The 56232-nt window shown below is 74.6% G+C and carries 50 protein-coding genes and 1 riboswitch (2 of these 51 cut by a window edge); of the genes, 25 read left to right on the forward strand and 25 right to left on the reverse strand.

Annotation, left to right across the window (positions count from 1 at the left end; translation table 11 throughout):
* Window positions 1-856 carry the 3' portion of an MBL fold metallo-hydrolase gene (locus QRN56_RS19760; RefSeq protein ID WP_285106091.1) on the forward strand. Its footprint begins 179 nt before the window's first position, so the window shows 856 of its 1035 coding nt (coding positions 180-1035); its start codon lies off the left edge, out of view; it ends in the stop codon at window positions 854-856.
* 15 nt (window positions 857-871) lie between these two features.
* Here QRN56_RS19760 and QRN56_RS19765 read toward each other — a convergent pair whose 3' ends face one another.
* Entirely contained in the window at window positions 872-1915 is a 1044-nt protein-coding gene (locus tag QRN56_RS19765) for a GDSL-type esterase/lipase family protein (RefSeq protein WP_285106093.1), read from the reverse strand.
* Between the two features lie 155 nt (window positions 1916-2070).
* Here QRN56_RS19765 and QRN56_RS19770 point away from each other — a divergent pair, with 155 nt between their 5' ends.
* The 12 genes from QRN56_RS19770 to QRN56_RS19825 all read left to right on the forward strand — a co-directional run bounded on the left by QRN56_RS19770 (window position 2071) and on the right by QRN56_RS19825 (window position 17308).
* Window positions 2071-3165: a LacI family DNA-binding transcriptional regulator gene (locus tag QRN56_RS19770; RefSeq protein ID WP_285106094.1), complete on the forward strand. Its 1095-nt coding sequence runs from the start codon at window positions 2071-2073 to the stop codon at window positions 3163-3165.
* Complete coding sequence (locus QRN56_RS19775) at window positions 3162-4094, forward strand: ABC transporter permease (RefSeq protein WP_285106096.1); 933 nt, start codon at window positions 3162-3164, stop codon at window positions 4092-4094. The genes QRN56_RS19770 and QRN56_RS19775 overlap by 4 nt, the downstream gene beginning before the upstream one ends.
* Window positions 4091-4912: an ABC transporter permease gene (locus QRN56_RS19780; protein WP_285106098.1), complete on the forward strand. Its 822-nt coding sequence runs from the start codon at window positions 4091-4093 to the stop codon at window positions 4910-4912. The genes QRN56_RS19775 and QRN56_RS19780 overlap by 4 nt, the downstream gene beginning before the upstream one ends.
* Before the next feature lie 108 nt (window positions 4913-5020).
* The gene (locus QRN56_RS19785; RefSeq protein ID WP_285106100.1) at window positions 5021-6538 is read left to right on the forward strand and encodes an ABC transporter substrate-binding protein; all 1518 of its coding nucleotides are present in this window, start codon (window positions 5021-5023) and stop codon (window positions 6536-6538) included.
* A gap of 35 nt (window positions 6539-6573) precedes the next feature.
* Window positions 6574-7632 carry an ABC transporter ATP-binding protein gene (locus tag QRN56_RS19790; RefSeq protein WP_285106102.1) on the forward strand — a complete coding sequence of 353 codons (1059 nt, stop codon included), beginning with the start codon at window positions 6574-6576 and terminating at the stop codon, window positions 7630-7632.
* Entirely contained in the window at window positions 7629-8423 is a 795-nt protein-coding gene (locus QRN56_RS19795) for an ATP-binding cassette domain-containing protein (protein ID WP_285106104.1), read from the forward strand. The genes QRN56_RS19790 and QRN56_RS19795 overlap by 4 nt, the downstream gene beginning before the upstream one ends.
* Before the next feature lie 110 nt (window positions 8424-8533).
* Entirely contained in the window at window positions 8534-10132 is a 1599-nt protein-coding gene (locus tag QRN56_RS19800) for an FAD-dependent oxidoreductase (RefSeq protein ID WP_285106106.1), read from the forward strand.
* Window positions 10132-11130: a dihydrodipicolinate synthase family protein gene (locus QRN56_RS19805; protein ID WP_285106108.1), complete on the forward strand. Its 999-nt coding sequence runs from the start codon at window positions 10132-10134 to the stop codon at window positions 11128-11130. Before QRN56_RS19800 ends, QRN56_RS19805 begins: the two co-directional genes overlap by 1 nt.
* Before the next feature lie 79 nt (window positions 11131-11209).
* Window positions 11210-13132, forward strand: coding sequence for a right-handed parallel beta-helix repeat-containing protein (locus QRN56_RS19810; RefSeq protein WP_285106110.1), 1923 nt, complete (start codon window positions 11210-11212; stop codon window positions 13130-13132).
* Between the two features lie 52 nt (window positions 13133-13184).
* A complete protein-coding gene (locus QRN56_RS19815; RefSeq protein ID WP_285106111.1) occupies window positions 13185-15179 on the forward strand; it encodes a fumarylacetoacetate hydrolase family protein in 1995 nt (664 codons plus the stop codon).
* The gene (locus QRN56_RS19820; protein ID WP_285106113.1) at window positions 15176-16738 is read left to right on the forward strand and encodes an arylsulfatase; all 1563 of its coding nucleotides are present in this window, start codon (window positions 15176-15178) and stop codon (window positions 16736-16738) included. Before QRN56_RS19815 ends, QRN56_RS19820 begins: the two co-directional genes overlap by 4 nt.
* Window positions 16739-16885: 147 nt before the next feature.
* A complete protein-coding gene (locus QRN56_RS19825) occupies window positions 16886-17308 on the forward strand; it encodes a hypothetical protein (RefSeq protein ID WP_285106115.1) in 423 nt (140 codons plus the stop codon).
* A 20-nt stretch (window positions 17309-17328) separates the two neighbouring features.
* Here QRN56_RS19825 and QRN56_RS19830 read toward each other — a convergent pair whose 3' ends face one another.
* Window positions 17329-18132 (reverse strand): SDR family NAD(P)-dependent oxidoreductase, encoded by an 804-nt coding sequence (locus tag QRN56_RS19830; protein WP_285106117.1) that lies wholly within the window; start codon window positions 18130-18132, stop codon window positions 17329-17331.
* A gap of 213 nt (window positions 18133-18345) precedes the next feature.
* Here QRN56_RS19830 and QRN56_RS19835 point away from each other — a divergent pair, with 213 nt between their 5' ends.
* Window positions 18346-19131 carry a TetR/AcrR family transcriptional regulator gene (locus QRN56_RS19835; protein ID WP_285106119.1) on the forward strand — a complete coding sequence of 262 codons (786 nt, stop codon included), beginning with the start codon at window positions 18346-18348 and terminating at the stop codon, window positions 19129-19131.
* 146 nt (window positions 19132-19277) lie between these two features.
* Here the strand turns inward: QRN56_RS19835 and QRN56_RS19840 are convergent, their stop codons facing one another.
* The 6 genes from QRN56_RS19840 to QRN56_RS19865 form a co-directional block, all read right to left on the reverse strand.
* Complete coding sequence (locus tag QRN56_RS19840; protein WP_285106121.1) at window positions 19278-20186, reverse strand: alpha/beta fold hydrolase; 909 nt, start codon at window positions 20184-20186, stop codon at window positions 19278-19280.
* Window positions 20183-20815 carry a TetR/AcrR family transcriptional regulator gene (locus QRN56_RS19845; protein ID WP_285106123.1) on the reverse strand — a complete coding sequence of 211 codons (633 nt, stop codon included), beginning with the start codon at window positions 20813-20815 and terminating at the stop codon, window positions 20183-20185. The genes QRN56_RS19840 and QRN56_RS19845 overlap by 4 nt, the downstream gene beginning before the upstream one ends.
* A 72-nt stretch (window positions 20816-20887) precedes the next feature.
* Window positions 20888-21784, reverse strand: a complete 897-nt coding sequence (locus QRN56_RS19850) for an NADP-dependent oxidoreductase (protein WP_285106124.1) — start codon at window positions 21782-21784, stop codon at window positions 20888-20890.
* Window positions 21785-21883: 99 nt separating this feature from the next.
* Window positions 21884-23110 (reverse strand): YibE/F family protein, encoded by a 1227-nt coding sequence (locus tag QRN56_RS19855; RefSeq protein ID WP_285106126.1) that lies wholly within the window; start codon window positions 23108-23110, stop codon window positions 21884-21886.
* 103 nt (window positions 23111-23213) lie between these two features.
* On the reverse strand, window positions 23214-23627 hold the full coding sequence (locus QRN56_RS19860) for a nitroreductase/quinone reductase family protein (protein WP_285106128.1): 414 nt from the start codon (window positions 23625-23627) through the stop codon (window positions 23214-23216).
* Window positions 23627-24439: an SDR family NAD(P)-dependent oxidoreductase gene (locus tag QRN56_RS19865; RefSeq protein ID WP_285106130.1), complete on the reverse strand. Its 813-nt coding sequence runs from the start codon at window positions 24437-24439 to the stop codon at window positions 23627-23629. Before QRN56_RS19865 ends, QRN56_RS19860 begins: the two co-directional genes overlap by 1 nt.
* A gap of 114 nt (window positions 24440-24553) precedes the next feature.
* Between QRN56_RS19865 and QRN56_RS19870 the strand changes: the two genes are divergently transcribed.
* Window positions 24554-25177 (forward strand): TetR/AcrR family transcriptional regulator, encoded by a 624-nt coding sequence (locus QRN56_RS19870; RefSeq protein WP_285106131.1) that lies wholly within the window; start codon window positions 24554-24556, stop codon window positions 25175-25177.
* Between the two features lie 28 nt (window positions 25178-25205).
* Here QRN56_RS19870 and QRN56_RS19875 read toward each other — a convergent pair whose 3' ends face one another.
* The 3 genes from QRN56_RS19875 to QRN56_RS19885 all read right to left on the reverse strand — a co-directional run bounded on the left by QRN56_RS19875 (window position 25206) and on the right by QRN56_RS19885 (window position 27606).
* Entirely contained in the window at window positions 25206-26042 is an 837-nt protein-coding gene (locus tag QRN56_RS19875) for an HAD family hydrolase (protein WP_285106133.1), read from the reverse strand.
* A gap of 157 nt (window positions 26043-26199) precedes the next feature.
* A complete protein-coding gene (locus QRN56_RS19880) occupies window positions 26200-26838 on the reverse strand; it encodes a putative glycolipid-binding domain-containing protein (protein WP_285106135.1) in 639 nt (212 codons plus the stop codon).
* Window positions 26839-26847: 9 nt separating this feature from the next.
* Entirely contained in the window at window positions 26848-27606 is a 759-nt protein-coding gene (locus tag QRN56_RS19885; protein ID WP_285106136.1) for an SDR family NAD(P)-dependent oxidoreductase, read from the reverse strand.
* 211 nt (window positions 27607-27817) lie between these two features.
* On the opposite strand from QRN56_RS19885, the gene QRN56_RS19890 reads away from it, so the two are divergent.
* Complete coding sequence (locus QRN56_RS19890; protein WP_285106138.1) at window positions 27818-28729, forward strand: AraC family transcriptional regulator; 912 nt, start codon at window positions 27818-27820, stop codon at window positions 28727-28729.
* A gap of 20 nt (window positions 28730-28749) precedes the next feature.
* Here QRN56_RS19890 and QRN56_RS19895 read toward each other — a convergent pair whose 3' ends face one another.
* Window positions 28750-29265 (reverse strand): TetR/AcrR family transcriptional regulator, encoded by a 516-nt coding sequence (locus tag QRN56_RS19895; protein WP_285106140.1) that lies wholly within the window; start codon window positions 29263-29265, stop codon window positions 28750-28752.
* A 132-nt stretch (window positions 29266-29397) separates the two neighbouring features.
* Between QRN56_RS19895 and QRN56_RS19900 the strand changes: the two genes are divergently transcribed.
* Entirely contained in the window at window positions 29398-29853 is a 456-nt protein-coding gene (locus tag QRN56_RS19900; protein WP_285106142.1) for a DoxX family protein, read from the forward strand.
* Window positions 29854-29911: 58 nt separating this feature from the next.
* On the opposite strand, the gene QRN56_RS19905 is transcribed toward QRN56_RS19900, so the two are convergent.
* Genes QRN56_RS19905 through QRN56_RS19920 form a run of 4 tightly spaced genes read right to left on the reverse strand, consistent with a single transcriptional unit; the run spans window position 29912 to window position 33402 of the window.
* Window positions 29912-30685 (reverse strand): MerR family transcriptional regulator, encoded by a 774-nt coding sequence (locus QRN56_RS19905; RefSeq protein WP_285106144.1) that lies wholly within the window; start codon window positions 30683-30685, stop codon window positions 29912-29914.
* A gap of 35 nt (window positions 30686-30720) precedes the next feature.
* Window positions 30721-31518, reverse strand: coding sequence for an ABC transporter permease (locus QRN56_RS19910; RefSeq protein ID WP_285106146.1), 798 nt, complete (start codon window positions 31516-31518; stop codon window positions 30721-30723).
* A complete protein-coding gene (locus QRN56_RS19915) occupies window positions 31515-32393 on the reverse strand; it encodes an ABC transporter ATP-binding protein (RefSeq protein ID WP_285106148.1) in 879 nt (292 codons plus the stop codon). Before QRN56_RS19915 ends, QRN56_RS19910 begins: the two co-directional genes overlap by 4 nt.
* A gap of 43 nt (window positions 32394-32436) precedes the next feature.
* Window positions 32437-33402 carry a M15 family metallopeptidase gene (locus tag QRN56_RS19920; RefSeq protein ID WP_285106150.1) on the reverse strand — a complete coding sequence of 322 codons (966 nt, stop codon included), beginning with the start codon at window positions 33400-33402 and terminating at the stop codon, window positions 32437-32439.
* 221 nt (window positions 33403-33623) lie between these two features.
* Here QRN56_RS19920 and QRN56_RS19925 point away from each other — a divergent pair, with 221 nt between their 5' ends.
* From QRN56_RS19925 to QRN56_RS19945, 5 genes are all read left to right on the forward strand, one after another.
* A complete protein-coding gene (locus tag QRN56_RS19925) occupies window positions 33624-34127 on the forward strand; it encodes an RNA polymerase sigma factor (RefSeq protein ID WP_285106152.1) in 504 nt (167 codons plus the stop codon).
* Window position 34128: 1 nt separating this feature from the next.
* Window positions 34129-35115, forward strand: a complete 987-nt coding sequence (locus tag QRN56_RS19930; protein ID WP_285106154.1) for a hypothetical protein — start codon at window positions 34129-34131, stop codon at window positions 35113-35115.
* 36 nt (window positions 35116-35151) lie between these two features.
* Window positions 35152-35670 carry a GNAT family N-acetyltransferase gene (locus tag QRN56_RS19935; protein WP_285106156.1) on the forward strand — a complete coding sequence of 173 codons (519 nt, stop codon included), beginning with the start codon at window positions 35152-35154 and terminating at the stop codon, window positions 35668-35670.
* A 135-nt stretch (window positions 35671-35805) separates the two neighbouring features.
* Window positions 35806-36993 carry a Cmx/CmrA family chloramphenicol efflux MFS transporter gene (locus tag QRN56_RS19940; RefSeq protein WP_285106158.1) on the forward strand — a complete coding sequence of 396 codons (1188 nt, stop codon included), beginning with the start codon at window positions 35806-35808 and terminating at the stop codon, window positions 36991-36993.
* Window positions 36994-37071: 78 nt separating this feature from the next.
* Window positions 37072-37689, forward strand: coding sequence for a hypothetical protein (locus tag QRN56_RS19945; RefSeq protein ID WP_285106160.1), 618 nt, complete (start codon window positions 37072-37074; stop codon window positions 37687-37689).
* Window positions 37690-37724: 35 nt separating this feature from the next.
* Here QRN56_RS19945 and QRN56_RS19950 read toward each other — a convergent pair whose 3' ends face one another.
* Together QRN56_RS19950 and QRN56_RS19955 are read right to left on the reverse strand one after the other, a co-directional pair.
* Window positions 37725-38630 (reverse strand): LysR family transcriptional regulator, encoded by a 906-nt coding sequence (locus QRN56_RS19950; RefSeq protein ID WP_285106161.1) that lies wholly within the window; start codon window positions 38628-38630, stop codon window positions 37725-37727.
* Window positions 38631-38674: 44 nt separating this feature from the next.
* On the reverse strand, window positions 38675-39379 hold the full coding sequence (locus QRN56_RS19955; protein WP_285106162.1) for a type 1 glutamine amidotransferase domain-containing protein: 705 nt from the start codon (window positions 39377-39379) through the stop codon (window positions 38675-38677).
* Window positions 39380-39649: 270 nt separating this feature from the next.
* Window positions 39650-39753: riboswitch (SAM riboswitch) on the forward strand.
* An 8-nt stretch (window positions 39754-39761) separates the two neighbouring features.
* Here QRN56_RS19955 and metE point away from each other — a divergent pair.
* A complete protein-coding gene (metE, locus tag QRN56_RS19960; RefSeq protein ID WP_285106164.1) occupies window positions 39762-42158 on the forward strand; it encodes a 5-methyltetrahydropteroyltriglutamate--homocysteine S-methyltransferase in 2397 nt (798 codons plus the stop codon).
* Between the two features lie 79 nt (window positions 42159-42237).
* On the opposite strand, the gene QRN56_RS19965 is transcribed toward metE, so the two are convergent.
* The 7 genes from QRN56_RS19965 to QRN56_RS19995 form a co-directional block, all read right to left on the reverse strand.
* The gene (locus QRN56_RS19965) at window positions 42238-43836 is read right to left on the reverse strand and encodes a ricin-type beta-trefoil lectin domain protein (protein ID WP_285106166.1); all 1599 of its coding nucleotides are present in this window, start codon (window positions 43834-43836) and stop codon (window positions 42238-42240) included.
* Window positions 43837-44070: 234 nt separating this feature from the next.
* Entirely contained in the window at window positions 44071-48432 is a 4362-nt protein-coding gene (locus QRN56_RS19970; RefSeq protein WP_285106167.1) for a GH92 family glycosyl hydrolase, read from the reverse strand.
* A 79-nt stretch (window positions 48433-48511) separates the two neighbouring features.
* Complete coding sequence (locus tag QRN56_RS19975; protein WP_285106168.1) at window positions 48512-49525, reverse strand: LacI family DNA-binding transcriptional regulator; 1014 nt, start codon at window positions 49523-49525, stop codon at window positions 48512-48514.
* A 4-nt stretch (window positions 49526-49529) separates the two neighbouring features.
* Entirely contained in the window at window positions 49530-50747 is a 1218-nt protein-coding gene (locus QRN56_RS19980) for a sugar ABC transporter permease (protein ID WP_285106170.1), read from the reverse strand.
* Entirely contained in the window at window positions 50744-51580 is an 837-nt protein-coding gene (locus QRN56_RS19985; RefSeq protein WP_285106171.1) for an ATP-binding cassette domain-containing protein, read from the reverse strand. Before QRN56_RS19985 ends, QRN56_RS19980 begins: the two co-directional genes overlap by 4 nt.
* Entirely contained in the window at window positions 51577-52845 is a 1269-nt protein-coding gene (locus QRN56_RS19990) for a substrate-binding domain-containing protein (protein WP_285106172.1), read from the reverse strand. The genes QRN56_RS19985 and QRN56_RS19990 overlap by 4 nt, the downstream gene beginning before the upstream one ends.
* Window positions 52842-53960 (reverse strand): ROK family transcriptional regulator, encoded by a 1119-nt coding sequence (locus QRN56_RS19995; RefSeq protein ID WP_285106173.1) that lies wholly within the window; start codon window positions 53958-53960, stop codon window positions 52842-52844. Before QRN56_RS19995 ends, QRN56_RS19990 begins: the two co-directional genes overlap by 4 nt.
* A gap of 361 nt (window positions 53961-54321) precedes the next feature.
* On the opposite strand from QRN56_RS19995, the gene QRN56_RS20000 reads away from it, so the two are divergent.
* Both QRN56_RS20000 and QRN56_RS20005 read left to right on the forward strand, forming a co-directional pair.
* The gene (locus QRN56_RS20000; RefSeq protein WP_502928821.1) at window positions 54322-55611 is read left to right on the forward strand and encodes an ABC transporter substrate-binding protein; all 1290 of its coding nucleotides are present in this window, start codon (window positions 54322-54324) and stop codon (window positions 55609-55611) included.
* A 105-nt stretch (window positions 55612-55716) separates the two neighbouring features.
* A protein-coding gene (locus QRN56_RS20005) for a carbohydrate ABC transporter permease (protein ID WP_285106175.1) crosses the window boundary here: on the forward strand, window positions 55717-56232 show its 5' portion. 387 nt of this gene lie beyond the right edge of the window; 516 of the gene's 903 nt are visible here — the first part of the coding sequence; it begins with the start codon at window positions 55717-55719; its stop codon lies beyond the right edge, outside the window.

Genomic DNA, 56232 nt, shown 5'->3' on the forward strand with positions numbered 1-56232 from the left:
CGGGTTCGCCACGTTCGCCTGGCTCGGCACCTCGGGCTGGCGCATCCGCACCCCCGCGACCACGGTCCTGCTCGACCCGTACGTCACGCGGTTCGACACCGGCCTGGCGGCCGGGACGTTCCGCGCCACCACCCGGCTGCGGGTCGACGCCGCCGCGCTCGACGCCGCACTCGGCGCGGCGGGGACGAAGGAGGGCGCCGTCGACTCCGTCCTGGTGACGCACACCCACTGGGACCACTTCGCCGACGTGCCCCACCTGGCCCGCACCCGCGGGGCCACCGTGTTCACCACGCTGACCGGGTACCACCTCGCGCTGGCCATGGGCGTGCCCCGGGAACAGCTCGCGGTGGTGCGCGGCGGCGAGGAGATGCACCTGGGCGACCTGGTGCTGCGCGTCGTGCCCTCGCTGCACAGCCGCACGGCGTCCGGCGGGCTGCTGTTCCCCGGCGTGCACACGCGGGTCCCGGCGCGGCCCCGCACGATCGCCGACCTGCCGGAGGGCGACACCCTGTCGTACCTGCTGCGCTCGCCGCAGGGCCGGTCCGTGCTGCTGCTCGGCGGCAGCGACTACGACGACCGGGCGCTGCACGGCCTGCGCGTCGACACGGTGGCGCTGCCCGTGCCGAGCACGGACGTGACCGCCGACTACGCGGGCCGTCTGCTCGCGGCGCTGGACGGCGTCGAGCAGGTCGTCCTGGTGCACTGGGACGACTTCGAGTCACCCCTGACCAACCCGCCGCGCGCCGACGAGCGCACGCGGGGCCGGATGCTGGACCTCACCGAGCGGATCGGGCGGCTCTCGCCCGGAACGCGCGTGGTGGTCCCGGAGTACGGCACGCCGCTGGACCTGCTGTGACGGCTCGCTGAGGCCTCACGGCCGGGTTCGCACCACCGCGCCACCCGCGTCCCGGCCGTCGAGCAGCTCCCGCACCACCGGCCCGATCACCGACGCCATGTGCGCGTAGCCCTCCGGCCCCGGGTGCAGGCCGTCGTCCAGCAGGTGCGCGTGCTCCGGCCCGAGCACCGCCCGCCCGTCGAGCAGGTGCAGGTCCGGGTCGCCGTGCGCGGCCAGGAGGCCGACCGCGTCGGCCACCTGGTCGCGCACCTGCGCGAGCGTCAGGCCCGCGCGACCCACGGCGTCCTCCCGCCGCGGCGAGGCGACCGGCGAGACCACCACCACGGGCACGCCGGGGTGCCCGTCGCGGACCGTGCTCAGGAACCCGAGCAGCGCCGGGAGCAGCGAGCGCGCGCTGAACGTGCCCGCACCGTAGACGTTGATGCCGAGGCAGGCCACGACGACGTCGGCGGGCAGGTCGCGCAGTACACGCGCGACCATCGGGTCGAGGTGCGCCTCCCCCGCGAACCCCAGGCATGTCAGGTCCAGGCCGAGCCCGCGCCCCACGCGCGCGGGCCAGGTGCGGGTCGGGGACGCCGCCTGCCGGCACTGCGTCAGCGAGCTGCCGTACGTCACGAGCCGGGGCCGGGCGGGCCCGCCGGCCGGCCACACCCGCGCCCCGTCGTCGACGGCGAGGCCCAGCAGCCGGAACGTCCCGAACTGCGGCAGCCACACCTCGACCCGCTTGTCTCCGGGCGGCAGCTCCACCGCGAAGCCCCCGTCCGGCCCGACCGGCACGGACGCGACGACGTCGCCGTCCGGTCCGGCGCCGTCCACCACCACGTCGAGCGGCACCTCGACCCCCTGGACCGCGGCGAGTCCGGCGAGCGTCCGGGCGTCGGTGCCGAGCACCAGCCGCACGCCCGCGGGCATGGCGGCGCGCGAGCGCAGGGCACCGCCGGGGAACAGCCCGATCCGGTCGTGCGGCAGCCGCCAGGCCCGCGACCAGCCCGGCGCGTGCTCGACCGAGACGGCACCCGCCCAGGTCAGGACGTCGTCGTCCGCCCGGATCTCGCGCATCCCGCCCTCGTTCCGTCGACCGGGTGAATACAGGGGTATCGGCCAGGATTTCCTTGACGGCCCGTTGCCCGGATCCATAGTGTTGCGTCGCACGACTTTAATACGTATTAAAGTCGGCTATCCGGCAATGGCGCCGGCTACCCGAGGAGTCCGCGATGACCCAACGTCGGCGTCCCACCCAGGTGGACATCGCGCGGGCTGCCGGCGTCTCGCAGGCGACGGTATCCCTGGTGGTCAGCGGCGGCCAGGCCAGCGGGCAGGTCGCCGAGCAGACCCGCCGGGCGGTGCTCGACGCCGCGGCGCGGCTCGGCTACACCGTCAACACCGCCGCGCGCAGCCTCAAGGGCGGCCGCAACCGCATGCTCGGCCTCTACACGTTCGAGCCCGTCTTCCCCGTGGACCAGCGCGACTTCTACTTCCCGTTCCTCCTGGGCGTCGAGGAGGCCACGGCCGCGTTCGGGTACGACCTGCTGCTGTTCAGCTCCGTGGGCACGGGCGAGCGCCGCATCTACTCCGGCGGCATCAACCGGCTCAAGGTCGCCGACGGCTGCGTGCTGCTGGGCCGGCACATCGACCGCGCGGACCTCGCCGACCTGGTCCGCGAGGACTTCCCGTTCGTGTTCGTCGGACGGCGCGAGCTGCCCGGCGCAGAACTGTCCTACGTGGCCCCGGACTACGTGGGCGCCACCCGCGACATGGTGCGCCGCCTGGCCGATGCCGGGCACCGCCGTCTCGCGTACCTGCGGCCCGCCGACCACCAGGAGCCCACGCGCGACCGCGAGGCGGGGTTCCGCGCGGGCCTGGCCGACGCCGGGCTGCCCGACCAGCCGGTCCACGAGATGCCGGACGACGCCGCCACCACGGCCACGCTGCTGACCGACCTGCTGCAGCGGTGGCGGGCCGACGGCGTGACCGCGCTGCTGGTCGAGCCGAGCGAGGACGACCAGACCGTCGCCGCCCTGGAGCGCGTCGCCGCCACGGCGGGGCTGCGCATCCCGGAGGACCTCTCGGTCGCCCTGCTGGGCGACCCCGCCCCGAGCGGCGCGCCGAGCACCGCACCGGGTAGCACACCGGGCACCGCCACAACCCCGTCCGGCCGCGACTGGACCCGCTTCACGCTCCCCCGCGAGGACATGGGCCGCGCGGCGGTGCGCCTCCTGCTGGAGATCCTGGACGCCGACGACGGCCCGCGCCAGCTGTCCGTCGCGTGCACGCCGGTCGACGGCGACTCGGTGGGGAGCCCGCGATGATGCTCGCGTTCCTGCTGCGGCGCCTCGCCGTCGGGCTGTTCACCATCTGGGGCGTGCTCACCGCGGTCTTCCTCGTCGTGCGCCTCGCGCCGGGCGACCAGGCCACGGTCGCCCTGGGCCCGGACGCCGCCCCCGAGCAGATCGCGGAGCTGCGGCACACGCTGGGCCTGGACCAGCCGCTGCTCGTCCAGTACCTGTCGTTCCTGGGCGACGCCGTGCGCGGCGACTTCGGCGAGTCGTACCGGTACGGCCGACCGGCCATGGACGCGGTGCTCGAACGGTTCCCCGCGACCGTCACGCTCACGCTGGCTGCCACGCTCGTCGCGGTCACCGTCGGCATCGTGCTCGGCGTGCTGGCCGGGCACCGGCCCGGCAGCCTCGTGGACCGCGCCACCTCCACGGTCACGCTGGGACTGCAGGCGCTGCCGCCGTTCTGGGTGGGCATCATGCTCATCCTCGTGCTCGCGCTGTGGCTGCGGCTCCTGCCGAGCGCCGGCGGCGGGGACCTGGAACACCTCGTGCTGCCCGCGGTCACCCTCGCCATCCCCTTCACGGCGCTGGTCGGGCGGATCACGCGCAGCGGCGTGGCCGAGACCATGTCCGAGCCGTTCGTGCGCACCGCGCGGTCCAAGGGCCTGACCGAGCGTGAGGTGCTGACCGGGCACGTCCTGAAGAACTCGCTGGTCCCGGTGGTCACCGTCGTCGGCCTCCAGGTCGGCACGCTGCTGGGCGGCGCCGTCGTCATCGAGACCGTGTTCGCCTGGCCCGGGCTCGGCAACCTCCTGGTCGGCGCGGTCGGCAACCGCGACTACGCGGTGGTGCAGGCCGCCACGGTGCTGATCGCCGTCTGCGTCGTCGTGCTCAACCTGGCCGCCGACCTCGCCTACGCCCGCCTCGACCCGCGCATCCGGCTGGAGGCCCGCCGATGAGACGCGCGGGTTCGGTCGGCGCCTGGGTCGTCCACGGGATCATCGGCGTCTACGTGCTCGCCGCCGTCGTCGGGCCGTACCTCGTGCCGTACGACCCGGTGGCCACCGTCGTCACGGAACGGCTGCTGCCGCCCGGCTCGGCCACGGCGGCCGGCACCGCCTGGCTGGGCACGGACGGCGTGGGCCGCGACGTGCTGGCGCAGGTGGTGCACGGGGCGCGCACGTCCCTGACCATCGGCGTGGTCGTGGTGGCGCTGTGCTCCGTGGTGGGCGTGGCGCTCGGCGCCGTGGCCGGCTACGCGGGCGGGTTCGCCGACGTCGCCGTGGCCCGCACCGTCGACGTGCTCATGGCGTTCCCCGGCATCCTGCTGGCCATCGTGATCGCGGGCCTCCTGGACCGCGGCACGGGCGTGGTGATCATCGCGCTGTGCGTGGCGGGCTGGATCGGGTTCGCCCGGCTGTCGCGCAGCGTCGCCCTGTCCGTCCGCGAGCGCGACTGGGTCGACGCCGCCCGGATCATGGGCGTGCGCACCCGGGTGATCCTCGGCCGGCACGTGGTGCCGTTCCTGGCGGGGCCCATGGTCGCACTCGCCACGATGGAGCTCGCCTCCGTCGTCCTGTCCGAGGCGGCCCTCAGCTTCCTGGGCCTCGGCCTTCCCCCGCACGTCGCGTCCTGGGGCCAGAGCATCGCGAGCGGCAAGGAGTACCTCGCCACCGCGTGGTGGATCTCGGCCTTCCCCGGCATCGCGCTCACCGTCCTGGTCGTCTGCATCGGCCTGGTCGGCGACCGTCTCACCAGACGTTTCGCCCAGCCCTGACTTTCGCCCAGCCCTGACAACGCCGCACCGGCGCTGCACCGTGTACGACCACCCGAGTACACCCATCCCGTAGATCCACCCGGCACACCCCTCCGGAAGGAACGAGCGATGAAGCTCAGCACCCGGCGCGCCGTACCCGCCCTCGCCCTCACCCTCACGCTCCTGGCCACGGCGGCCTGCGGCGGCTCCGACGGCGGGGACGACCCCGGCGGGGACGCTGCGGGCGGCACGCTCACCGCGGCCGGCCCCATCCCCATCGAGAACCTGGACCCGCACGGCCCGTCCAGCATGGACGCGGGCACGCAGCTCGCGGCCCGCGCCCTCTTCAGCCAGCTCGTGGTCAGCACCGGCCCCGGCGAGTTCACGGGTGACCTGGCCACCGGGTGGGAGCCGAACGACGACACCAGCCGGTGGACGTTCACGCTGCGCGACGGCGTGGAGTTCTCCGACGGCGAGCCGGTCGACGCCGACGCCGTGGTCGCCTCCTTCGAGCGCGTGCTGGAGCTGCAGGGCCCGCTGGCCGGCAACTTCGTGGACTACCAGGTGGAGGCGCCCGACGAGGCCACCGTCGTGTTCGACGCCGGCAAGCCGGACGCGTCGTTCGTCGCGAAGATCTCGTCGTTCTTCGTCACCCCGCCCGACGTCGACGAGGCGTTCTTCCAGGACCCGGTGGGCTCCGGGCCGTTCGTCGTGGAGTCGTTCGAGCCGGGTCAGGCGCTGCGGATGACGCCGAACCCGACCTACTGGGACGGTCCCCCGGCGCTGGAGGAGCTGGTCTTCCAGTCGATCCCCGAGGTCTCGGCCCGCATGACGGCACTCCAGACCGGCGAGGTCGACGTCACGTGGGCCATGCCCGACGACCAGATCCCCGCCCTGCAGGGCGACACGTCGATCACGGTCGAGAGCGTGGACAGCCCGGGCGTGCTGACCATGTGGATGAACAGCGCCGAGGAGACCCTGCAGGAGGCAGCGGTGCGGCGGGCGCTGTGGCAGGCGGTCGACTTCGAGGAGATCACCGCGTCGCTGTTCCCGGAGACGGGCTCCGCGGCCGACTCCGTGGTTAGCCCCGTGGTGCTGGGCTACGCGCCGCAGGAGCCGGTCACCTACGACCCCGAGGCCGCCAAGGCGGCCCTGGACGACGCCGGCTTCGACTACGACACGACGCTGCGCATGCAGTTCTCGCAGCCGCAGTTCCGCCAGCTCGCGCAGGCCGTGGCCTCGGACCTGGCCGAGATCGGCGTACAGGTCGAGCCGCTGGAGAAGGAGCAGGCGGTGTTCCTGGAGGACCTGCTGGCCCTGAAGTGGGACATCAACATCCAGCAGATCGGCTCGCAGGGGTACGACGCCGCCACGAACCTGGGGCGGCTGTACCCGTGCGCCGCGGGCCGCACCGGCTACTGCAACGAGGACCTCGACGAGCTGCTGGCCGCAGCGGAGGCGACCAGCGACACCGCCGAGCGGGAGGACCTGTACGCGCAGGCCACGCAGATCGTCTGGGACGACGCCGTGGGCATGTACCCGATGTTCGTGGGCATGCCGTACGCGTGGCGCTCGGGCGTCGAGGGCTTCGTGCCGGCGTCGGACAGCCTGCCGTACTTCACGCGCGTGACGAACTCCGAGAGCTGACGGGCACGCGGGGCTGACCGCGGGAGGGAGCACAGATGGCAGACCAGTCCGTCGCGGTGGTGACCGCCGACCGGCGCACCACCCCGATGCTCGAGGTGACCGGGCTCGGCGTCGCCCTGCCGGCGGGGGCGGTGGTCGACCGGGTCTCGTTCACCGTCCGGGCCGGGCACACCACCGGCCTGATCGGCGAGTCCGGCAGCGGCAAGACGATGACGGCGATGGCCGTCGTGGGGCTGCTGCCGGAGGCCGCCGTCGCCTCCGGCCAGGTGCGGTGGAAGTCTCAGGACCTCCTGACCGCGCCCGAGCGCCGGCGGCGGCAGGTGCGCGGCCGCGAGATCGGCGTCGTGTTCCAGGACCCGTCCGCCGCGCTCAACCCCATCCAGACCGTGGGGCGCCAGGTGGGCGAGATCCTGCGCCGCGACGGACTGGCCCGCGCCGAGGTCCGGGCACGCGTGCTGGAGCTGCTGGCGCGCGTGGGCCTGCCCGAGCCGGAGCGGCAGGCGGGCTCGTACCCGCACGAGCTGTCGGGCGGCATGCGCCAGCGCGTCATGATCGCCGTCGCGCTGGCCGGGCGGCCCGAGCTGGTCATCGCCGACGAGCCGACCACCGCGCTCGACGTCACCACCCAGGCGCGGATCCTGGCGCTGCTCGCCGACCTGCGCGACCGCGAGGGCCTGGCCATGATCCTGGTCAGCCACGACCTGCGGGTCATGGCGCACGTCGCCGACGAGGTGGTGGTGATGTACGCGGGCCGGGTCTGCGAGCAGGGACCGGCGCGCGCCGTGCTGGACCGCCCGTACCACCCCTACACCCGGGCGCTCGCGGGCAACGTCCCCGCGGTGACCAGCCGGACGGCGATCGCCGAGCCGCTCCCGGGCGCGCCCGCCAGCCCGTTCGAGCGGCCGTCCGGGTGCCCGTTCCACCCCCGCTGCCCGATGGCGCGGGCGCGGTGCGCCACGGAGGTCCCGGCGCTGCGTGAGATCGACGCGGGCGAGATCGACGCGGGCGGCGCCGCCCCGGACGGCGCCACCCCGGACGAGCCCGCGCGCCGCCGGCTCAGCGCCTGCCACTTCGCCGAGGAGGTCGGCCCGTGAGCGTGCTCGAGATCCGCGGCCTGCGCGTCACGTTCGCCGGCCCGCGCCGGTCGGTCCGCGAGCCCCGCACCACGGTGCGGGCGGTCGACGGGGTGGACCTGGACGTGGGCGCGCGGCAGACCGTGGCGCTGGTCGGCGAGTCCGGTTCGGGCAAGTCGACGGTGGCGCGGTGCGTGCTGGGCCTGGTCACGCCGCAGGAGGGCAGCATCACGTTCGAGGGGCGGCCCCTGGGGCCGGTGCGGCGGCGGTCGCCGGGGCTGCACCGGGCGGTGCAGATGGTGTTCCAGGACCCGGGGTCGTCGCTGAACCCGCGCATGACGGTGGGCGCGATCGTGCGCGAGGCGTGGCGGGCGCACCCGTCGGTGGCGCCGGCCGGGGACCGCCGGGAGGCACTGGCGCGCGTGCTGGCCGACGTCGGGCTGGATCCGGGGGTGGCCGACCGGCGGCCGTCCGCGCTGTCGGGCGGGCAGAAGCAGCGGGTGAGCATCGCGCGGGCGCTGGCGCTGCGCCCGCGGCTGCTGGTGTGCGACGAGGCGGTCTCGGCGCTGGACGTGTCGGTGCAGTCGCAGATCCTGCGGCTGCTGGTGGACCTGCGCGACGAGCACGACCTGTCGGTCCTGTTCATCACGCACGACCTCGCGGTGGTGCGGCAGATCGCCGACCGGGTGGCCGTGATGCACCGCGGGGTGCTGGTCGAGGACACGTCGGCGGAAGACCTGTTCACCACACCGGCGCACCCCTACACCCAGGCCCTCCTGGAGGCCGCCCGAACTCTGGAGGGTGCAGCATGACGGTCCCGCGCCCGGCTCAGTTGAGTGCTGGATATTCGCCCTCTCGGAACGATTCGAAAGGGCACATATCCAGCACTCAACGGGTGGGCGGGCGGGAGGTGGGGGCAGACGTGCTCGTTGTCGGCGGTGGCGCGGGCGGGGTGGCCGCCGCGCTGGCCGCGCTGCGGCGCGGCCGCTCGGTGGTGCTGACCGAGGAGACGGACTGGCTGGGCGGGCAGCTCAGCGCGCAGGGCGTGCCACCCGACGAGCACCCGTGGATCGAGCAGTTCGGCTGCACGCGGTCCTACCGGACGTTCCGCGAGGGGGTGCGGCAGTACTACCGCACGTGGTACCCGCTGACGCCGTCGGCCCGCCGGGTGGTGGACCTCAACCCGGGCCTGGGGCGGGTGAGCCGGCTGTGCTACGAGCCCCGGGTCGCGGCGGCGGTGCTGGACGCCATGGTGGCACCGTACCTGGCCGCGGGGCGGCTGCGGGTCCTGTTCGGGCACCGCCCGGTGGCGGTGGACTCCGGTCGCGACCGGGTGGAGGCCGTGACGCTGACGGGTCCGGACGGCACTCCGGTGACGGTCACGGCGCCCTACGTGCTGGACGCCACGGAGCTGGGCGACCTGCTGCCGCTGGGCGGCGTCGAGCACGTGACGGGGTTCGAGTCGCGGGACGAGACCGGGGAGCCGAGCGCCCCCGCCGTCGCGCAGCCGGACAACCAGCAGGCCTTCTCGTGGGTGTTCGCCGTGGAGCACCGCGCGGGCGAGGACCACACGGTCGACCGGCCCGAGCAGTACGAGCACTGGCGCGACTACCGGCCGCCGTACTGGCCCGACCGCATGCTCAGCCTCACCGCCCCCGACCCGCGCACCCTTGAGCCGCTGGTGCGCACGTTCGTGCCGCACGCGCCCAGCGGCCCGGTCGTGGCCGACCAGAGTGCCGACCCCGGCGACCGCGACCTGTGGCTGTTCCGCCGCATCGTGGCCCGCGAGCAGTTCGAGGACGGCTTCGCCGCGAGCGACGTCACGCTCGTCAACTGGCCCATGATCGACTACCTGCCCGGGCCGCTGGTCGGCCCGGCGCACGACCCGGTGCCCGAGGCCGAGCGCGACAAGCACCTGCTGGGCGCCCGGCAGCAGTCGCTGAGCATGCTCTACTGGCTGCAGACCGAGGCGCCCCGGCCCGACGGCGGCACGGGCTGGCCGGGGCTGCGGCTGCGGCCGGACGTGCTGGGCACCCAGGACGGGTTCGCCAAGGCGCCGTACGTGCGCGAGTCGCGCCGCATCCGGGCGCGCACCACCGTGGTGGAGCAGGACCTCTCGCTCGCGGTGCGCGGCGCCGCCGGTGCCGTGTCCTACCCCGACTCCGTGGGCGTGGGCATGTACCGGATCGACCTGCACCCCAGCACCGGCGGGGACAACTACCTGGACGTCCCGTCCAGCCCGTTCCGGATCCCGCTCGGCGCGCTGCTGCCGGCCCGGGTGCGCAACCTGTTGGCGGCCGGGAAGAACATCGGCACCACGCACGTCACCAACGGCTGCTACCGCCTGCACCCCGTCGAGTGGAACGCCGGGGAGGCCGCCGGGGCGCTCGCCGCGCACTGCCTGGCCCACGGCGTGGAGCCCGCCCAGGTGCACGCCGACGCCGCGCTGCTCGCCGCGTTCCAGGCCGAGCTCGTCGCCGACGGGTTCGAGCTCGACTGGCCCGAGATCAAGGGGTACTGATGCTGACCGGAACACCGCTCCTGACCGGGGTGACCGTGCCGCTCGTGACGCCCATGGACGTGCGCGGCCGGCCGGCGGCGGCGAGCGCGAGCCGGCTGCTGAACAGCCTGCACGCCCACGGCGTGCGCACCCTGATGCTGTTCGGCAGCAACGGCGAGGGCCCGCTGGTACCCGCCGCCGACGTCGGCCCGTTCACGGCGGAGGTGGTCGCGCGCTGGCACGCGCTCGGGTCGGCGGCGACCCACCGGAACGGCGGGCCGCGCCTGAACGGGCACTACGGCGGACAGCATTCCGACGGGCAGCGCCTCAGCGGGGGCCACGACGGCGGGTTCGTGCTGGTGAACGTGACGGCGGCCGGCACGCACGACGTCCTCGCCCGGGCCGACGCCGCCGCGGCCGCGGGCGCGGACGCCCTGGTGCTCAGCCCGCCCATCTACTTCCACCACCGCGCCGACGAGGTCGTGGCGCACTTCGCGGCCCTGGCCGGCGTCGGCCTGCCCGTCGTGGCCTACAACGCGCCCCGGTACAGCACCCCGATCACGCCGGGCCTGGCCGACGCGCTGGCCGACCTGGACCACGTGGTCGGCATCAAGGACAGCTCCGGCGACCTCGTGCTGCTGCGGCACCTGGTGGGCATCGCGGCGCGCCGGCCGGGCTTCGCCGTCGGGCAGGGCGACGAGACGCAGCTCGCCGCCGCCCTGGACCTCGGCGCGCACGGCATCGTGCCCGGCGTCGGCAACATCGCGCCCCGGGCGACGCTCGCGCTCGTGGCCGCGCACCGCGCGGGCGACACCGCCGAGGTGACCCGCCTGCAGGAGCTGCTGACCGCCCTGGTGGGCCTGCACAAGGTGCGCCCCGGCACCCCCGCGATCAAGGCCGTGCTCGCCCGGCGCGGGCTGTGCCCCCCGCACGTCGCGCCACCCCTGATCGCGTGCGACCCGGGCGAACGGGAGGCGCTGCACGCCTTCCTCGTGCCCTTCGCGGAGCATCTCATCTGAGTGCCCCCACCTGAGTCACCCCCATCTGGGCCGCCCCACGAAGGCCCAGCCCGTAAGGCTCAACGGAAGGAAAGCAACGATGCACCAGCCCGTGACCCGACGGAACATGCTCCGCACCGCCAGCCTGGCCGGTCTCGCCACCGCCGCAGGCGCCGTGTCCGCCCCGCTGTCCGCCGCAGCATCCCCCACCACCGCGCTGCCGGCCGAGCCCGGCCCGCCCGAGCTCTCGGACCCCGCGCTGGCCACCCTCGACATCTCCGGTGCCACCACCCCGCAGGAGTTCGGCGCCCTGGCCGACGGCGTCAACGACGACACCGCCGCGATCCAGGCCGCCATCGACGCGCAGTTCGAGCGCCTCAGCAAGATCGTCTGGTTCCCGCCGGGCACCTACCGCATCACCGCGCCGCTCGTGGTGCGGGACACCGAGTTCACCGAGCCGATGAACCTCAACCGCATCGTGCTGGCCGGCCAGGGCACCATGGGCGTGCGCACGTCGCTGATCCTCGTGGACTTCGACGGCACCGGCCTGGAGATGCACGCGCCGCTGTGCGGCATCCGCGGGCTGTCGTTCATCACCCGGACCCGCACGCCCGGCTCGGTGGCGGTGCGCACGGCCCGCACCAACAACACCGACGACATGGACGCCACCATCACGGAGTGCACCTTCGTGTCGTTCAACCAGGCGGTGGTGCACGTCGGGCGCGGGCTGGTCTTCACGAACAACCTGGTGGCGATCTCCGGGACCGCTCTGACCGTGCAGTGGCCCACCGACGGCACGGGCGGCGGCGACCTGCACCTGCTGCCGTACGGGATGCGCAAGTGGCTCATCGAGGGCAACCACTTCCACAGCATGAACCAGTGCATCGCGACCACCGGCGCGGAGAACGAGAACTTCCGGGGCGCCGTGATCTCGAACAACCTGGTGGACATCGGCCGCCGGTTCTTCGTCGGCGGCATCATCAACTCCACGATCGTCGGCAACGTCGTGGAGCACGCCTCCGGGCCGGCGATCGACATCACCGCGGGCGGCAGCAACCTGACGATCGCGGGCAACGTGATCGGCGGCGGCGGGGTGGAGCCGGGCGGCAACCGGCCCCCGAACGCGATCCTGTTCCGCGGCGTGGACGCGCACAACGTCACCATCAGCGGGAACACGTTCAACTGGATCAACCTCGACCCGGTCGCGTTCGAGCAGTCGGCGTCCGAGATCACGATCTCCGCCAACTCGTTCGACAACTGGAACCTGGAGCGCAGCGTGATCCGGGGCGCGGTACGGATCGCCGGCGACGCCGCCGGGATCTCCGTGATGGGCAACGCGTTCGGCGCCAACACGGTGCCCGCGAACGCGCCCGTGCGGGTGACGGGCACCCTGACCGGCTCCACCGTCAGCGGCAACACCCTGGACGCCGCCGCGCCCGTCCTGCTCGCGGGCACCGTGGGCGAGGGGTGCTACGTGCAGCGGCGCAGCGCGGGGCCCAACGAGCACGAGCTCACCTCGGCGAAGAACGGCGCGTCCGTGGTGCGGGCCACCGCGGCCGACGGGTACGGGGACGGCGACGCCTACGGCAGCTTCCTGGCGGCGTCGGCCCAGGTCGCGGGCGCCGGGCCGGGCGTGAAGGGCGGCGTGCGGGTGGTGCCCGCCGGGGAGGCGGGGGCCGCCGTCGTCGAGCTGGTGGCCGCCACGGCCGAGGCGAACGCGCTGGCCGCCGTCCGCGTCGGGGCCGACGGCGTGGTGCCCACCGCGGACAACGAGCGCGACCTCGGCTCCGCGGAGCTGCGGATGCGGCGGGTCCACGCGCACAGCCTGCAGCTCGTGCCCAACCCCGTGGCCGAGCTGCCCGAACCCGTCGCGGGCGGGCTCGTGATGGTGCCCGACGCGCTGGGGCCGTTCCCCACGCTCGCCGTGTCCGACGGGCGGCGCTGGTACCGGGTGATCGTGGCCGGGTACCTCACCGCCGACGGCGCCACGATCGAGGTGCCGGGCGCCGGGGAGATGTCGTGAGAGGACAGTCGTGAGGGAACCCCGTTGAGAGGACAGTCGTGAGGGAACAGCCGTGAGGCTCGCCAGCTTCCTGGCCCAGGGCACGGAGCGCTGGGGCGTCGTGCTGCGGGACCCCGGTGTGACGGACCACGAGTGGCTCGTCGAGCCGGTCCGCGCCGAGGCCGCGCTGGCGGCGCACGCGGCCGTCCCCGCCACCGGCCCGGCCGCGGCCCCGCGCTTCCTCGCGGGGCCGTGGCCGGACACGCTCGTCGGCCTCCTCGCGCTCGACGACGCCGGCCTGGCCGCCCTGTCCCGGCTCGCCGCCGCCGTCGAGCAGCGAGCACGGACCGACGTGACGATCCTGCCGCGCTCGGGGCACCGCGTCGGCGGCCCGGGCGGCACAGGGTCGGGTGGCGCAGGGTCGGGCGGCACAGGGTCGGGCGGCACAGGGTCGGGTGACGGCGCGGCGGACGACGGCGTCGAGCTGCTCGCGCCGGTCCCGAGGCCGCGCCTGTGCTGGGGGCTGGTGACGAACTCGCCGTCGTTCGTGCGGAACAGGCCCGGCGTGCCGCTGCTCAACCTCTTCCCGCTGGGGCACCAGCGGCCGCAGGGGGCGGTCGTCGGGCACGGCGCGCCCGTCGTCGTGCGGCACGGCCACCACCTGCCCGCCATGGCCTACAACGTGGAGCTGGCCGTGGTGATCGGCCGGGCCGGGCGGGACGTCCCGGTCGAGCGGGCGATGGAGCACGTGGCGGGCTACACCGTGGTGGACGACGTGTCCGGCACCCACTACTTCTCCGCCGTGCCGGGAAACGCCGGCACCGGTTACTCGCTGCCGCCCGGCTACCAGGACTGGCTGTTCCAGGCCACGGCGTCGTGGGGCGGCAAGAAGGCCGACAGCATGTGCCCCATGGGCCCGTACCTCGTCACGAAGGACGAGGTGGGCGACCCCTACGACCTGCTGATGTGGACGCGGCAGTCGGGCCGCACGCGCGACCGCGCGCACAGCGGCGCGACCCTGCTGGGCATCGAGCGGGTGCTCGCCTGGTACTCCTCGTTCGCGTCGCTGCACGTGGGCGACGTGATCCACCTCGGCACCATGGGCATCGACGGCCTGCCCGTCACCCCCGGCGAGGTCGCCGCCGGCACGCGGCTCGAGGTCGAGATCGAACGTGTGGGCGCGCTGGCCAACCCGGTGGTGGTGCCCGACGACGGCCCGGGGCCGACGCCGCCCGACCTCACCCGGCACCCCTCGTGGGCCGTGCGCGAGCTCGCCCTGCGCGAGCGCGCCGAGCCCGGCTCGACGGTGATCAGGGCGCCCGCGGACTGGTCGGTCGCCCGGGCGCGGCACTTCTGGACCGCCTTCGGCAACGCCGCCCCGGCCGGCGCCCCCGACCCGGACGGCCCGGACGGCCCGGACGGCCTGCCGCGGCTCGCCGTGCCCCGCTTCCTGAACGGCCCGGCCTCAGCGCTCTCGGCGGGCAGCACTGCCGGCGTCCCCGCGGGCGACCCCGTGCGGGTCCCGGCGCGCGCCACGGACCTGGTCGTCGCGGTCGAGCTGGCGTTGGTGGTGCGCCGCCTGGTCGCCGACGCCCCCGACGGGTCAGGGCTCGACGACCTGGTGCTCGGGTACACGCCCCTGGTCTCGCTGTGCGACCAGTCGTTCTCCGACGCCGTCGCCGAGCCCGCCCGTGCCGGCGAGCGGGGCATCGGCGCCGTCTACGGACGCTGGGCCGACGGCTTCAACGTGCTGCTGCCCGCGCCCGGCCAGCTCCTGCCCGTCGGCAACCTCCCCGACCCGGCCGGCTGGTGGGGGCGCGAGACGTGGCTGACGACGGCGGCGGGCACCGTCCGCGGATCGACGGCCGAGTACACCGCAGGACCCGGCGAGCTGCTGGCCACGATCTCCCGCATGATCACGCTGTTCCCGGGCGACGTGGTGACGCTGGGGTCGGCGTCGGCCCGGGTGCGCGTCACGCGCGAGCAGTACGCGGCAGGGCTCGACGTGGCCGCGGGCGTCGAGGGCCTGGGCACGGTCCGCGCCCGGATCGCCCCGGGGGCACCATGACCCGCCGGCCCGACGTGCTGGTCGTCCTCGCCGACGATCTCGGCTTCTCCGACCTCGGCGCGTTCGGCGGCGAGATCGACACCCCCGCCCTGGACCGCCTGGCCCGGCGCGGCGTACGGATGAGCTCCTTCTACGCGACACCCCGCTGCAGCCCGTCGCGCGCCGCGCTGCTCACCGGCCGCCACGCGCACGACGTCGGCGTCGGCGTGCTCACCAGCGACGACCGCCCGCACGGGTACCGCGGCTCGCCCGACCCCGCGGCGCCGACCCTCGCCGAGCGGCTCCGTGCCGTCGGCTACACGACGGCGCTCGCGGGCAAGTGGCACCTGTCGTCGCGGACGGACCAGCCCGACGAGACCTGGCCCACCCGCCGCGGGTTCGACAAGTTCTACGGCGTGCTGCCCGGCGCGACCAGCTACTACCGGCCGCCGCTGGTCCGGGGCGAGGAGCGGCTGCCGCCGTCCGCCACCGCGGGCGACTACTACCTCACGGACGACCTGACCCGGTACGCGCGCGGGTTCGTGGAGCGGGCGCACCGCGCCGACCAGCCGTGGTTCCTGTATCTCGCGTACACGGCGCCGCACTGGCCGCTGCACGCGCGCGAGGCCGACGTCGCGAGGTACCGCGAGCGCTACCTCGCGGGCTGGGACCGGCTCCGCGAGCGCCGGCTGGCCGCGCAGCACCGCCTCGGCCTGGCCACGGCCGACGGCCTGCCGCCGCGCGACCCGCGCGTGCCGGCGTGGGCGGAGACCTCCGACCGGGAGTGGGAGGCGGAGCGCATGGCGGTCTACGCGGCGCAGGTCGAGGCCATGGACCGGGGCGTGGGCGCGCTGCTGGACCAGCTCGCGGCGCAGGGCACGCTGGACGACACGCTGGTCGTGTTCTGCTCGGACAACGGGGCGTGCGCGGAGGAGCTGCCGCCGCCGTCGGGCCGCCTCGCCCCGGACGTGTCCCCGCCGACGACGCGCGACGGGCGGGCGGTGCGGGTGGGCAACTCCCCCGCCGTCGTCCCGGGGCCGGAGGACACCTTCGCGAGCTACGGGCGGGCGTGGGCGCACCTGTCGAACACGCCGTTCCGCCTCTACAAGCGGTGGGTGCACGAGGGCGGCATCGCGTCCCCGCTGATCGCGTCGTGGCCCGCGGGCGGCGTGGGCGGCGGGGGCCGGACGGCGGGGCCGGGCCACGTGGTCGACGTCGCGCCGACGGTGCTGCGCGCGGTGGGCGGCGACGCCGACGGCATGGCGGGCGTGAGCATGCTCGACCAGTGGCGAGGCGCGGCGACGCTGGAGCGGCCGCTGTTCTGGGAGCACCTCGGCAACGCCGCGGTGCGGCGCGGCCGGTGGAAGCTGGTGCGGGAGGCGGGGCGGCCATGGGAGCTGTACGACGTGGGCGTGGACCGCGGCGAGACGCACGACCTCGCGGGCGCGCACCCCGACATCGTCGCGCGGCTGGAGCGCTGCTGGGAGGCGTGGGCGCGGTCGGCGGGGGTGATCGAGTGGGACCGGCTGCTGGCGTACTACCGCGAGCGCGGGCTGGAGAGATCGGTCCTCCCGGACTGACCCGGCCTCGGCGGTCGAAACGAGCAGGCTGGGGCTGAGGTCAGCACTCCGTAGGCGAGGTCGGCAGTTGGCATCGAGGTCGGCACAGGCCTGTGCCGACCTCGATGCCAACTGCCGACCTCGGGATGAAAGTGCGAGACTGCGCGCATGCGTGACGACGAGTGGTCCCGGCAGCGCGCCGAGGCGGTCCGGGTGCAGGCGGAGCGCCTGGAGGCGCGGCAGGACGCCGAGCACACCCGCGCGGAGGCGATGCTGCGCGAGTTCGTGGCCGCCGCGCGCACCGCCGGGCTCGCCCCCGAGGACCTCCAGGTCCAGGGCTACGGCGGGCGCGGGACGGCGCGCACCGAGCTGAAGGGCTGGTACCTGCGCGTCGACCGGAGCGCGGGGGTCAGCACCGACGGTGACTTCTACGTGCTCACCGCGCCCATCGGCCTGCTCGACCGCCTGCGCGGTGTCCGCCCCGAGACGCGCCGTCCGCCACTGGTGCTCGGCGCCGGCGGGAAGGACGGCGAGTCCATGCCCCTGGCCGACGTCCTGGACCGCCTGCTGCCGGGCTGGCGCACGCACTGACCGGCCCGGGGGCGCCGCCGTCAGCCCGTCGAACGCCCCAGGTCCTCCCAGCGCCGCCACGCGGCGACCCGCTCCTCGGTGATCGGCAGCACGGCGTCCGCGGCAAGATCCCCGACCAGGATGCGCAGCGGCGGCTCGTCGGCGTCGACCACGGCGAGGACCACGCGGGCGACGTCGGCCGGGGACGACGAACCCGGCGGGTGCCAGGCCGACGCGCGCAGCGCGTCGTAGGCGGGCAGGTGCGCGGCGCGCACCGCCGACTCGTCGCGCCACGCGGTGTCCACGGGTCCCGGCTCGACGAGCGTGACGTGGATGCCGAACCCCGCGACCTCCTGGGCCAGCGCCTCCGACAGCCCCTCGAGCGCCCACTTCGACGCGCTGTAGCCGCCGAGCCCCGGCCACGCCGCGACCCCGCTGGAGCTGGAGACCTGCACCACGTGCCCGCTGCCCTGCGCGCGCAGCACCGGCAGGGCCGCCTGGGTCACGTGCAGCACGCCGAAGAGGTTGACGTCGAGCTGGTCGCGCAGCTGCTCGGGCGTGATCTCCTCGACGGTGCCGAACAGGCCGTAGCCCGCGTTGTTCACCACCACGTCGATGCGGCCGAGCGCCTGGGCAGCCGTCCGCACCGCGTCCCGGGCCTCGTCCGGGTCCGTCACGTCCAGGCGCAGCGGCACGACGGCGTCGCCGTACCCGGCCACGAGGTCGTCGAGCGCGGCCAGGTCCCGCGCCGTCGCCGCGACGCGGTCGCCGCGCTCCAGGGCGGCGACCGTGATCGCCCGGCCGAGCCCGCGGCCCGCGCCGGTGACGAACCAGGTGCGGGTCATCGGGTGCCGGCCGGGGTGTGCGCCGGGGTGGGTGCGTGGGTGCGCACGGAGTCAGTCGCCATGCGCGTCATCGTGCCAGGCGTGCCCCGGGTGTGTCGCACGCCGGCTCCGCACCGCGCCCGGCCCCGGGCGTCGACCAGGTCGATGTCCCGGGCGACTGAGCCGCGCTGCGCCCCGGGCACCTGCTCCCGGAGTTGGCACTAGGCTCGCGGCATGCCCGTGGACGACGTCGACACCCGGCCCGCACCGACGCGGACCCTGACCCGTCGCGAGCGCCTGAGGCGGCAGACGGTCGACGAGATCGTCGAGCGGGCGCTGGAGCTCGTGGACTCCGGCGGGGCCCACAGGCTGTCGATCGCCTCGGTCAGCAAGGCGATGGGCATGACACCGCCCGCGCTGTACCACTACTTCGCCTCCCGCGACGCGCTGCTCGACGCCCTGGTCCTGGCCGGGTACACGGATCTCGGCAGCGCCGTCGAGGGTGCCGCGCGTGCGGCGTCGGACCGGCCCGCCGCCGAGCGTGTCGCGGCGATCGCCCACGCGTGGCGACGCTGGGCGCTGGACCACCCGCGGCGCTACGCGATGCTCTTCACCGGCAGCCGGCGCGAGGCCGTGAACCCGCTGGAGCACGTGGGCCCGATCACCCAGAGCATGCTCGCGCTGGTCACGGCCCTCCAGGAACTCGTGCGGGACGACGCAGGTGTCGCGGACGGCAGGGGCCGTGCCCGCGACGAGCCTGGCACAGGGCGAGAGACCGGCACAGGCCGAGAGTCAGGTACGCGACAGGGCCTCGACGCGGAGCTGTCCCGGTGGGGCCGGTCGCTCGGCGCCCCGCCGGAGACCGCGCCCGGCGCGCTGCGACTGGCCCTGTCCACCTGGTACCGCGTGCACGGCCTGGTGTCGCTGGAGCTCGTCGGCGGCTTCGACACCATGGGCCTCGACGGCGGCACCCTGCTCACCGCCGAGATCGAGGGCCTGGTCCGCGAGGCCACCCGCTGACCCGACCCGCCGCCCTGAGAGGTGCGCTTCTACCCAGCGATTGGGCCCGGAACAAGCCTCTTTTCGGGCCTGATCGCTGGGTAGAAGCGCACCTTCCGCGGCGGCCCGGCACAGCCCGGGTCAGCGGCGGCCCGGCACAGCCCGGGTCAGCGGCGGCCCGGGTCGGCGGCACCGGCGTGCGCCAGGAGGAACTCCTCGACCAGAGCCGCCACGCGGTCGGGCTGGTCCAGCGTGGAGAGGTGGCCCGCGCCGGGCAGCACCGCCGACCGTGCTCCGGGCGCCGCGGCGACCGCGGCGTCGAGCTCGGGCTGGAGCACCAGCGGGTCCTCCGAGCCGCGCACCCACAGCGTCGGCACCGACAGCCGGTGCAGGGCCGGGAGAAAGTCGGTGCGCATCGCGAACGGCCCGAACGACAGGGACTGCCAGTCGTCGAGAGCCGGCTCGCGGTGCCGGGCCTTCTGCTCGGCCTCCCGCTGCGCGAGCTCGACCGCACGCTCGAAGCCCGGGGTGTCCGCACCGTGCTGCAGGTTGTCGGCGAGCGAGCGGCGCACCGCGCGCGGGCTCCGCGCCAGCCACGCCGTCGTCGCGCGGAGCAGCCCGGGCGTGCGCGTGGACAGCCAGGTGACGAGCTGCGCCGGACGCCGCGCGCCGAGCCCGCCCGGCGCCAGCAGGACCGCGGCGCTGACGCGGTCCGGGTGGTCGAGCGCCGTGCCGATCGACACGCCGCCGCCCATCGAGAGCCCGACGAGCGCCGCCCGCTCGATGCCGAGCTGGTCGAGGAGCCCGATCACGACCCGCTGGAGCAGGGGCTGGTCCACGGGTCCCGACCAGGGGCGGCTGCCGCCGTGCCGCGGCAGGTCGATCGCCAGGACCCGAAAGCGCTCCGCGAGCGCGGGCGCCACGTGCATCCAGTCCAGCTCTGCCGTGTCCAGCATCGCGCCGTGCAGCAGCAGGACCGGCGGCGCGTCGCTTCGGCCGCTCGTGCAGAGGCGGACCGGTCCGCCCGCGACGGTCAGGTCGCGGACGTCGTCGAAGGTGGTGGTCGTGGTCGTCATGGCCGGGTCTCCTTCTGGTCAGGGCCTGCGTCGTCCGGGCCGACGTCGATGCCGTCGCGCACCAGCCCCGCGACCACCCCGAGCGCGGCCCGCAGCTGGTCCGGCGTCAGCGGCCCGACCAGCGCCGAGGCGGAGAGCAGCCCGATCGTCACGCTGGACAGGGCGAGCGAGACCGCCTCGGGGTCGACGCCGGGCCGCACGCGGCCGGCGGCCCGCAGCTCCTCGACGTGCGCCGTGATCCAGCGGAACCGGGCGCGGTACCGATCCGGGCCGACGGCGCGCACGTGCTCGCCGAGCACGGCACGGTCGTCCAGGAACGCCGCGGACATCAGCGGGTCGGCCAGCAGCGCCTCGACCCCGGCGCGGTAGAGCGCGCTCAGCGGGACCGGGCGCGGCAGGTGCGCCGTCAGCGTGTCCACCCGGTCGCCGAGCCGTGTGGTCGAGCGCAGCAGGACGGCGTCGAGCAGCTCGTGCTTGCCCGCGAACTCGCGGTAGACGCCGCCCTTGCTCACCCCCGCGGCGTCCGCCACGGACTGCATCGACATCGCGTCGAAGCCGCGGTCGAGCACGAGCCGTTCGGCGACGTCGAGCAGCGTCTCCCGGCGGTCCGGGATGGTCGGTCTGGGCATGCGCACCTCCGTAGTGACCCAAACTACCGCACTGGTCACTACGAGCGCCGACGAGCGAACCGCCCCGGCGCGTCAGGGCACGAGCACGACCTTGCCGCCGGAGTGCCCGCCGTCGACCAGGCCCTGCCCCCGCGCCGCCTCGGCGAGCGGCAGCACGTGCGCGACCGGCACCGACACCTCGCCGTGCAGCACGAGGCCGACCAGGTCGGCGAGCTCGGTGGCCGAGGGCTGGGACCGCTCGTCGAACTCCACGCCCAGGTCGTGCGCCGCCGGGTCGGTGAGGGTCAGCACGCGGTCGGTGCCGCCCCGCAGCTCGATGCTGTCCGGCAGCACACCCGCTCCGGAGGTGTCGAGCACGGCGTCGACGACGGGCGTCAGCGCGCGGACACGCTCGACGAGCCCGGCGCCGTACGTCGTGGGAGTCGCCCCGTACGCCGCGACCCGCCCCTGGTTGGCGGGCGACGCCGTGCCGATCACGCGCACGCCCGCCGCGACGGCCAGCTGGGTCACCAGCCCGCCGATGCCGCCGCTGGCCCCGTGCACCAGCAGGGTCTCCCCCGGCCGCGGACCGAGGACGCGCAGTGCCCTCCGGGCGGCCTCGCCCACCACGGGGAGCGCGGCCGCCTGGGTCACGGCGAGCCCGTCGGGCACCGGGGCCCACCTCTTCAGGAGCGCGAGCTCCGCGGCGCCGCGGCTGGTCCACCCGGTGACCCGGTCGCCCGGGGCGACCCCGGCGACGTCCGCCCCCACCTGGTCGACGACGCCCGCCACCTCCAGCCCCGGCACCGCCGGGAGGCGGGTGCGGAACGCGGACTCCATGACCCCCGAACGGACCTTGCCGTCGAAGGCGTTGAGGCCTACCGCCTCGACCCGGACCCGGACCTGCCCCGGTCCGGCCTCCGGCTCCGGGACCTCACCGAGGTGCAGCACCTCGGGCCCGCCGAACTCGTCGTACACCACTGCGCGCATCGTGCGTCCTCTCCCTCAAGCACAGTCTGCCCGCCGCGCACGACACCGCAGTCCAGGACCCCGCAAGTTCAGGACCCCGGAAGTTCAGGACTCCGCGGTTCAGGCCTCCGACGCCCGGGCCTGCGCGGCCCACGCCTCCGACACGGGCGCCATCAGCTCCGGGTCCGACGACGGCTCGAGGCCGGCGTCGCCCACGAGGTCCGTCGTCGGCCCCGGGACGGTGAGGGTGGCGATCGCGGTGGTCACGGGGATGGCGAGCACGAGGCCGATCGAGCCGACGAGGGTCCGCACCACCTCCTCGGCGATCTCGCCCGAGGTCAGGGCCGTGAGCGGCGACTGGTCCACGAGCCAGACGATCATGAGCAGCGGCAGTGCGGCGCCCACGTAGGCGAAGGCGATCGTGTAGACGGTCGAGGCGATGTGGTCGCGGCCGATCCGCATGGCGCTCGTGAACAGCTCGGCCCGGGTCGCCGCCGGCGCGACGGCGCGCAGCTCCCACACCGCGGAGGCCTGCGTGATGGTCACGTCGTTCAGCACGCCCAGGCCGGCCAGGACGATGCCGCACAGCGCGATACCGCGCAGGTCCGCGGCGGGCGCGCTGGACGGCAGGAAGGCCGAGGCCTCGTCGGTGCCGCCGGTGATCTGCGCGGCGCCCGACGCCCAGGCGGCGATCCCCGCCGTCAGCGCGAGGCCCACCAGCGTGCCCAGCAGCGCCGTCGAGGTGCGTGCCGACAACCCGTGCGCCAGGTACAGCGTGACGAACATGATCAGCGACGACGTCACCAGCGCCACGCCGAACGCGTCCTGCCCCGCGAGCAGGGCCGGCATCGTGAACCCGAGGAGCACCACGAACGCGATCCCTAGCCCGGCCATCGCCGCCAGGCCGCGCCAGCGCGCCACGAGCAGCACCACCAGCGCGTAGACGACGGCGAGCAGCGCGATCGGCAGCTCGCGCTGGAAGTCCATGAACACGAGCGGGTCGACGCCGGGCTGCGCGACCTGGGAGATGTCCACCGCGGTGATCCGGTCGCCCTCGGTGAGCGGGACCGACGGGCCGGGCGACTGCATCCGCGAGGTGCCGCCGTCGGCGAGCTCGACCGGGATGCTCCCGGTGGCCGGGTCCGCGGGTCCCGCGATCGTGACGTCCACGAAGGACGTGCCCTCGGCCCGGTTCGGCACCCGGTCGGGCACGTCGCCGGCGCTCGGCCACAGGAGCCACAACCCGGCCAGCGTCGCGAGCAGCGCCGAGACCAGGATCATGACCAGGAAGAACGTGGTCCTCGGCGCGGCAGGGCCCGCCGAGCCGTGCGAGGGAGCGTGCGCCATGCCGACATCCTGGCTCACGAGCGCGCCGCGGGCGCGGCGAGCCGGAGCACGGTCCGAGATCGGCAGTTTGCACCGTCCGATCGGTGCGTGGCACCTCGGCCGGTCAGTCGAGAAAGCTCACCTCGACCAGCCGGCACCGCCGCACCCAGTCCTCCAGGTCCACCGGCTGGGCCAGGTGGCCCGGGTTGGCCGGCTGGTTGAGGTCGGCGACGATCTCGGTGAGCACCGCGCGCCGCTCCGCCTCCTCGGTGACGGGCCGGGCGGTCGCCCGCAGGTCCGCGCGCACGCCGTGCTTGAGGTGGAAGGTGAGGGCGGGCTCGGCCACCAGGTTCACGTACCAGCTCGGCCGGTCGACCGTGCCGCTGCACAGGTACGTGCGGCCGGCCACGTGGTAGAAGAAGATCTCGATCCGCCGGGGCAGGCCGGTGCGCCGCCCCGTCGTCGTGACGTCGACGATCCGCTGCCGGGTCGTCGCGGCCGGCGTGATCTCGACCGCCCGGCGCACCGCCGCGTCCATCAGGCTGCCTCACCCTCGTGCCGCGCGGCGACGTCCGGCACGTCGTGCTGCAGGGCCGGACCGAGCAGCAGCCCGCCGTCGACCACGAACTCCGAGCCGGTGGCGTAGGCGGCGTCGTCGGACGCCACGAACAGCGTCAGCCGGGTCACGTCCTCGGGCTGCCCGACGCGCGGGATCGCGAACGGCTCCGGCGTGTAGGCGGCCGCGATGGGCACGGCGCCGGGAGCCGCCGGCTCGGTGATGAACGACGTCGAGACCACGCCGGGGTGCACCGAGTTCACCCGGATGCCGTCGCGGCCGAGCTCCAGGGCCGCCGTCCGGGTCAGGCCGCGCAGCGCCCACTTGCTCGTCGCGTACGCAGCGAAGTACGGGCTGGCGGTGTTGGCCATGGTCGAGGCGATGTTCACGATCGAGCCGCCCCCGCCGCGCCGCATCGACGGCGTGACGGCGCGGATCCCGAGGAACTGCCCGGTCACGTTGACGTCGAGCAGGCGCTGCCAGTCGGCGAGCTCGGTGTGCTCCACCGTCGCGGCCGCCTGCGGCACGCCCGCGTTGTTCACCAGCACCGACACCGGCCCGAACCGGTCCTCGGCCGCCGCCACGGCGTCGGCCCACTGCCGCTCGTCGCGCACGTCCAGGGTGACCGCCAGGGCCCGCTCCCCCAGTTCGGCGGCCAGGCCGGCCCCGCGCCGCGGGTCCCGGTCCGCGATCACCACGTGGGCCCCCTCCGCGTGGAAGGCGCGCACGTGGCTCACGCCCATGCCCCCGCCCGCACCCGTGACCAGGACCGTCTTGTTCTCGAATCGCCGCACGGCGTGTCCTCTCGTCGAGTTGCGAGTCACTCGACTCGCAACGATCGAGACGGTACGTCGGCCGGAGGTTATGAGTCAAGTGACTCACCTCGCAGGTTCCGGCATGATGGACGCATGGCGACAGGGACGGGCGTGTACCACCAGCAGCTCGCGGAGCAGAAGCGGACGGCGATCGTCGACGCCGCCACCCGCCTGTTCATGGCCCACGGCTACGCGGGCGCCTCGCTCGCCCGGGTGGCGCAGGACGCGGAGGTCTCCAAGGCCACGCTGTTCAAGCAGTTCCCCACCAAGGCGAGCCTGTTCGAGGCGGTCGTCACCCAGCAGTGGGCCGCGGCGGACGACGGCGGCACGACGCCCGGGCCCGGCGACCTCGCACGCGGTCTGCGCGTGCACGGACGCCGCTACGCCGCCCTCATGTCCCGCCCCGAGATGGTGGGCCTGTACCGGATGGTCATCGCCGAGATGCCGCGGTTCCCGCAGGTCGCCGACACCCAGTTCGAGACCGGGAAGATGCCGTTCTTCCGGGAGGTCCAGCACTACCTCCAGGCCGAGCACGACGCCGGGACGGCCCGCGTCGACGACCCGGTCCTGGCCGCGACGAACTTTCTGGGCATGATCGGCAACTTCGTGTTCTGGCCCCGGCTCATGGTGGTCGGCTGGGACCCGACGCCGGCCGCGGTGGAGCACGCCGTGGAGGAGGCGGTGGCGACCACCGTCGCCCGCTACGGCACCGCGTAGCCCCTGGGGCCGGGCGGGCCGTCGGCGGTCAGGCCGTCGACAGCAGGAGCGCGTCGCGCAGGGCGGACGCCGCGCCGTCCTGCTCCAGGGTGCCCGTGACACGGTGGGCGGCCGCGCGAACGGTGGCGGGTGCGTGCCCCATGGCGATCGACACGGCCGCCCAGGCGAACATCTCCAGGTCGTTCTCCCCGTCGCCCACGGCCACGGTCCGCGACGACGCGACGCCGAGCCCGACGCGGATGCTCTCCAGCGCGACCGCGGTGCTGACACCGGGGGCGGTGACGTCCACCCAGTCCACGCGGGCGGGGATCGCGGTGACGCCGGCCGCACGCAGCGCCGGGGCGAGGCGCTGGGCCCACTGCCCGTAGACGACCAGGCGTGGCGTCGGCCGCGCCCAGATGTCCTCGACCTGGCGCAGCACCTCCTGGTGCCCGTGGAGCTGCCGCTCGGGGAACCGCCTGGTGACGCGGTAGCCGGTGCCGACCACCTCGGCGGCGAGCCGCAGGTCCGGCCGGATGCGCGTGACCAGCCGGACCACGGGCTCGGCCGCCACGGTCCGCACCTCGACCACCGAGTAGCCGTCCGGGTCCAGGCGCGCGGTCACGGCCCCGTTCGCCGCGACCACCCAGCCGTCGCGGACGCCGAGCTGCCGCACCACCTGCACCGCGCCCGACAGCGACCGGCCGGTGGCGATCACCAGGTGGTGCCCGGCGGCACGCACGGCCGCGAGCGCCTCGACGACGGCGGGGGTGGCCCGGCGGCCGGTGCGGACAAGGGTCCCGTCGACGTCGCAGGCGACGAGGGCGGGCGTGGACGTGGGTACGTCGAGCGGTGCTGCGGTGGCCCCGGAGGCGGTCGCGGTCACGATATTCCCCTGGTGATAGGTGGCGGGCCCATCATCCCTCATACTAGGACATTTTGGAACTCGCGTTTCCGCCGCGAGATCGACGTCGTCCCAGGTCAGAGGCCTGCGGCGGCCGAAACGATACACGCCGGCGCGGGTGAATGACGCACCCGTCCGGTCAGCGCTCGCGGACGGCGATGCCCGGGTAGTCCAGCACCAGCCCGGAGGCGTCGTAGGTGAGCTCGCAGGCGAAGCCGAAGGTGGCCGAGGTGTACTCGAAGCGCAGCAGGTCCGCGGTCTGGTCCGACTCCGACCGGTCCAGGAGCCGGTACTCCTGCTCGATCCGCCGCACGGAGAGGTCCCCGGCCTGGACGAACGCCGCGGGCACGGCGCGCACCGCGCCGGCCAGCAGGTCCAGCCGGTGGACCGGCAGCGTGTTCGTCACGGCCGACGACTCGAGGTCCACGTCGGTGCAGCCGTCCAGCCGGCGGTCCGGCGTCCCGTCGACCAGCCAGCGCGCGGCGTCGGCATCGGCGTGGGAACCCTCGGCGCCAAGGCCGCCCTCGTCGACCCGTTCGAGGACCGTCCGCCGGGTCCCCGCGGCCGTCGTCGCCTCGATCTCGGCCCGGCGGGTGCGCCAGTGCCGGTCGACCTCGATCCGGTACCCGACGGACCAGGCCTCCGGGCCCTCGACGGCGGTGGTGTGCCCGCGCAGCACGTGACCGTCCGCCGTCGGGCCGGCGAACAGGACCTCGAAGCCGGCCCGGACCCCGCTGTGGGTCCAGGCCGACACCGGGGGCACCGGTCGCAGCCGCATGGTCCGACCCTAGAGGTTGAAGCCGCCGGTCACCTCGATGTCCTGCGCGGTGATCCACCGCGCGGCGTCGGACAGGAGGAACGCGATGGCGGAGCCCGCGTCGTCGGGCTCGCCGAGGCGGCCCAGGGCGGTGCGGCCGACGAGCTCGGCCGTGAGCTCGGGGTACTCCTCGAAGGCGCCTCCGGCGAACGGCGTGCGCGTCGGGCCGGGCGACACCGAGTTCACGCGGATGCCGCGTGCGCCCAGCTCCTTGGCGAGGTAGCGGGTCAGGACGACGACGGCACCCTTCAGGGAACCGTAGGCCGAGTAGCCCTCGGACAGCCCTGCGGTGCCCGCGGAGCTGCTGGCCGTGTTCACGATCGCGCCGCCGTCCTCGATCAGCGGCAGCAGGGCCTGGGTCACCAGGTAGGGACCCTTGAAGATGACCCGGTAGAAGTCGTCGAGCTGCTTCTCGGTGGTGTCCGCGAACAGGGTGCCGCCGCCGTACCCGGCGTTGTTGACCAGGCCGGTGATGGTCCGCGCGCCCCAGGTCTCGGCCAGCGCCCGTTCGACGGCGGCGCGGAACGCGGGGAACGTGGCGCTGTCGCCCACGTCGAGCGGGAGCGCGACGGCGGTGCCGCCGGCCTCCTCGATGCGCGCGACGGTCTCCAGGGCCCCGTCCCGGTTCCCGTTGTAGGTGACGACGACGCCGGAGCCGCCCTCCGCGGCGCGGATCGCGGCGGCCTGCCCGATGCCGGAGCTGGCCCCGACGACGATGGTGATCGACATGTCTGCCTCGTTCTCTGTTGTCTCGACTGCTTGCCGGATAGTGCTCGTGGTGAAGGCGCTGGAGCCGGGACGGTGCCGCCCTGACTCCTCGACAAGTCAAGGCGATGAGGGGCCTGGATGGTGATAGTGTTCCTCCCGCGTTCTTGCCTGATCCTGCTCGACGGAGCGTTGCGCGGGGTCGGAGCGGCGTCGGAGGAGGAAGGTGGGCGGCATGGACCTCGACGGGTTGCGCGCGCTCATGGACCGGCGCGCGCCCGCCGGCACGAGCGAGCCCCTGCCCGGGGTGTTCCTGTCGCGCGAGACGCGGCCGGGCGACCCGGAGGCCGCCACGACCGGCACCACGTTCGCGCTCATCACGCAGGGCACCAAGGAGCTGCGGCTGGGCGCCGAGACCGTGGTGTACGGACCCGGCGAGTACCTGGTCACCTCGATCGACCTGCCGGTCATCGGCCGGTTCACGGAGGCGAGCGAGCACGCCCCGGCGCTGGGCTTCGGGATGACCTTGACCGCACCCGCCATCGCGGAGCTGCTGCTGTCGGCGGGGGCCGCGCGCAGGCCGCCTCCGGTCGGCACGACCGGCCCGGGGCACGGCCCCGCCGTCCCCGCCCTGGCGACGAGCCGGGCGCCGGCCGAGCTGCTGGACGCCGTCGGACGGCTCATCCGCCTGCTCGACCGGCCGCGCGATCTGCCCGTGCTGGGGCCCATGGTGCGGCGGGAGATCCTCTGGCTGCTGGTCACGGGACCGCAGGGCGACACCGTGCGGCAGCTCGGGCTGGCCGGCAGCAAGCTCACGCGCGTCAGCTCGGTGGTGCAGTGGATCCGGGACAACTCCGCCGAACCGCTCCGCGTCGAGGACCTCGCCCGGCGTGCGGGCCTGAGCGTCTCCGCGTTCCACCGCACGTTCCGTGCGGTGACCGGGTCGAGCCCGCTCCAGTTCCAGAAGCAGCTCCGGCTGGCCACGGCGCGCCAGATCCTCGCGTCGCGGAACACGAGCGTCACCCAGGTCGCGTTCGACGTCGGCTACGAGAGCGCGGCCCAGTTCAACCGGGAGTACCGCCGCCTGTTCGGCGCCCCGCCGGGCCGCGACCGCGACCGGCAGGCCGCCGTCACCGCCGTCGGCTGACCACCGCCGTCCGACGACCCTCAGGCGTCCGGGACCAGCCGGCGCAACACCGGCTCCGCGGCCGCGACGACGTCGGGCCCCTCGATGGCGCCGGAGAGCCAGAGGCTCGCGAAGCCGTGGGCGACGGACCAGGCCGCACGCGCCCCGTCGGCGTCGGGCGCCAGGCCCGCGAGCGCCCCGGAGGCCACCTGCTCGGCGGCGAGCAGGTCGGTGTCGTCGCCGTGCAGCAGGCTGCGGTCGAACATGACGGCGAAGTGCCCGGGGTGGTCCACCGCGAACCGTACGTAGGCGACGCCGGCGGCGAGCAGGTCGTCCCCGGCCTCGTCCAGGGCCGCGGCGAGCAGCGTGAAGCCCTCGGTCGCCACGGCGGTGAGCACGCCCGCCTTGTCGCCGAAGTGGTGGGCCGGCGCGGCGTGGGACACCCCCGCGAGCCGGGCCAGCTCGCGCAGGCTCAGGCCGGCGGGCCCGCGCTCGGCGACGGCGGTCGCGGCGGCTGCGGTCATCGTCCTGCGCAGGTCTCCGTGGTGGTAGCTCATGGAGCTCCGTCTCTCCCGGTGTTCTCGTGCTCGGCGTTCTCTCGTACCGCGAGCCGATCTTGCCATTGACAAGATAGCACCGCGAGTGGTGAGGTGTCGCTCGAACTTGTCGCCGTCAAGATTGGAGCGGTCATGCCTGTCCCCCTTCCCGTGCTGCTGCTCGCGGTCACGGCGCTCGCGCGCCTGCTCGGCCTGCTCGCGGTCCCGGCCCTCGACTCCTGGCACGACGCCGCACGGGTCGGCGTCGCCGCCGTCTACCTGCTGGCGTCGTCCGGGCGGCTCATCCCGCACGTCCGCCAGGACCTCGTGCGCATGGTGCCGCCGGGCCTGCCCCGCCCCGACCTGCTCGTCGCGGGCACGGGGGTGCTGGAGCTGGCGGGCGCGATCGGCCTGCTGGTGCCCGCGACGGCGCCCGCGGCGGCGATCTGCCTGGGGCTGCTCACCCTGGCCATGACCCCGGCGAACGTCTCCGCGGCGCGGCGCGGCGTCCTGTTCGGCGGCAAGCCGGCCACCCCCGTCGGACGCCGCCTCGCGGAGCAGGCCCTCTACCTGGCGGCCCTGGCGTCGATCGTCTGGCTCCCCTTCTGACCACCGCCCGCCGCCCCGCGCCGCCCCCCCCCCGCTCGCCGGCCGGTGTCGGGCGCGGTCAGCGGGTCGTGCGGGGGACGCGCTCCTGGCGGGTCCAGCCCGACCAGCCGCGCTCCTCGAGCAGCTCCTCCAGACGGCGGCCGGCGGGGATGGAGTCGAGGGCGAGCGAGTCGAACTGCTCGACGAGCCCCCGCTCCACCCCGCGCCCGCCGTCACCGGTCCACTCGGCGTGGCGGTCCAGGACGGCCGCCACCTTGTCGGCCAGGCCGGGCAGCCGCGGGTCGTCCGGCGCCCAGTCGATCCCCTCGCCGATCGACCGCAGCACGTCGACGAACTCGGCGTCGTCCAGCAGCAGACCCTTGTTGACCATGGCGGCGGCGACCTGCTCGGGCGGGTACACGGCCAGCGACAGGATCCAGCTGTCCCGCTCGATCTCGACGATCGGCTCGGGCACGCCCAGCTCCCGCCACCGGTCGAGGTACGCCGCACCCTCCGGCGGCAGGGCCAGGCTGTCCCCCGCGGCAAGCCGGGCGATGCGCTCGCGGTGCCGCTCCCGCTCCTCGATCTCCGACCGGAGCCGCGCGTCGATCTCGGCGACGGCGGTCGCGAACTCGTCCTCGTCGGCGTGCAGGAGCTCCTGGACCCGGGCCAGCGGCACCCCGGCGTCGGCCAGGGTCCTGATCCGGATGAGGTCCACCACGGCCGGCGCGCCGTACCGGCGGTACCCGGAGTGGTCGCGCTCCGGCTCCGGCAGCAGCCCCAGGGCGTGGTAGTGCCGGACGGCGCGCGCCGTCACCCCCGCGTACGACGCGACCTGCCCGATGGTCAACATGGAGCCATCCTCCCGTCTGTCGTCGGAGCGCCGGGTCAGCGGGCCGGCGCAGTCGTCCTGCCGAAGGCATGACGGGACCAGGCGTAGCCCACCCCGGCTATCACCACGCACCAGCCGACGGCGAGCCAGCCGGCCGACCCGACCGGTGTGCCCGACGTCAGGGCGCGCAGGGTCTCGATGACCGGCGTGAACGGCTGGTGCTCGGCGAACTGCCGCAGCCCGGCGGGCATCTGCTCGGTGGGCACGAACCCGCTGCTCACGACCGGCAGCACCATGAGGACCAGCGGCGTGTTGCTCGCCGTCTCGACGCTGCCCGCGGCCAGCCCCATGGCGACCGTCAGCCAGGTGAACGAGAACGCCAGGAGCAGCACCAGCCCGGCGGCGCCGAGCCAGCCCGCCACCCCGGCCTGCGACCGGAAGCCGAGCAGCAGCGCGAACCCGACCATCACCGTCAGCGCCAGCACGGTCCGGATCACCGCGCCGAGCACGTGCCCGGTGAGCACCGAGACGCGGGCGATGTCCATGGTGCGGAACCGGTCGAACATCCCTCCGGTGCGGTCGATCGCGACGGCGACGGCGGTCCCGTTCGCCACGCTGGACACCGTCATGACCCAGATGCCGGGGACCAGGTAGTTCAGGTAGTCGGCGCGGCTGCCGCCGCCGTCGACCGGGAGTCCGGCGCCGAGCGTGCCGCCGAACACGTACACGAACAGCAGCAGGAACACGACCGGGACGGCGATCAGCATGACCGCCAGAGAGGGGTAGCGGCTGAGGTGCCGCAGGTTGCGGCGCAGCATGGTCATCGAGTCGCGGACGGCGTAGGTGGTGCTCATCGTGCGGTCACCTCCGAGGTGTCTGCGGGATCCGCGGCGTGCCCCGTGAGCGCCAGGAACACGTCGTCGAGGCTGGTGGCGCCGCCGGGCACCTGCGCCTTGAGCTCGCTCGGCGTCCCCTCGGCCAGCAGCGTGCCGGCGTCGAGCACGCCGACCCGGTCGGCCAGGGCGTCGGCCTCGTCGAGGTACTGGGTGGTCAGCAGCACGGTGACGCCGTCGGCCACCTGCTCCCGGACCACCTGCCAGACGGCGCGGCGGCTGCGCGGGTCGAGCCCCGTGGTGGGCTCGTCCAGGAAGATCAGCCGCGGCCGGGTGATGAGCGTCATCGCCAGATCGAGGCGGCGCCGCATGCCGCCGGACCAGGTCAGGGCGCGGCGGTCGGCGGCGTCGGCCAGGTCGAACCGGTCGAGCAGCGCCTCGACGTCGCGGGTGGCGGTCGCCCGGTCGAGGTGGGTCAGGTCGGCCATGAGGCGCAGGTTCTCGCGGCCGGTGAGGAACATGTCGATCGCCGAGAACTGCCCCGTCACGCCGATCGCCGCCCGCACCCGGGCCGGCTCGCGGCGCACGTCGTGGCCCGCGACGCGGACCTCGCCGGCGTCGGCCGCCAGCAGCGTGGACAGGATGTTCACCATGGTCGTCTTGCCCGCGCCGTTCGGCCCCAGCAGGGCGTAGACGGAGCCGGCGGGGACCGTGAGGTCCACGCCGTCGAGCACGTGGTGGTCGCCGTAGGACGCGTGCAGGCCGGCGACCTCGATCGCGGTGCCCCGCGATGGCGCTGTCGCTGGTGCCGGTGCTGATGCTGGTGCTGGTGCTGGTCCTGGAACTCGTGCGGCGGAGGCCGGTACGGCCCCGGCCGCACTGTCTGGTGTGGTCATGACCGCAGCGTGCAGGGTTGCCGCTACGGCAAGGTCAAGCCCGTCAGTCGACGTATCCCCCGCCGGGAACGTCGAAGACCTCCTCCAGCGTCGTGACGCCGGTGTCCGCCATGTACGCCGCCAGGTCGCGGCCCACCCAGCGCAGGTGCCAGGCCTCGGGGGCGTACCCCGTGACGCCGCTGTTCTCGGGCGTGTACCGGACCAGGAAGCCGAACGTCGCGGCATGCTCCGCGACCCACCGCCCCTCGGTGGTCTCCCCGAAGCACGGCTCGAAGTCGCACCCCGGCTGTGTCGTGCCGCCCACGTCCACGGCCAGGCCCGTCTGGTGCTCGCTGTGCCCCGGGCGCGCCGAGACGGCGTCCGCCTGCGCCGCCCCGAGCTGCGCGACCCAGCCTTCGTAGACCGCGGCCTGCTTGGGGTACCCGCGGTAGGCGCTGCGCAACGTCAGCCGGACGTCGTCGGCGTCCGCCGCCGCCAGGAGCGCCGTCAGGTCCGGCGCGACGTCGGGCCGCACGAGGTAGCCGCGCACCGTCGTGAGGTCGGGCTCGTGGTCGACCGGGTCGAGCGGCGTGCGCTTGTTGACCACCACCCAGGGGCTCGCCGGGTCGGTGGTGGAGCGGGCGGTCAGGTCGATGCCCGGGTCGTCACCGGGTCCGCTGCCCGGCTCGGCATCGACGGGCACGTCCCTCGGCCCGACGACGCTCGCGGCGCCCGCCCCGGCGTCGGCGCCCGCCCCGCCGCCCGCGCCCGCCCCGCCGGTCACCGGCTCCTCGGAACCCTGCCCGCCGGAACCGTGCCCGCCGCCCTGCTCCACGGAACCCTCCTGACCGGAACCCTGCTGTCCGCCGCCCTGCTGCACGGAACCCTCCTGACCGGAGGCAGGCAGCCCCGAACCGTCCGGCGACCCGGCCGTCCCGGAGACCAACCCCGCTGCGGACCCGGCCGCACAGCCGGCGAGCAACAGCGTGGTGGCGAGAAGCACCGCGGGGACGCCCCCGGCCCGGGGCACGGACAGTCGGTTCGAAAAGGTAGGCACACCGGGGTCGTGTGCGGCGTGTGGCTCCCGATGTCAGCGGCGCGCTGTGACGTGGGCAACATCCGGGACCTGACATGGGCGATCCCCTGCCGGACACACTGTGTCGGAAGCACTCACCCCGATGCTCTTCACCCCGGAGACCGACGGAGACCCCGGAGACCGCCCTGACCACGAACACCGAGCCGCACCGCATCGTGCCGGGCCCGCTCACGCCCGCGCGCACGGAGGAGCTCTTCGCGACGCACGCGCGCGCCGTCTACCGCTACGCCCGCGCGCGGCTCCCGGCCGCCGAGGCGGAGGACGTCGTGGCCGAGGTCTTCGCGATCGTGTGGCGCAAGGGCGAGCTGCCCGACAACCCGCGGGCGTGGCTCCTGGCCGTCGCCCGCCGGGTGATGGCCAACCAGGCGCGCGCCCGGCAGCGGCGCACGGCCCTGGTCGAGCGGGTGCGCACGCACCCGGCCCCGGCGGGCGCCGACGACGTCCGCCTGGTCGGCGAGCTCGACGAGCTCCGCCGCGCGATGGACCTGCTGCGCCCCACCGACCGGGAGGTCATCGCGCTGCTCGCGGCCGCGGAGCTCTCCACGGCGGAGGTGGCCCAGGTACTGGGCTGCACGACGGCGGTCGCCGCCACCCGGGTGCACCGCGCCCGGCGCCGCCTGCGCGCGGCGTACGAACGGCTGACCGAGGAAGGAGCCTGACGTGGACGACGAGCTGACCCGCGCCCGCCGTGCCCTGCGCGCGGCCGATCCCGAGCTCGACCTGGCGCGCGCGTACACCGAGTCCCGCGCGCGGGCCGAGGCACGGGCCGCCGTGCGGGGCGCGACGGGGAGCGGCCTGCACGGCCAGGTCCCGCGCCCGTCCGGCCGGGCCGACACCGGCGCCGGCGACTGGGCCGCCCCCTGGTCCGACAGCGGCTCCGACGACTGGGCCGACACCCGCGACATCGAGGTGCTGCTCCGCGACCCCGACACACCCGGGCTCGTGCCGGCCGCGCTCCGGCGCGCGCCGTCGGGCCGCCGCGGGCCGGTCCTCGCGTGGGCGGGTGCGGCAGCCGCGGCAGCGGCCGCCGTCCTCGTGCTGAGCCTGGCGGGCACGCCGGAACCGGGCGCCCTCCCGGGCTCGGCCCCGGGCACCGGCGCGTCGGCGGCCGGGACCCCGCGTCCCGGCGCGTCGCCGTCCCCCACGACCTGGCGCACGCCGGGCGAGGTCGTCACCCTCGCGGGCAAGGCGATGTCCGGCGCGAGCTGCGGCGTGAAGATCCGCTCGACGCTCGGGGACCAGTCGATCATGCGCTTCGACCGGGTCGACGAGCCGGACGTGGCCGTGCCGAAGCCCCTGCTGGACCAGCAGCCTCTCCCGGCGCTGCAGGCGGCGTCGGCCCGCGTGCTGCTCCGCCTGCCGGGCTACGACGGCACGAACCAGCGGCTCGACGACGACCTCACGATCGAGGAGCTGGCCGGGCAGACGGTCGCGCGGATCCGGGTCACCCCGTCGGACGACCAGGTCCGGGGCGGCGACGTGACCCGCGTCGACGTGCTCGTCGACACCACGACCTGGCTGCCGCGGGCCCAGGAGATCTGGGCCACGTCCGACGGCGGCAAGCAGTTGCGCGTGCACAGCGACCTGAGCTGGTCGGGGTGCGACGAGCCGAGCATGGCCCCGACGAACGACGCCGACCGGCCCTGACCCGACCCGCCGGCCCGCCGAGATAGGCTCCCCGGCGTGCTCCACCCCGCCGCCTCCGCCGACCTCGACGACCTGGCCGCGTTCCTCCGCACCGCCGACCTGACGGTCGCCGCGCTCGCGGAGCCCGCCGTCCGCCTCTGGCTGGAACGCGACGACGCCGGCGCGGTCACCGCCACCACCGGGTTCGAGCTCGGCGTGGACGGCGAGCACGCGCTGATCCGCAGCGTCGCCGTGCGGCCCGACCTGCGCGGCGCCGGGGACGGCCTGCGCCTGGCCCGCTTCGCCCTGGACCGGGCCGCCGACGCCGGGGCGCGCGAGGCCTGGCTGTTCTCCCGCCGGTCGGGCGGCTTCTGGCAGAAGCTCAGCTTCGGCCCGACGACGACGCGGGCACTCGCCGGCGCGCTGCCCGACGCCCACCAGGTGCAGCTCTTCCGCTCGACGGGCCAGCTCGACCGCGAGGTCGCGTGGCGCCGTCCGCTGCCGCTGTCAGTGCCGGTCTCGGTGCCGGTCCCGGTGCCGGCGCCTCCGTCGGCGCGTGCTAGCTTCACCGCATGAGGTCTCCAGAAGCATCCAGGTCAGGGCTGCCGGTACTCCGGTAGCCCGAGATGCCCCTGTAGAGAACACCCGCATCCGAAGGGCCCGTAGTGCCGTCCCGGCCTACCCGTGTCCCTCCACCCTTCGGAGTTCCTCATGCCTGTCCTGCTCTACGTGCTCGCGGTCGCGGTCTTCGCGCAAGGCACGTCGGAATTCGTCCTCGCCGGGCTCGTCCCCGGCATCTCTACCGGCCTCGGCGTCTCGATCGCCCAGGCCGGCTACCTGACCTCGGGCTTCGCGGTCGGGATGGTCGTCGGTGCGCCGCTCACGGCCGCCGTCGGACGCCGCCTGCCGCCCCGCTGGACCCTGTCCGCCTGCCTGCTCGTCTTCGTCGCCGCGCACGTCGCCGGCGCGCTGACCGACAGCTTCGCCGTCCTGCTGGGCACCCGGTTCGTCGCCGCGGTGGCGAACGCCGGGTTCCTCGCGGTCGCGCTGTCGACGGTGCAGCACGTCGTCCCCGCCGGGCGGCGGGCCCGCGCGCTGGCGGTGATCCTCGGCGGCACGACGCTCGCCCTGGTCGCCGGCGTCCCCGCCGGCGCGCTGCTGGGCGAGCTCTGGGGCTGGCGGTCCGCCCTGTGGGCGATCGCCGGGGTCGCGGCCGCGACCCTGGTCGCCGTGGCCTGCCTGACGCCGGTACGGCTCGACGCCGGGACGCCGCGCGCCCGCGTGGAGCTGCGGGCCGAGCTCGGCGCGCTGCGGTCCCCGGACCTGTCGCGCCACCTCGGGCTCGGCGTCCTGGTCAACGGCGCCACGTTCTGCGCGTTCACCTACCTGGCGGTCGTCGTCACCGACGGCGCGAGCCTCGGGTCCGCGCTGGTGCCGGCGGTGCTGGCGCTGTTCGGGGTGGGTGCCTTCGCCGGGGTCTCGGCAGCGGGCCGGCTCGCCGACGCGCACGGCGGGCGGCTGCTCGCGGTCGCCGGCCCCGCCCTGCTCACGGGGTGGGTCCTGTGGGCCGCGCTGGCCCCGAGCCCCGCGGCGGTGTGGGTGCTCGCCCCGGTGCAGGGCGCGCTGTCGTTCGCCGTGGGCGGCACACTGATCGCCCGCGCCATGGCGGCGGCCCACGGCGCGCCGACCATGGGCGGGGCGTTCTCGACGGTCGCCCTGAACCTCGGCGCGCTCGCCGGTCCGGTGCTCGGCGGAAGCGCCGTCGTGGCGCTCGGGCCCGCAGGACCCCTGGTGGCGAGCGCGGTGCTGACGGCGGCGGCCGTCACCCTCGGGGCCGTCACCGCTCGGGCGACCCCGACCGCACGCGGGTCCGACGACGGGGAGAGCTCCCCGTCGTGACCGCCTCGAAATTCCGACCGCGCGGACGTCCTGCCTGGTAGCGTCCCGGCACGACGGCGAGCACGAACGAGGAGACGGATGCGGTCCCTGTTCCAGGCACAGGCACGGTTCCAGGCACGGGCGCGGTTCCAGGCACGGGCGCGACGGACCGGCGGCACGGCGCACGTCCCCGACGCGCCGCCCCCCGGCACGCTCGTCCGCGGCGCCCTCGTCCTCGCCGTGCTCGTCCCCGGCGCCCTCACGTCCTGCTCCGCGGGCCCGGACGACGTTCCGGCCGAGCCCGCGGAGCCGGCCCCCGCACGTGAGGCCGCGACGGAGCAGTACACGGCGGCGCTGGACGACGTCCTCGTCGCGCTCGACCAGTCCGTCCCGGGGGTGGCGTGGACCGCCAAGGACCGCTTCCCGTTCGTCACCGAGCAGCCGGACGGCGAGTGCGTGCTCTTCCTCGCCGAGAGCCTGGGTGAGGGCGACCTGTACGAGCCGAGCAACGGTCTCGCCGACCTCGCCGCCGGGCTCGACCCGGTTCTCCAGGAGCACGGCTTCGACCCGCTGTCGGACGTGACCCACGCCGAGAACGGCGGGGACGCCTCTGTGACGGCCACCGACCCGGCCGGCTGGGAGCTCCGGGTCTCGGCGTACCCGCCGCTCGTCGGCCTCTCGGGTCCGGTGGAGAGCGACGAGTGCGCCGGGTCGTGACCGGGACCCGGCGACCGGCCGGGTAGCGGCACGCCTCAGAGGCTCCCCCACCCCGCGGCGGCCTCCGTCAGCCGTGCCCGGACGGCGGCGACCGCCGGCCCCTGCGGGACGCCGCGCCGTCCCGCGAGGTACAGCGTGTTCAGCGGCGGCGCCTCGGGGTGGTGAAGCTCGACCACCTGCCCTGAATCCAGCGCGGGCGCGGCCAGGTACCGGGGCAGCACGGAGACCCCCGCGCCGCCGGCGACCGCGGCGAGCACGGCGCGCAGGTCGGGCACCACCAGCGCCGTCGCGTTGGGCGGACGCCGGCCGAACTCGCTGCGCCAGTACCGGCGCACGATCGGGAGGTCCTCCGCGTAGGCGACCAGCGGCAGGTGCGACAGGGCGGCCACGGGGTCGGACTCCAGGCGTACCGGGTCCACGGTGTGGGCGAGTGCCGGGGGTCCGACGAGCAGGAACTCCTCGTCGACCAGCGGCGTCGCCACCAGGGCGTCCTGCCGCGGGCGCACCGAGGACACGACCAGGTCGAGGTGGCCGGCAGTCAGCGCGGCCAGCAGCTCGTCGCCGAGCCCGAGCGTCGTACGGAGCTGGAGCCCCTGCGCGACGAGCGGCGCGAGCGCGGGCAGCACGCGCACCGTCATGAGCTCGGCGGCCCCGCCGATCCGGACGAGCCCGCGCACGGCCGGCTCGACGTCGCGGGGACCGAGCGCCGTCCGGAGCCCGTCCACGTGGAGCCCCACCTCGGCGGCCAGCGCCACGGCGCGCTCCGTGGGCTCGGCGCCCCGGCGGGACCGTACGAACAGGCGCGCGCCGAGCTGTTCCTCCAGGCGGGCGAGCTGCCCGGTGACGGCCGGCTGGCTCACCCCCAGGCGTTCGGCCGCCGCCGACAGCGACCCGGTGCGGTAGACCTCCAGGAACGTGGCGAGGAGGTCGAGACCCGGCACCGGCACCACCCTCCGTCGTCGTCCTGCCCACAGGCTAGCCGGGCTCAGCGCGCAGCGAGCGCCTTGAGCACCGCCTCGGCGGCGGCCGCGCTGGACTGCGGGTTCTGCCCGGTGATCAGGTTGCCGTCCTGGACCACGGTGCTGCTCCAGGGCGCACCGACCTGGACGACGGCGCCGCGCTCGCGCAGCCGCGACTCGACGAGGTAGGGCGCGGCGTCGCCGAGGCCGCCCTGGCGCTCCTCCTCGTCGGTGAACGACGTGAGCGCCCGGCCCGCGAAGGCGAAGGTGCCGTCCGGCTCCTGGGCGCTGAGCAGCGCCGCGACGCCGTGGCAGAGCGCGCCGACGGTCGTGCCCCGGTCGTTCGCGGCGAGCAGCAGACGGCCGAGGTCGACGTCGTGCGCGAGGTCCGCCATCGGGGCGTGGCCGCCCGGGACGTAGACGGCGTCGTAGTCGTCGCCGCGCACGTCGGCCAGCGTGAGCGGGTGGGCGAGCTGGTCGGCGATGCCGTCGAGGTAGGCCCGGAACTCCGCGGCGTCGGCGGCGGGCACCCCGCCGCGCTCGTCGAGGCTGACCGCGTCGACCGTGGGCGCCACGCCGCCCGGCGTCGCGACGTCGACCTGGGCGCCGGCCGCCGTGAGCACCCGGTGGGAGGCGGCGACCTCCTCGGCCCAGTAGCCGGTGGGGTGCTCGGTGCCGTCGGCCAGGCGCAGGCTGTTCGCGGCGGAGACGACCATCAGGATCTTCGACATGGTGTGGTTCCGATCTGTTCGGGGATCTGCTCGGTGAGATGTCCTCGGGGAACGTCAGAATCCATCACCGGATGCCGAAACAGTTGAACGGAGCCATAACCGAGCTTATGGCTCGGGGCTTGTGCGGGACGGCCAGCTCTGCTCCGGACCGCGGCCGCCGGGAGCGCGGCGCGCTTGGCACACTTTTCGTGCCTCGCTCCCGGCGAGCGACAACCGTCCGAGGGGTGGACGGTTTGCCGACCACATCCCGGGCATGCCTACGATCAAGTCTCATCATCCAGAGCGGTCGAGAGTCCTGGCTCCACGACACCGCAGCAACCTACCTCCGAGGCGCCAATCTCGGGGCAAGGTGCTAACGCCAGGTCCGATGGAGCTGATACGCATGGCAGTCACGAACCCGCACCTTCCCACCGCCACGATCCTGGGCTACCCGCGCATCGGCCGGAGGCGCGAGCTCAAGCGCGCCGTCGAGTCCTTCTGGGCCGGCCGCACCACCGCCGACGAGCTGGAGGCGACGGCCCGCGACCTGCGGCAGGCCACCGCCCGCCGCCTCGTCGACCTGGGCCTGGACGCCGGCAACGCTGCCGTCCCCGGCTCGTTCTCGTACTACGACCAGGTGCTCGACGCCGTCGCGCTGCTGGGCGCCGTGCCCGAGCGGTTCGCCGGGCTCACCACGGACGGGGGTCGCCTGCCCCTCGAGGCCTACTTCACGGTCGCCCGCGGCGAGGGTGACAACGCGCCGCTCGAGATGACCAAGTGGTTCGACACGAACTACCACTACCTGGTCCCGGAGATCGGTCCGGACACCCCGATCAGGTTCGTCGACGACCGCGCCGTGCGGGAGTTCACCGAGCTGGCTCAGCCGGCCGACGGGGGCCAGGCCGTCGTGACCCGGCCCGCGTTCGTGGGCCCGGTGACGTTCCTGCTGCTCAGCAAGCCCGCTGACGGATCGCCGGAGGGCTTCCGCCCGCTGGACCGGCTCGACGACGTCGTCGCCGCGTACGCCGACCTGCTGCGCGCGCTGGCCGCCGCGGGCGCGCCCTGGGTGCAGCTCGACGAGCCGGCCCTGGTCACCGACCTGCTGGACGTCCCCTTCGACGAGGTCGCCGACGCCGTCCGCCGCGCCTACACCACGCTGGCGACCGGGCTCTCCCCCACCGCAGCCGGTGCAGACGGCGCCGCCGAGCGCCCCGCGATCCTGGTCACCGCCCCGTACGGCGACCTGCGGAGCGAGGCCGGCGACGGGCTCGCCCTGCTGGCCGGCACCGACGTCGAGGCCGTCGCGATCGACCTGGTGCGCGGCGCCGTACCGACCGGACCGGTCCCCGGCCTGGAGACCAAGACCCTGGTCGCGGGCGTGATCGACGGCCACAACATCTGGCGCGCCGACCTCGACGCCCGCCTGACCACCCTGGAGGGCCTGGCGGCGTCCGGCACCGGGCTCGGCGCCGGGGCGGTCGCCGTCGGCACCTCGACGTCGCTGCTGCACGTGCCGCACGACGTCGCCGACGAGCCCCGCCTGGACGCCGCCCTGAAGTCGTGGCTCGCGTTCGCCGACCAGAAGGTCACCGAGGTCGTCACGCTGGCCACCGCCCTGACCGAGGACCGGGCGGCTGTCGCCGACAAGCTCGCCGAGTCCACGGCGGCGGTGCGCTCCCGCGCCGAGACGCCCGGCGTCGTCGTCCCCGCGGTGCGCGAGCGGACCGCCGCGCTGACCGCGGCCGACGTCGAGCGCGCGCCGTACGCGGAGCGGGCGGCCGCGCAGCAGGCGCGGCTCAACCTGCCGCCGCTGCCGACCACGACCATCGGGTCGTTCCCGCAGACCTCCGAGATCCGCAGCACGCGCGCCGCGTGGGTACGGGGCGAGCTGTCCGACGCCGACTACACGGCCGCGATGCGCGCCGAGATCGCGAGCACGGTCGCGCTCCAGGAGGAGCTGGGCCTGGACGTGCTGGTGCACGGCGAGCCCGAGCGCAACGACATGGTGCAGTACTTCGCGGAGCAGCTCGACGGCTTCGCGACGACCGTCAACGGCTGGGTCCAGTCGTACGGCTCGCGCTGTGTGCGGCCGCCGATCCTGTGGGGCGACGTGTCCCGGCCCGCGCCTCTGACGGTCGAGTGGACGGCGTACGCGGCGTCGCTGACCGACAAGCCGGTCAAGGGCATGCTCACCGGTCCGGTCACGATCCTGGCCTGGTCGTTCGTGCGCGACGACCTGCCGCTCGGCGACACCGCCGACCAGGTGGCCCTGGCGCTGCGCGACGAGGTGACGGACCTGGAGGCGGCGGGCATCGGCGTCGTGCAGGTGGACGAGCCGGCGCTGCGCGAGCTGCTGCCGCTGCGCCGCTCCGCGCACCCGGGCTACCTCGACTGGTCGGTGCGCTCGTTCCGGCTCTCGACCGCCGGGGCCGACACGGCCACACAGGTGCACACGCACCTGTGCTACTCGGAGTTCGGGCAGGTCATCGGCGCGATCGACGGTCTGGACGCCGACGTCACGTCGGTCGAGGCGGCCCGGTCCCGCATGGAGATCGTGCCCGAGCTGGCCGACGCCGGGTATGGCCGCGGCATCGGGCCGGGTGTCTACGACATCCACAGCCCGCGCGTGCCGTCGGTGCAGGAGGTGACCGACCTGGTCGAGCTCGCGGCCAAGTCGATCGACCCGCGGCTGGTCTGGGTCAACCCGGACTGCGGCCTGAAGACCCGCGCCTACGCGGAGACCAAGGAGTCCCTGGCCCACCTGGTGGAAGCTGCCAAGTCGGTCCGCGCCACCCTGTGACAAGTCGTTGAGTGCTGGGTTTTCGCCCGGTCAGCTGCATCTGACCGGGCGAAAACCCAGCACTCAACGGGTCATGGGCTCAGCCCACGCGCCACTTCTGGGCCGCGGTGCCGTTGCAGGTCCAGATCTGGAGCTGCGTGCCGTTCGCGCTGTTGCTGTTCGGCACGTCCACGCACTTGTTCGCGAGGATCGAGACCAGGTCCCCTGCGCCGCTCAGCGTGAACTGCTGCGCCGGGTTGCCGCTGCAGTTGGCGAGCTGCACGGCGGTGCCGTCACCGGTGTTGGCCCCGGCCACGTCCATGCACAGGCCGCCGGCCCGCAGCGTCCCGTCGGCCTGGAACGTCCAGTTCTGCGCGCCCGTGCCGTTGCAGGTCCACAGCTGCAGGCGCTTGCCGTCCGTGAACTCGGAGTTCGGCACGTCGATGCACTTGCCCGCCAGGCCGACGAGCGGCCGGCCCCCGCTGCCCCCGCCGGTGGTGGTGAGCTGCAGCCCGTAGGCGCTCAGGATCGGGTTGACCGGCTGGTAGATGAACCGGCCGTTCGTGGAGCAGTCGCCGATGCGGCCCGAGGTGACGCCCTGCGCCTGGTTGCCCGAGAGCACCGAGCCGCCCGAGTCGCCGCCCTCGGCACAGGCCGAACCGGTCGCCATGCCGGGGATGTCGCCCGAGCCGTAGTTGATGGTCACGTTCTTCTCCTGGATGACGCCGCAGCGCCAGCCCGTCGTGCGGCCCGACCGGCACACCGCCGCGCCGATGCCCTGCTCCGCGGAGCCCGCGACCGCCGTCGTGCCGCCCGCGTAGTTGTTCACCGCCGGGGTGGGCGTCCAGTTGCCGTTGGTCCCCACCCAGGCCCAGTCGTGGCCCGGGAAGGTGGAGCCGCGGTAGGTGCCGAGCGCGGCGCCGTCGGGTGCGTTGACCGGGTCGCCGGTCGAGCCGCAGTGCCCGGCCGTGACGAATCCGCCGGAGACCGCGAAGCCGATCGAGCACAGCGTCACGTACCCGTTGCCGAGCGGCTTGTGGAACTCGTCGCCGCCCCGGATGTCGCGCGCGGTCTGCGGCGCGACCTTCGACTTCTCCACGCGCACGACCCCGGCCGGCACGTCCGACGCGGCGATCATCGCCTTGGCGGCCGCGGTGTCGGCGGCTTCGATCACCACCTCGTTGGTGGTCGGGTCGGCATACCAGGCGTGCACCGAGGTGGGGGCGCCCACGTCGTCGAGGGCCTCCTTCCACCCGGTCAGCTCGTCGAGACTGTGCTCGACGACGACGGGGTCGGCGCCCGCGCGCTCGGCCACCTTGGCCGCCGCCGCACTGGTGACGGCGACGCGCGGGGCGTCGGCGCCGTCGGGCAGCCAGGTGCCCGCGTACCGGTCGCCGAGCGCCGCGGTCAGGTGCGCCTCGACGATCGCGGCGTCGGCGTCGCGGGCCAGGCGGGCGGGGATCTCGGCCCGGGTCAGGCCGAGGTCGCGCTCCATCGCGCCGACCTGGCCCTCGGGCAGGGCGTCGGGGGCGTCGGCGCCCCGGACGTCCGCCGCGCTCTGCGCGCCCGGTGAGCTCCGGACGTCCTGCGACGCCGGGGCAGCGCCCGCGGTGCTCGCGCCCGTCAGCGCCGTGCCGACCATCAGCACCGCTGCTGACAGCGCTATCAGGGAACGTGACGTTCTCAGGGATCGTGACATGGTCTTGTGCTCCTCATCAGGCCTGGGGAACCTCGTGTGCCTGGGAGCGTATTGACGGCGCCCCACCATCAGAACGGGTGGGACGACGCTGTGTGGAAAGTACCTATCCGCCCCTTATGTGCTACGTGGGTGCGGATACCGGTCGGGCCGCGGGGCGAACACACCCCGCGGAGGTGGTGTCGCCCCGAGGAGCGACACCACCGAACCCGGCACCGGGGCCGAGCGACGTCCGGGTCAGCCGCAGGCGGCTGCCTGGTACGGCACGGTCACCGTCTCGGTCGCCTTCTGGCCGTCGACGGTCGCCGTCACGACGGCGGTCACCGCGCCCGTGCCGACCCGGGCCGAGCCCGCGTCGAACGTGTGCTCGCCCGTACCCCGCAGCGTCGTGCTGCCGAAGTCCGACGTGACCTCGACGGTCGCGCCGTCGGCGCCGTCCACCAGGACCCGCAGCGCGGAGTCGCCGTCGACACAGGCCGGGGCGGCCCAGACCGTGATCCCCGTCGCGGTGTCCTCGGCCTTGTCGGCGGCCCGGGTCTCGGCCCGCGTCTCGGCGTCCGGCGCCGCGGCCGCCTCGAGCGGCAGCGCGTCGGAGCCGGCGCCCTGGTCGGCCAGGAGCTGCACCTCGGCCAGCGACAGGTCGCCCGCCGGGTCACCCGCGGAGCCGCCCGCCGACGCGACGTCCGCCGACTCCTCGACCACGACCCGCAGGTGCCCGTACTCCGCCGGGTCGTCCACCTGGAAGGTCCGGGTCTGCAGCGCCCAGCGGAACGCCTCGCCGTCCCGCTCGTCGAGCACGGCCCAGCTCTCGCCGTCGTCCGACCCCTCCAGCCGCCAGGCGGACGGCGCCGCCGTGCCCGCGACCCCCGAGGTCAGCGTGTACGTGCCGACCGTGGCCCGCGTGCCGGACCCGTCCCAGGCGATCGTCGGGGTCGCCGTGGCGAACGTGGTGCGCGTGGTCGACGTGTCGTCCACGAGCGCGTCTGCCGCGGAACCGGACCCGCCGTCGGACACCGTCACGGTCCCCGTCCCGGTCGCGTCCCGGTCGGGCGTCGGCGGCTCGTCACCCTCGGTGAGCGACGGCGGCGCGTCGTCGGCTCCCGTCCCCCACGCCGACGGCTCGGCGCCCATCACGAAGTCCAGCCGGGCGCCGCCCGACAGGTCCGCCTGGGACAGCGACGTCGACGTCCGCTTCTTGCCGTCGACGCGCAGCGACTGCACGTAGACGTTCTCCACGGAGTTGTTCCGGGCGTTGATCACGAGGTCGCCGTCCGGCAGGTGCACCGTGGCCTTGTCGAACAGCGGCGAGCCGATCGCGTACTGGTCGGAGCCGACCTGCAGCGGGTAGAAGCCGAGCGCGGCGAAGATCCACCACGACGACATCTCGCCGTTGTCCTCGTCGCCCGGGTAGCCCTGGCCGATCTCGCTGCCCACGAACAGGCGGCGCGTGACCTCCCGGACGATCTCCTGGGTCTTGTGCGGCGCTCCCGCGGCGTCGTACAGCCACGGGATGTGGTGGGAGACCTGGTTGCTCATGCCCCACTGGCCCAGCCGGATGTCCCGCGCCTCGCGCATCTCGTGGATGACGCCGCCGTAACCGCCGGTGTGCGTGGCGTCCTCGGGCGTGGCGAAGAACTCGTCGAGCTTGGCCTCCAGCCCGTCCTGGCCGCCGTACAGGTTGCCGAGGCCGCGCGGGTCCTGCGGCGCGTGGAACGAGAAGTTCCAGCCGCTGGTCTCGGTGTAGCCACCGCCCCACGTGCGCGGGTCGTACTCGTCCGGTGCGTTCAGGAACTCGCCGTCGGCGTGCCGGGGCTGGAAGAAGTCGATCGCCGGGTCGAAGAGCTCGCCGTAGTGCGTGGCGCGCTCCAGGAAGTAGGCCGACTCCTCGCGCAGCGTCGCGCGCCGCTCCCGCGGCGTGCGCCGGTCCTCGGCCAGGGCCGCGGCCATGTTGCCGATGCCGAAGTCGTTGATCAGCCCCTCCAGGCCCCAGGACACGGACTCGTGCGTGCTCTCCGGCGTGAAGCCGAGGAACGGCGAGGACTCCAGGCCCTTGCGGCCCACCGCGTTGTTCGGCGGGGCCACGGTGCCGTTCTTCAGCGCCGCGTCATACGCGTCCAGCGCCTTGTCCGTGGGCAGCGAGCCCTTGAGGTAGGCGTCGGCGAACGCGACGTCGGACGACGTGCCCGTCATCAGGTCCGCGTAGCCCGGCGAGGACCAGCGCGCGATCCAGCCGCCGTCGCGGTACTGCTGCGTGAACCCGTCGACCAGCTCCGCGGCGACGTCCGGGTACAGGAACGAGTAGGCGGGCCAGGCCGTGCGGTAGGTGTCCCAGAACCCGTTGTTCACGTAGATCTTGCCGTCGACGATCTTCGCGTTCGTCGCGGTGTCCGTCGCCTCGCCCGACGGCGCGGTGACCGGGCTCGCGTACCGGTACACGGGCCGCTTGGCGGTGCCCGTGTTCTCGAACTGCGAGTTCGGGTACAGGTTGAGCCGGTACAGGTTCGAGTACAGCGTGACGAGCTCGTCCTCGCTGCCGCCCTCCGTCTCGATCACGCCGAGCCGGTCGTTCCACTCCCGCTCGGCCGCCCGCCGCACCGTCTCGAACGACCGGCCCGTGACCTCCAGGCCGAGGTTGGCGCGGGCCTGCTCCAGCCCGATGAACGACGTGGCCACGCGCAGCTCGACCGTGCGGTCCTCGCTCGTGTCGAACGTCGCGTACCGGGCGCCGGCGCGGTCGCCCGCGGCCTCGCCCACCGCCGACGGCGCGCGGTCGAACGCGCCCGCCACGTACATGCGGGTGCGGCCGACCGACAGGCCGCTGCCGTTCTCGACCCAGCCGGTCAGCTCGCCCGTGGCCGCGTCGAACGACAGCTTCGAGGACCCGGCGACGCGGTCCACCAGCACGTGGCCGGTGCCGGCGTCGGCGTCGCCCTCCACGGGGAAGGTGTACCGCAGCACGGCCGCGTGGTCCGTCGGCGTCACCTCGGCCTTGATCCCGTCGGCGAAGGTCACGCCGTAGTAGTCGGGACGCGCGGTCTCGTCGGCGTGGTCGAACGCCAGCCCGCGCGCGTCCAGGCCGCCGTCGGGCACCCCGGCGCCGGTGGCGGGCTGGAAGGCGAGCTGGTTGCGGTCGCCCATCCAGGGGCTCGGCTCGTGCGAGATGCCGATGCCCTGCAGCACCGGGCGGTTCTGGTCGTCGTTGGCGGCCTGGTACTCGTACAGCCAGCTCTGCGACGACGCGTTCGTCAGCGGCGTCCAGAAGTTGAAGCCGTTCGGCACGGCCGTGGCCGGCACGTTGTTGCCGCGCGAGAACGACCCGCTGGACAGCGTGCCGCGGCGCGTGTCCACGTAGTTGGTCAGGCTGTCCCCGTCGACCCGTTCCGGCCGGGACTCCAGCGCGACGTCGTCCAGCCAGCCGGCGAACCTCGTGGCGGCCGAACCGCCGTCGTTGTCGTAGCCCAGCAGCACCTGGTCGACCGTCTTCCCGCGCGCGACCGACCCGAGGTCGACCCGCACGGAGTTCCACTGGTCGGCGTACAGGATCTTGCCCGCGCCCTGGCCGGCGGCCGTCGCGGCCGTCCCGTGCGCGTCGCGCGCGTCCAGGTCGGACAGGTAGGTGCCGTCGGTGAACCTGAGGTCCACGCTCGCGTACGTGGACGGGTACTCCAGGTCGCCCAGCAGCTCGGGGAAGATCTTCCAGCTCAGCCGGGTGTCGCGGCCCACGCGGACGTCGACGTCGTCGTACAGCACGTTGGTCGCGTGCGCGGGGCCGTCGGCCTGGTGCCCGCCGTCGTACCGCAGCGAGCGGGTGCCGGTGAAGCCGACGCCCTTCTTGTTCGTGAAGTCCACGGTGGTGGGCCCGGAGCCGACGGCGGTGGTCATCGGCCGGTCGGCGGGCTGCTCGTCCAGGTCGGCGGACAGGTCCCAGTCGGCGAGCTGCACGATGCCCGCGCCCGCGTTCTGCGTCACGTCCAGCCGGAACCACGTGTAGGCGGCGGTCGGTGCGTCCAGCGCGAAGACCCGCTGCTGGAACCGGTCCTCGAAGGCCTCGCCGCCGCGCTCGTCGATGGTCTCCCAGGTCTCGCCGTCGGTCGACCCCTGCAGCGTCCAGTCGCGCGGGTCGCGGTCGGCGAAGTCGTTCGCGGAGGTCAGCGCGTAGGCCGTGACCACGGTGGGCTCGGTCATCTCGTAGGTGGCCCACCCCGTGCGCGCGAACGTCAGCCACTTGGTGGCCGACGACGCGTCCGCCAGGTTGGCCGCACCCTCGTTCGGCAGGTTCTCCGCGCTCGCCGCGACCGCGTCGACCCGGTCCAGCACGCTGCCGGGCAGCCCCACGACGAACTCGCCGACGTTCTGCTGCCAGGGCGCACCGTCGCGCTCGGCCGGCGTTGACTCCAGCGGCGCGGCGTCGTCGTCCTCGAAGGAGGTGGCGAAGTCGCCGCCGGCTCCCCCGCCCGACGTCGCCGCGGCTGTGCCGGTGCTGGTGCCGGCGGGTGCCGCGAGCGCGACGCCCGAGGGCACCGCGAGCAGCAGGGCGAGTGCTCCCGAGAGAGCGGCGGCCGCCTGCCGGGATCTGGCTCGGCCGGTGACTGTGGACATGGGTGGTCTCCCTCGTCGGCTGACAGCGCTGTCGCGTGCCGAACGTAGGTGCAGGCCAGGCCCGGTGTCAACGGGTGGGTCAGCGGGCCGGCGAGCGGGGCGGCCGCTCGCCGCTGCCGCGGGTGACGACCCGCGTGGGCAGCACCACCTGCTCGACCGTCCGGTCGGCGTCGGCGGAGCGCGCGACGGCGAGCTCGGCCGCCCGCCGGCCCATCTCGACGGCGTCGTAGGCGACCACGGTGATGCCCAGCAGGTCGGCGAGCTCGAAGTCGTCGAAGCCGACCACGGCGACGTCCGCGCCGCCCGGGGTGTCACGCAGCGCCTGGAGCGTGCCGACGGTGGCCCGGTTGTTCGCGGCGAGGATCGCGGTGGGCGGCTCCGGGTCCGCGAGCAGCTCCAGCACGAGGTCGCGGGCGGCCGCGGCGTCGTGGGCGCCGGAGCGGACCCAGCGCGCGGCGTCGGCCACCCCGGCGTCACGCATCGCGGCGAGGAACTCGTCGCTGCGCTCCTGGTAGGTCCACAGGTGGGGCTCGTCGCCCACGAACGCGATGTGGCGGTGGCCGTGCGCGAGCAGGTGCCCGACGGCGGCCCGCGTGCCGCCCCGGTTGTCGATGACCACGGTGTCGACGTCCATCCCGGCCGCCGGCCGGTCCACGACCACGACCGGCAGCCCGGCGGCGATCTCGCCGCGCAGCGCCGAGTGGTCGGCCCCGGCGGGCGTGACGATCAGGGCGCCGACCCGGCGTTCGAGTAGCTCTCCCGTCAGGGACGCCTCGCGGTCGGGGTCCTCGTCGGACGACGCCGTCAGGAGCTGCAGCCCGTGCTCGCGCAGCTCGCGCTCGATGCCGCTGGCCAGGGCGGAGTAGAACTCGTTGGCCAGGTCGCCGGTGATGAACCCGACCAGCCGCGAGAGGCCGCCCCGGGCGAGGTCGGCGGCCACGGCGTTGCGCCTGAAACCCAGCGACGCCGCGGCGTCCTGCACACGCTCGCGCGTCGCGGACGCCACGTTGGGCTCCCCGTTCAGCACCCGGGAGGCGGTCTTCAGGCTCACCCCTGCGGCCTGTGCCACCACCGCCAGCGTCGGACGACGCATCACCTCAGGCCTCCCGTCGCTTGCGCATCAGCATGTCGATGATGATCGCCAGCAGCAGGACCGCGCCGGTGACCATGTACCGCGCGGCCTGGTCCACGTTCATCAGCGTGAGCCCGTTGGCGATCGACTGGATCACCAGCACGCCGAGCACCGCCGACCAGGCGCTGCCGCGCCCGCCGAACAGGCTGGTGCCGCCGATCACGGCCGCGGCGATCGCCACGAGGTAGGTGTCCGCTCCCCCGGTCCCCTGGTTCGCGGCGCCCAGCCGGCCCGCGGCGAGCACGCCGCCGAGCGCGGCCAGCGTCGAGCAGGCGACGAAGCACAGCACCACCGTGCGGTGCACGGGCACGCCGGCGAGCATCGCCGCCCGCCGGTCGCCGCCCACCGCGCGCACCGAGCGCCCCCACCGGGTGCGGCGCAGCAGCACGTCCGTGACCACGACCAGCGCGGCGAACAGCACCACGGAGTACCCGATCCCGCGGGCCGTGCCCAGGTAGGCCACGATCGCCGACAGCACGGCGGCCAGCACCAGGGTGCGCACCACGATCTGGGGCACGCTCGCGCAGGCGAGGTCCGCCCGCCGACGTCGGACCCGGGCCACGACCTGCAGAGTCGCCGTGGTGGCCACCACGACCACCACGAGGGCCCAGGCCACGGCGGGCGAGAGGAAGCCCTGCTGCACCGACCGGACGAACCACGATTCGAACGGCAGGTTGATCGATCCGTACGGCCCGAGCACGCGCAGCTGCACCCCGGCGAGGAACAGCAGCCCGGCCAGGGTGAAGACGAAGCTCGGCAGCCCGAGCCGCGTGGAGAGCGCGCCGTACGCCAGCCCGACCACCACCCCGCACGCCAGCGCGGCGAGGATCGCGAGCGCCACGGGCCACCCGAGCGTCACGGAGCCGACGGCGACGACGGCCGCGGCGAGCCCGCTCACCGAGCCGACGGACAGGTCGATCTGGCCGACCAGCAGCACGAGCACGACGCCGAGGGCGATGACGCCGACGGGGGCGCTCTGCAGCGTGAGGTTGACCAGGTTCTCGGGGGCGAGGAACGCGGGGTTGACGGCGCCCATGACCAGCCAGATCACCGCGAGCGCCGCGACGATGGGGAGCAGGCTGTTGCCGCCGCGCACGCGCTGCCAGACGGCGCCCGTCAGGCCCGTCCCGGCCAGTCCTGTCCCGGTGAGGCCGGCCCCGGTGACGCCCGGCTGCGCGCTCATCGGCGCACCGCCCGGCCGGACCCGGCGCCGGACACGGTGCCGGACTCGGCGCCCGACCGGGTGCCGGTACGCACCCCGGAGCGGGCGCCCGGGTGCTTGGCCCCCGGCCGGACCGCGCCGGTCATGGCGGCGAGCAGGTCCTCGTACGACGCGTCGCCGTCGAACACGTCGTGCACGCGGCCGAGCCGCAGCACGAGGATGCGGTCGGCGACGGCCTGGAGGTCGCCCGCCTGGTGGCTGACCAGCACGACGGCGTGGCCGCGCTCCCGCAGCCGGACGATGAGGTTGAGCACCTCGGCGGTCTGGCGCACGCCGAGCGACGCCGTCGGCTCGTCCAGCACGACGACGCGCGGGGAGCCGAGGAGCGCGCGGGCCACGGCGACGGTCTGGCGCTGCCCGCCGGACAGGGTGCGCACGGGGTCGCGCACGCTGGGCACGCTGGCGGCGAGCTGGTCGAGCAGCCGCCACGCCTCGCGCTCCATGGCCACCTCGTCGAGCAGGGGCCCGCGCCGGGTCTCGTGCCCGAGGAACAGGTTCTCCACGACGTCCAGGTCGTCCACGAGCGCGAGCTCCTGGAACACCGCGGCGATGCCCAGCGCCCGCGCGGCGGCGGGCGAGTCGAGCACCACGGGGCGCGCGTCGAGCAGCACCTGGCCGGCGTCGGGCCGGTGCGCCCCGGCGAGCACGCCCGCCAGGGTGGACTTGCCGGCCCCGTTGTCGCCGACGACGGCGAGCACCTCGTGCTCGTGCACGTCCGCGTCGACGTCCACCAGGGCGCGCACGCCGCCGAACCGCTTGGAGACGCCGCGCAGGGAGAGCACCGGGTCGCTCATCGGACCGCCTCCCCGAGGGCGGCAGCGGCGTCGGCGTCCGGGCCGATCAGGCCCGCGCGCTCGCACGCGTCCCGGTAGGCCGGCACGCAGATCTCGTCGGTGGAGTACACGTGCCCGTCGACGATCACGTGCTGGACGTCGGCGGCCGCGACGGCGCGCGGCGCCAGGAGCTGCGTGGGCACGCCCTGGATGACCGCCGTGGTGCGCGGCTCCTCGCCCCGCAGCACGCGCACCGCGAGCTCCGCGGCGGTCTGCGCCTGCTGGTCGGTCGCCTTGTAGACCGTCATGTACTGGTCGCCCGCGATGATGCGCTGCACCGCGGCCAGCTCGCCGTCCTGCCCGGTGGTGACCGGCACGGGGTCCAGGCCCGCGGCCTTGGCCGCGGCGATCGCGCCACCCGCTATGCCGTCGTTGGCGGCGAGCACGCCGTCGACCTGCCCGGGGAACCGGGTGAGCATGGCCTCGGTCCACTCGGTGGCCTTGTCCGGGCTCCAGTCGGGCGTGTAGTACTCGGCGAGCACGTCGATGTCCTCTCCTTCGAGGGCGCGGCGGGTGCCGGCGGCGATGGCGAGCGCGTTGGGCTCCGTCGCCGATCCGTGCACCAGCAGCACCCCCGGCCGGTCCTCGGCGTCTGGTTCTGTGTCGTGGTCGGCGTCCGGGCCGGCGTCGGCGTCTGGTTCGGCTTCTGTCCCAGCGTCTCGTTCCGTGACGGCACCGGCAAGTGCCGAGCCCAGGAGGAAGCCGATGAACTCGTAGTCGTACGACACGTAGTAGTCCGCGCCGTCCACGAACCGATCGTAGGCGATCACCTGGGCTCCCAGCCGCTTGGCCTGCGCGACGATCCCGGCCGCGGCCACGGTGTCCACGGCGTCGAGCACCAGCACGTCCGCGCCCTGGGCGAGCATGGACTCGGCCTGCTGGAGCTGCGCGGCGGCGTCCTGCCCCGCGTTGGCGTACAGCACGGTGCAGCCCGGGCACCGGCGGCCCGTGACGGACACGAACGTCGGGTGGTCGGACGCCTCGTAGCGGGCGGTCTGCGCCTCCGGCAGCAGCAGACCGATCGTCCCCTCGTGCGGTACGCCGGCGGTGCCCGCGGGGTCGGACGGCGCGCACCCGCCCAGCCCGGCCGCGAGCGCCAGGCCGGCGACGGCCGCCACGGCGCTCCGCCTTGGCCGGCCCGGCTGCGGCGTCTGGCCCGGCTGTGTCCGGCCCCGCTGCGGCGTCCCGCCCGGCTGCGTCCGGCGGATGCGGTTCGCGCGGGTCATGAGCTCACCCCCAGGGAGCCGAACATCCGCGCCTGGTCGAGGGCGGCGGCGAGGGCGCCGCGCACCCCGGCGTCGGCCCCCAGGGCGGACGGGACCACCTCGACCGGACCGCGCGAGGTGGCGACGACGCGCTGGCCGAGCGAGGTGCGCAGCGGTTCGAGCAGCAGCTCGCCGGCCTCGGCGAGCTTGCCGCCGATGACCACGACGTCGGGGTCCACGAGGTTGCACAGGTTGGCCAGGGCGACGCCGAGGTGGCGTCCGGCGTCGAACACGACCCGGCGGGAGCCGGCGTCGCCCTCGCGGGCGCGGGCCACCAGGTCGGCGAGGGTGAGGTGCCCCGCCTCGGGCGGGAGCATGGCGAGCAGGCTGGAGGCGCCGACCAGCATCTCGAGGCAGCCGCGGTTGCCGCAGCGGCACACGGGCCCGTGCTCGTCGACGGACACGTGGCCGATCTCGCCGGCGACGCCGGACCGGCCGTGCAGGGCGCGCCCGCCCAGCACGAGGCCGCCGCCCACGCCGTGGGAGACACGGATGTAGGCGACCGAGTCGTACCCGGCACCCGCGCCGAACCGGGCCTCCGCGATGGCGGCGAGGGTCGAGTCGTTGTCGGCGGTCACGGGCACGCCCAGCTCGGTGGCGAGGATGTCGTCGACGTGCACGCCGTCCCAGCCGCGCATCATGCCCACGGTGACCACCTGGCCCGTGCGGATGTCGACGGGCGCGGGCACCCCGACGCCGACGGCGAGCAGCTCGGACGGGTCGGCGTCGACGGACTCCAGCATCTCCCGGATCAGCATCGCGGTGCGCTGCAGGCCAGCGTCGGCGCGGTGGTCGGGCGCCAGCGGCATGCGCTGCTCCGCCAGGACCCGCATGGAGGCGTCGGCCAGCGCGACGCTGAGGGAGCGCATCCCGAAGCGGATGCCCGCGACGACGCCGAGGTTGCGCGCGAGGGTGACCTGGAGGGCACGGCGGCCGTTGCGCACCGACTGCGACGTGTGCAGCACGCCCGCGACGGTGAGCTCCTTGACGATGTTCGAGATCGTGGCCGGAGACAGCCCTGTGACGCCGGCCAGCTCGATCTGCGTGAGAGAGCCACGCTGCTGGACGGCGCTCACGATCCGGGCTCGGTTGGCCTCACGCAGTGAGGTCTGCGAACCCGGTGTTACCCGATCCGCGCGCACAGCGCCCAGGGTAACCGCCTTCCGGCGTGCTCCGGCCGGGAATCGACCTGGTATGACGGGTTTGGATACACGAACTGAACGTTCAGGTCACGATCGAGCGACGCTTGCGTTCATTTCTTGACACCAAGGCGTGGCGGCCGTTCGATAGGACCCGGGTTCACGGGCGTACAGGCGCGCCCGGCCGGTCCACAGGAACGACGCCGTCCTGGCCGCGAGGAGACTTCACCCTCGCCAGGTACGGCGGCGCCGTCCGGGGTCGGTGCTCCAGCGACCGAGGAAGGTTGAGGGACCCCAGATGCGAGTGAACCGGAGGATGACCGCGACGGTGGCGACAGCCGCTGTGCTCGGTCTCACGCTGGCCGCGTGCGGCGGCGGCGGTGACGGTGGCGAAGGCAGCGGCGAGAGCGGCAGCGCCGACCAGGTCGAGGTGTTCACCTGGTGGGCTGCCGGATCCGAGAAGGCCGGCCTCGACGCCCTGGTGGGCGTGTTCAACGAGCAGCACCCCGACACCGAGTTCGTCAACGGCGCCGTCGCCGGTGGTGCGGGCTCCGCGGCCAAGGACCTGCTGCAGACCCGTCTGCAGGCACAGGACCCGCCGGACACGTTCCAGGCCCACGCGGGCGCCGAGCTGCAGGACTACATCGACGCGGCCCAGATCGAGGACGTCTCCGACCTCTACGACGAGTTCGGCCTGACGGACGTCTTCCCGGCCGACCTGGTCGACCGCCTCTCCACCGAGGACGGCGCGATCTACTCGATCCCGTCGAACATCCACCGCGCGAACGTCGTCTGGGCCAACCCGACGGTGCTCGAGGACAACGGCATCGACCCCGAGGCCGAGTACGCGGACCTCGACGCGTGGATGGCCGACCTGGAGACGCTCGACAAGGCCGGCGTCACGGCGCTGTCGGTGGGCACCACCTGGACCCAGGTCCACCTGCTCGAGACCGTGCTGCTCGCCGACCTGGGCGCCGAGGCGTACAGCGGCCTGTGGGACGGCACCACCGACTGGGAGGGCCCCGAGGTCACGGCGGCGCTCGAGGACTTCGAGACGCTGATCGGCTACACCAACGAGGACCGTGACGGCCTCGACTGGCCCGAGGCGACCCAGATGGTCATCGACGGCAACGCGGCGTTCAACGTCATGGGCGACTGGGCCGTGGCGGCGTTCGAGGAGCAGGACAAGGTGCTCGGCACGGACTTCACGGCGGCCCCGGTCCCGGGCACCGACGGGACGTTCGACTTCCTGGCCGACTCGTTCACCCTGCCGGTCGGCGCGCCTCACCCGGACGGCGCGAAGGCGTGGCTGGAGACCGTGGGCTCGCTCGAGGGCCAGGTCGCGTTCAACAAGGCCAAGGGCTCCATCCCGGCCCGGACCGACGCCGACGCGGCGGAGTTCTCGGAGTACCAGCAGACCGCCATCGAGTCGTTCGCCAACGACACGATCGTGTCCTCGCTGGCGCACGGCGCGGCCGCCCCGGTCGCGACGCTCAACGCGATCTCCGACGCCACCAGCAAGTTCACGACCGGTGCGTCCGACCTCGCCGGGTACCAGTCCGAGCTGGCCGCGGCCACGCAGAGCTGACCCACGGGCGCGAGAGCTCCCGCGTAACGCACACCGCCGTACGTCGCGCGCCGTCGGGTTCGTCCCGACGGCGCGCGGCTGCGCCCACCCTCCCGAGGTACCTACATGCTGAACAAACTGCGGCGAGTCGGGCCACCGCTGCTCATGCTCGCCCCGTCCCTGATCCTCGTCGGCGTCTTCGTCTACGGGCTGATCGCCGCCAACTTCACGACGTCCCTGACGGACAACCACACGGCGGCCCAGGCCACCGGGCAGAAGCCGGCGGTCTTCGTGTGGTTCACCAACTACCTCGACCTGCTGGCCAGCGAGGACTTCCAGCACTCGCTGATGAACCTCGTCCTGTACACGGTCGTGTTCCTCGCCGGGACCATGGTCATGGGCTTCCTGTGGGCCTGGATGCTCGAGAAGCCCGTCAAGGGCGAGGGGATCTTCCGCTCGGTCTACCTCTTCCCGATGGCGGTCTCGTTCGTCGCCTCGGGTGTGGTGTGGCGCTGGCTGCTCAACTCCAACCAGGACGAGCAGGCCTCCGGCCTGAACCGGCTGTTCCAGATCGTCGGGCTCGACGCGCTGCAGAACAACTGGTGGAACAACGTCACGTTCGGCATCGTCGCGATCGCGATC

This window comes from Promicromonospora sp. MEB111 (assembly GCF_030209445.1).
In the GTDB taxonomy this organism is placed as follows: Bacteria; Actinomycetota; Actinomycetes; order Actinomycetales; family Cellulomonadaceae; genus Promicromonospora.

Excerpts from the sequence above, each read along its gene's own strand:
- QRN56_RS19765 (WP_285106093.1), bottom strand. The coding sequence starts at position 1,915 with ATGCGCGAGATCCGGGCGGACGACGACGTCCTGACCTGGGCGGGTGCC.
- QRN56_RS19770 (WP_285106094.1), top strand. The coding sequence starts at position 2,071 with ATGACCCAACGTCGGCGTCCCACCCAGGTGGACATCGCGCGGGCTGCC.
- QRN56_RS19775 (WP_285106096.1), top strand. The coding sequence starts at position 3,162 with ATGATGCTCGCGTTCCTGCTGCGGCGCCTCGCCGTCGGGCTGTTCACC.
- QRN56_RS19780 (WP_285106098.1), top strand. The coding sequence starts at position 4,091 with ATGAGACGCGCGGGTTCGGTCGGCGCCTGGGTCGTCCACGGGATCATC.
- QRN56_RS19785 (WP_285106100.1), top strand. The coding sequence starts at position 5,021 with ATGAAGCTCAGCACCCGGCGCGCCGTACCCGCCCTCGCCCTCACCCTC.
- QRN56_RS19790 (WP_285106102.1), top strand. The coding sequence starts at position 6,574 with ATGGCAGACCAGTCCGTCGCGGTGGTGACCGCCGACCGGCGCACCACC.
- QRN56_RS19805 (WP_285106108.1), top strand. The coding sequence starts at position 10,132 with ATGCTGACCGGAACACCGCTCCTGACCGGGGTGACCGTGCCGCTCGTG.
- QRN56_RS19810 (WP_285106110.1), top strand. The coding sequence starts at position 11,210 with ATGCACCAGCCCGTGACCCGACGGAACATGCTCCGCACCGCCAGCCTG.
- QRN56_RS19820 (WP_285106113.1), top strand. The coding sequence starts at position 15,176 with ATGACCCGCCGGCCCGACGTGCTGGTCGTCCTCGCCGACGATCTCGGC.
- QRN56_RS19825 (WP_285106115.1), top strand. The coding sequence starts at position 16,886 with ATGCGTGACGACGAGTGGTCCCGGCAGCGCGCCGAGGCGGTCCGGGTG.
- QRN56_RS19830 (WP_285106117.1), bottom strand. The coding sequence starts at position 18,132 with ATGACCCGCACCTGGTTCGTCACCGGCGCGGGCCGCGGGCTCGGCCGG.
- QRN56_RS19835 (WP_285106119.1), top strand. The coding sequence starts at position 18,346 with ATGCCCGTGGACGACGTCGACACCCGGCCCGCACCGACGCGGACCCTG.
- QRN56_RS19840 (WP_285106121.1), bottom strand. The coding sequence starts at position 20,186 with ATGACGACCACGACCACCACCTTCGACGACGTCCGCGACCTGACCGTC.
- QRN56_RS19845 (WP_285106123.1), bottom strand. The coding sequence starts at position 20,815 with ATGCCCAGACCGACCATCCCGGACCGCCGGGAGACGCTGCTCGACGTC.
- QRN56_RS19850 (WP_285106124.1), bottom strand. The coding sequence starts at position 21,784 with ATGCGCGCAGTGGTGTACGACGAGTTCGGCGGGCCCGAGGTGCTGCAC.
- QRN56_RS19855 (WP_285106126.1), bottom strand. The coding sequence starts at position 23,110 with ATGGCGCACGCTCCCTCGCACGGCTCGGCGGGCCCTGCCGCGCCGAGG.
- QRN56_RS19860 (WP_285106128.1), bottom strand. The coding sequence starts at position 23,627 with ATGGACGCGGCGGTGCGCCGGGCGGTCGAGATCACGCCGGCCGCGACG.
- QRN56_RS19870 (WP_285106131.1), top strand. The coding sequence starts at position 24,554 with ATGGCGACAGGGACGGGCGTGTACCACCAGCAGCTCGCGGAGCAGAAG.
- QRN56_RS19880 (WP_285106135.1), bottom strand. The coding sequence starts at position 26,838 with ATGCGGCTGCGACCGGTGCCCCCGGTGTCGGCCTGGACCCACAGCGGG.
- QRN56_RS19885 (WP_285106136.1), bottom strand. The coding sequence starts at position 27,606 with ATGTCGATCACCATCGTCGTCGGGGCCAGCTCCGGCATCGGGCAGGCC.
- QRN56_RS19890 (WP_285106138.1), top strand. The coding sequence starts at position 27,818 with ATGGACCTCGACGGGTTGCGCGCGCTCATGGACCGGCGCGCGCCCGCC.
- QRN56_RS19895 (WP_285106140.1), bottom strand. The coding sequence starts at position 29,265 with ATGAGCTACCACCACGGAGACCTGCGCAGGACGATGACCGCAGCCGCC.
- QRN56_RS19900 (WP_285106142.1), top strand. The coding sequence starts at position 29,398 with ATGCCTGTCCCCCTTCCCGTGCTGCTGCTCGCGGTCACGGCGCTCGCG.
- QRN56_RS19905 (WP_285106144.1), bottom strand. The coding sequence starts at position 30,685 with ATGTTGACCATCGGGCAGGTCGCGTCGTACGCGGGGGTGACGGCGCGC.
- QRN56_RS19910 (WP_285106146.1), bottom strand. The coding sequence starts at position 31,518 with ATGAGCACCACCTACGCCGTCCGCGACTCGATGACCATGCTGCGCCGC.
- QRN56_RS19915 (WP_285106148.1), bottom strand. The coding sequence starts at position 32,393 with ATGACCACACCAGACAGTGCGGCCGGGGCCGTACCGGCCTCCGCCGCA.
- QRN56_RS19940 (WP_285106158.1), top strand. The coding sequence starts at position 35,806 with ATGCCTGTCCTGCTCTACGTGCTCGCGGTCGCGGTCTTCGCGCAAGGC.
- QRN56_RS19945 (WP_285106160.1), top strand. The coding sequence starts at position 37,072 with ATGCGGTCCCTGTTCCAGGCACAGGCACGGTTCCAGGCACGGGCGCGG.
- QRN56_RS19955 (WP_285106162.1), bottom strand. The coding sequence starts at position 39,379 with ATGTCGAAGATCCTGATGGTCGTCTCCGCCGCGAACAGCCTGCGCCTG.
- metE (WP_285106164.1), top strand. The coding sequence starts at position 39,762 with ATGGCAGTCACGAACCCGCACCTTCCCACCGCCACGATCCTGGGCTAC.
- QRN56_RS19965 (WP_285106166.1), bottom strand. The coding sequence starts at position 43,836 with ATGTCACGATCCCTGAGAACGTCACGTTCCCTGATAGCGCTGTCAGCA.
- QRN56_RS19970 (WP_285106167.1), bottom strand. The coding sequence starts at position 48,432 with ATGTCCACAGTCACCGGCCGAGCCAGATCCCGGCAGGCGGCCGCCGCT.
- QRN56_RS19975 (WP_285106168.1), bottom strand. The coding sequence starts at position 49,525 with ATGCGTCGTCCGACGCTGGCGGTGGTGGCACAGGCCGCAGGGGTGAGC.
- QRN56_RS19980 (WP_285106170.1), bottom strand. The coding sequence starts at position 50,747 with ATGAGCGCGCAGCCGGGCGTCACCGGGGCCGGCCTCACCGGGACAGGA.
- QRN56_RS19985 (WP_285106171.1), bottom strand. The coding sequence starts at position 51,580 with ATGAGCGACCCGGTGCTCTCCCTGCGCGGCGTCTCCAAGCGGTTCGGC.
- QRN56_RS19990 (WP_285106172.1), bottom strand. The coding sequence starts at position 52,845 with ATGACCCGCGCGAACCGCATCCGCCGGACGCAGCCGGGCGGGACGCCG.
- QRN56_RS20000 (WP_502928821.1), top strand. The coding sequence starts at position 54,322 with ATGCGAGTGAACCGGAGGATGACCGCGACGGTGGCGACAGCCGCTGTG.